The organism is Amycolatopsis albidoflavus, assembly GCF_039525725.1.
GTDB classification, from domain to species: domain Bacteria; phylum Actinomycetota; class Actinomycetes; order Mycobacteriales; family Pseudonocardiaceae; genus Amycolatopsis; species Amycolatopsis albidoflava.
Genome location: NZ_BAAAHV010000027.1, coordinates 1 through 57671 on the forward strand (window position 1 = coordinate 1; position 57671 = coordinate 57671).

Annotated in this window: 52 protein-coding genes and 2 pseudogenes; 19 read left to right on the forward strand and 35 right to left on the reverse strand. The window is 65.8% G+C overall.

Annotation, left to right across the window (positions count from 1 at the left end):
- Window positions 1-417: pseudogene (locus ABD156_RS41615) on the forward strand (extracellular solute-binding protein); the annotation flags it as partial.
- A gap of 514 nt (window positions 418-931) precedes the next feature.
- On the opposite strand, the gene ABD156_RS41620 reads toward ABD156_RS41615, so the two are convergent.
- Window positions 932-2575, reverse strand: a complete 1644-nt coding sequence (locus ABD156_RS41620; protein WP_344287015.1) for an amidohydrolase — start codon at window positions 2573-2575, stop codon at window positions 932-934.
- Window positions 2576-3109: 534 nt separating this feature from the next.
- Between ABD156_RS41620 and ABD156_RS41625 the strand changes: the two genes are divergently transcribed.
- Window positions 3110-4390 carry an MFS transporter gene (locus tag ABD156_RS41625; RefSeq protein WP_344286604.1) on the forward strand — a complete coding sequence of 427 codons (1281 nt, stop codon included), beginning with the start codon at window positions 3110-3112 and terminating at the stop codon, window positions 4388-4390.
- An 886-nt stretch (window positions 4391-5276) separates the two neighbouring features.
- Here the strand turns inward: ABD156_RS41625 and ABD156_RS41630 are convergent.
- The 3 genes from ABD156_RS41630 to ABD156_RS41640 all read right to left on the reverse strand — a co-directional run bounded on the left by ABD156_RS41630 (window position 5277) and on the right by ABD156_RS41640 (window position 8875).
- Window positions 5277-5951 (reverse strand): GOLPH3/VPS74 family protein, encoded by a 675-nt coding sequence (locus ABD156_RS41630; RefSeq protein ID WP_344286605.1) that lies wholly within the window; start codon window positions 5949-5951, stop codon window positions 5277-5279.
- A gap of 13 nt (window positions 5952-5964) precedes the next feature.
- Window positions 5965-7416: an APC family permease gene (locus ABD156_RS41635; protein ID WP_344286607.1), complete on the reverse strand. Its 1452-nt coding sequence runs from the start codon at window positions 7414-7416 to the stop codon at window positions 5965-5967.
- A 1024-nt stretch (window positions 7417-8440) separates the two neighbouring features.
- Entirely contained in the window at window positions 8441-8875 is a 435-nt protein-coding gene (locus tag ABD156_RS41640) for a hypothetical protein (protein WP_344286609.1), read from the reverse strand.
- A 1333-nt stretch (window positions 8876-10208) separates the two neighbouring features.
- Here ABD156_RS41640 and ABD156_RS41645 point away from each other — a divergent pair.
- The 3 genes from ABD156_RS41645 to ABD156_RS41655 all read left to right on the forward strand — a co-directional run bounded on the left by ABD156_RS41645 (window position 10209) and on the right by ABD156_RS41655 (window position 12626).
- The gene (locus ABD156_RS41645; RefSeq protein ID WP_344286610.1) at window positions 10209-10676 is read left to right on the forward strand and encodes a hypothetical protein; all 468 of its coding nucleotides are present in this window, start codon (window positions 10209-10211) and stop codon (window positions 10674-10676) included.
- 544 nt (window positions 10677-11220) lie between these two features.
- Entirely contained in the window at window positions 11221-11871 is a 651-nt protein-coding gene (locus tag ABD156_RS41650; protein ID WP_344286612.1) for an amidase family protein, read from the forward strand.
- A complete protein-coding gene (locus ABD156_RS41655) occupies window positions 11871-12626 on the forward strand; it encodes an amidase family protein (RefSeq protein ID WP_344286614.1) in 756 nt (251 codons plus the stop codon). Before ABD156_RS41650 ends, ABD156_RS41655 begins: the two co-directional genes overlap by 1 nt.
- Window positions 12627-12635: 9 nt before the next feature.
- Here ABD156_RS41655 and ABD156_RS41660 read toward each other — a convergent pair whose 3' ends face one another.
- Together ABD156_RS41660 and ABD156_RS47925 are read right to left on the reverse strand one after the other, a co-directional pair.
- Window positions 12636-13346, reverse strand: a complete 711-nt coding sequence (locus ABD156_RS41660) for a substrate-binding domain-containing protein (protein ID WP_344286616.1) — start codon at window positions 13344-13346, stop codon at window positions 12636-12638.
- A 27-nt stretch (window positions 13347-13373) separates the two neighbouring features.
- A pseudogene (locus ABD156_RS47925) lies at window positions 13374-13544 on the reverse strand (LysR family transcriptional regulator); the annotation flags it as partial.
- Between the two features lie 83 nt (window positions 13545-13627).
- Here ABD156_RS47925 and ABD156_RS41665 point away from each other — a divergent pair.
- The 6 genes from ABD156_RS41665 (at window position 13628) to ABD156_RS41690 (ending at window position 20339) form a co-directional block, all read left to right on the forward strand.
- Window positions 13628-13870 (forward strand): hypothetical protein, encoded by a 243-nt coding sequence (locus tag ABD156_RS41665; RefSeq protein WP_344286618.1) that lies wholly within the window; start codon window positions 13628-13630, stop codon window positions 13868-13870.
- Between the two features lie 433 nt (window positions 13871-14303).
- A complete protein-coding gene (locus tag ABD156_RS41670) occupies window positions 14304-15665 on the forward strand; it encodes an MFS transporter (protein WP_344286620.1) in 1362 nt (453 codons plus the stop codon).
- A gap of 586 nt (window positions 15666-16251) precedes the next feature.
- Window positions 16252-16479 (forward strand): hypothetical protein, encoded by a 228-nt coding sequence (locus ABD156_RS41675; protein WP_344286622.1) that lies wholly within the window; start codon window positions 16252-16254, stop codon window positions 16477-16479.
- 57 nt (window positions 16480-16536) lie between these two features.
- Window positions 16537-17709 (forward strand): serine hydrolase domain-containing protein, encoded by a 1173-nt coding sequence (locus ABD156_RS41680; protein ID WP_344286624.1) that lies wholly within the window; start codon window positions 16537-16539, stop codon window positions 17707-17709.
- Window positions 17710-18612: 903 nt separating this feature from the next.
- Window positions 18613-19737: a sensor histidine kinase gene (locus tag ABD156_RS41685; protein WP_344286626.1), complete on the forward strand. Its 1125-nt coding sequence runs from the start codon at window positions 18613-18615 to the stop codon at window positions 19735-19737.
- Window positions 19734-20339, forward strand: a complete 606-nt coding sequence (locus tag ABD156_RS41690) for a response regulator transcription factor (protein ID WP_344286628.1) — start codon at window positions 19734-19736, stop codon at window positions 20337-20339. The genes ABD156_RS41685 and ABD156_RS41690 overlap by 4 nt, the downstream gene beginning before the upstream one ends.
- A gap of 1310 nt (window positions 20340-21649) precedes the next feature.
- Here ABD156_RS41690 and ABD156_RS41695 read toward each other — a convergent pair.
- The 15 genes from ABD156_RS41695 to ABD156_RS41765 form a co-directional block, all read right to left on the reverse strand.
- Complete coding sequence (locus ABD156_RS41695; protein ID WP_344286630.1) at window positions 21650-22048, reverse strand: hypothetical protein; 399 nt, start codon at window positions 22046-22048, stop codon at window positions 21650-21652.
- Window positions 22041-23342: a pre-toxin TG domain-containing protein gene (locus ABD156_RS41700; protein WP_344286632.1), complete on the reverse strand. Its 1302-nt coding sequence runs from the start codon at window positions 23340-23342 to the stop codon at window positions 22041-22043. The genes ABD156_RS41695 and ABD156_RS41700 overlap by 8 nt, the downstream gene beginning before the upstream one ends.
- 487 nt (window positions 23343-23829) lie before the next feature.
- Window positions 23830-24354 (reverse strand): hypothetical protein, encoded by a 525-nt coding sequence (locus ABD156_RS41705; RefSeq protein ID WP_344286634.1) that lies wholly within the window; start codon window positions 24352-24354, stop codon window positions 23830-23832.
- Window positions 24355-24371: 17 nt separating this feature from the next.
- On the reverse strand, window positions 24372-26144 hold the full coding sequence (locus tag ABD156_RS41710) for an ABC transporter ATP-binding protein (RefSeq protein ID WP_344286636.1): 1773 nt from the start codon (window positions 26142-26144) through the stop codon (window positions 24372-24374).
- Window positions 26141-27403 (reverse strand): M16 family metallopeptidase, encoded by a 1263-nt coding sequence (locus ABD156_RS41715; protein WP_344286637.1) that lies wholly within the window; start codon window positions 27401-27403, stop codon window positions 26141-26143. The genes ABD156_RS41710 and ABD156_RS41715 overlap by 4 nt, the downstream gene beginning before the upstream one ends.
- On the reverse strand, window positions 27400-28665 hold the full coding sequence (locus tag ABD156_RS41720) for a M16 family metallopeptidase (protein WP_344286639.1): 1266 nt from the start codon (window positions 28663-28665) through the stop codon (window positions 27400-27402). The genes ABD156_RS41715 and ABD156_RS41720 overlap by 4 nt, the downstream gene beginning before the upstream one ends.
- A complete protein-coding gene (locus tag ABD156_RS41725) occupies window positions 28662-29720 on the reverse strand; it encodes a T3SS effector HopA1 family protein (protein ID WP_344286641.1) in 1059 nt (352 codons plus the stop codon). Before ABD156_RS41725 ends, ABD156_RS41720 begins: the two co-directional genes overlap by 4 nt.
- Window positions 29717-30850 carry a class V lanthionine synthetase subunit LxmK gene (lxmK, locus tag ABD156_RS41730; protein ID WP_344286643.1) on the reverse strand — a complete coding sequence of 378 codons (1134 nt, stop codon included), beginning with the start codon at window positions 30848-30850 and terminating at the stop codon, window positions 29717-29719. Before lxmK ends, ABD156_RS41725 begins: the two co-directional genes overlap by 4 nt.
- A complete protein-coding gene (locus tag ABD156_RS41735) occupies window positions 30847-31779 on the reverse strand; it encodes a phosphotransferase (protein WP_344286645.1) in 933 nt (310 codons plus the stop codon). Before ABD156_RS41735 ends, lxmK begins: the two co-directional genes overlap by 4 nt.
- On the reverse strand, window positions 31776-32408 hold the full coding sequence (locus tag ABD156_RS41740) for a flavoprotein (RefSeq protein ID WP_344286647.1): 633 nt from the start codon (window positions 32406-32408) through the stop codon (window positions 31776-31778). Before ABD156_RS41740 ends, ABD156_RS41735 begins: the two co-directional genes overlap by 4 nt.
- 87 nt (window positions 32409-32495) lie before the next feature.
- Window positions 32496-32723, reverse strand: coding sequence for an LxmA leader domain family RiPP (locus tag ABD156_RS41745; RefSeq protein WP_344286649.1), 228 nt, complete (start codon window positions 32721-32723; stop codon window positions 32496-32498).
- 258 nt (window positions 32724-32981) lie between these two features.
- Window positions 32982-33713: an integrase core domain-containing protein gene (locus ABD156_RS41750; protein WP_344286651.1), complete on the reverse strand. Its 732-nt coding sequence runs from the start codon at window positions 33711-33713 to the stop codon at window positions 32982-32984.
- Between the two features lie 80 nt (window positions 33714-33793).
- Entirely contained in the window at window positions 33794-35740 is a 1947-nt protein-coding gene (locus tag ABD156_RS41755) for a DUF3732 domain-containing protein (RefSeq protein WP_344286653.1), read from the reverse strand.
- Entirely contained in the window at window positions 35737-36222 is a 486-nt protein-coding gene (locus ABD156_RS41760) for a three component ABC system middle component (protein ID WP_344286655.1), read from the reverse strand. The genes ABD156_RS41755 and ABD156_RS41760 overlap by 4 nt, the downstream gene beginning before the upstream one ends.
- On the reverse strand, window positions 36219-37427 hold the full coding sequence (locus tag ABD156_RS41765) for an ABC-three component system protein (RefSeq protein ID WP_344286657.1): 1209 nt from the start codon (window positions 37425-37427) through the stop codon (window positions 36219-36221). Before ABD156_RS41765 ends, ABD156_RS41760 begins: the two co-directional genes overlap by 4 nt.
- Before the next feature lie 376 nt (window positions 37428-37803).
- On the opposite strand from ABD156_RS41765, the gene tcmP (ABD156_RS41770) reads away from it, so the two are divergent.
- Complete coding sequence (gene tcmP / locus ABD156_RS41770; protein ID WP_344286658.1) at window positions 37804-39051, forward strand: three-Cys-motif partner protein TcmP; 1248 nt, start codon at window positions 37804-37806, stop codon at window positions 39049-39051.
- A gap of 113 nt (window positions 39052-39164) precedes the next feature.
- The gene (tcmP, locus tag ABD156_RS41775; RefSeq protein ID WP_344286659.1) at window positions 39165-40253 is read left to right on the forward strand and encodes a three-Cys-motif partner protein TcmP; all 1089 of its coding nucleotides are present in this window, start codon (window positions 39165-39167) and stop codon (window positions 40251-40253) included.
- A gap of 1 nt (window position 40254) precedes the next feature.
- Here tcmP (ABD156_RS41775) and ABD156_RS41780 read toward each other — a convergent pair whose 3' ends face one another.
- From ABD156_RS41780 to ABD156_RS41805, 6 genes are all read right to left on the reverse strand, one after another.
- Window positions 40255-41019 (reverse strand): DUF5131 family protein, encoded by a 765-nt coding sequence (locus ABD156_RS41780; RefSeq protein WP_344286660.1) that lies wholly within the window; start codon window positions 41017-41019, stop codon window positions 40255-40257.
- 543 nt (window positions 41020-41562) lie between these two features.
- Window positions 41563-41829: a hypothetical protein gene (locus ABD156_RS41785; RefSeq protein ID WP_344286661.1), complete on the reverse strand. Its 267-nt coding sequence runs from the start codon at window positions 41827-41829 to the stop codon at window positions 41563-41565.
- 217 nt (window positions 41830-42046) lie between these two features.
- Entirely contained in the window at window positions 42047-42637 is a 591-nt protein-coding gene (locus ABD156_RS41790; RefSeq protein WP_344286663.1) for a tyrosine-type recombinase/integrase, read from the reverse strand.
- A 123-nt stretch (window positions 42638-42760) separates the two neighbouring features.
- Window positions 42761-43420 carry an integrase gene (locus ABD156_RS41795; RefSeq protein WP_344286665.1) on the reverse strand — a complete coding sequence of 220 codons (660 nt, stop codon included), beginning with the start codon at window positions 43418-43420 and terminating at the stop codon, window positions 42761-42763.
- Between the two features lie 228 nt (window positions 43421-43648).
- Window positions 43649-43777, reverse strand: a complete 129-nt coding sequence (locus tag ABD156_RS41800; protein WP_344286667.1) for a hypothetical protein — start codon at window positions 43775-43777, stop codon at window positions 43649-43651.
- Entirely contained in the window at window positions 43774-44178 is a 405-nt protein-coding gene (locus ABD156_RS41805; protein WP_344286669.1) for a hypothetical protein, read from the reverse strand. Before ABD156_RS41805 ends, ABD156_RS41800 begins: the two co-directional genes overlap by 4 nt.
- Window positions 44179-44546: 368 nt before the next feature.
- Between ABD156_RS41805 and ABD156_RS41810 the strand changes: the two genes are divergently transcribed.
- The gene (locus ABD156_RS41810; protein WP_344286671.1) at window positions 44547-45545 is read left to right on the forward strand and encodes a hypothetical protein; all 999 of its coding nucleotides are present in this window, start codon (window positions 44547-44549) and stop codon (window positions 45543-45545) included.
- 219 nt (window positions 45546-45764) lie between these two features.
- Window positions 45765-46424, forward strand: a complete 660-nt coding sequence (locus tag ABD156_RS41815; protein ID WP_344286673.1) for a pentapeptide repeat-containing protein — start codon at window positions 45765-45767, stop codon at window positions 46422-46424.
- Between the two features lie 630 nt (window positions 46425-47054).
- On the opposite strand, the gene ABD156_RS41820 is transcribed toward ABD156_RS41815, so the two are convergent.
- Both ABD156_RS41820 and ABD156_RS41825 read right to left on the reverse strand, forming a co-directional pair.
- Window positions 47055-47498 carry an integrase core domain-containing protein gene (locus ABD156_RS41820; RefSeq protein ID WP_344286674.1) on the reverse strand — a complete coding sequence of 148 codons (444 nt, stop codon included), beginning with the start codon at window positions 47496-47498 and terminating at the stop codon, window positions 47055-47057.
- Between the two features lie 807 nt (window positions 47499-48305).
- On the reverse strand, window positions 48306-49358 hold the full coding sequence (locus ABD156_RS41825; protein WP_344286676.1) for a fatty acid desaturase family protein: 1053 nt from the start codon (window positions 49356-49358) through the stop codon (window positions 48306-48308).
- Between the two features lie 558 nt (window positions 49359-49916).
- Between ABD156_RS41825 and ABD156_RS41830 the strand changes: the two genes are divergently transcribed.
- Window positions 49917-50351: a ferritin-like domain-containing protein gene (locus ABD156_RS41830; protein ID WP_344286678.1), complete on the forward strand. Its 435-nt coding sequence runs from the start codon at window positions 49917-49919 to the stop codon at window positions 50349-50351.
- Window positions 50352-50387: 36 nt separating this feature from the next.
- On the opposite strand, the gene ABD156_RS41835 is transcribed toward ABD156_RS41830, so the two are convergent.
- The 4 genes from ABD156_RS41835 to ABD156_RS41850 all read right to left on the reverse strand — a co-directional run bounded on the left by ABD156_RS41835 (window position 50388) and on the right by ABD156_RS41850 (window position 52262).
- The gene (locus tag ABD156_RS41835; protein WP_344287017.1) at window positions 50388-50684 is read right to left on the reverse strand and encodes an IS3 family transposase; all 297 of its coding nucleotides are present in this window, start codon (window positions 50682-50684) and stop codon (window positions 50388-50390) included.
- The gene (locus ABD156_RS41840) at window positions 50630-50917 is read right to left on the reverse strand and encodes a DDE-type integrase/transposase/recombinase (RefSeq protein WP_240690962.1); all 288 of its coding nucleotides are present in this window, start codon (window positions 50915-50917) and stop codon (window positions 50630-50632) included. Before ABD156_RS41840 ends, ABD156_RS41835 begins: the two co-directional genes overlap by 55 nt.
- Window positions 50914-51222, reverse strand: a complete 309-nt coding sequence (locus ABD156_RS41845) for an IS3 family transposase (RefSeq protein WP_344286681.1) — start codon at window positions 51220-51222, stop codon at window positions 50914-50916. Before ABD156_RS41845 ends, ABD156_RS41840 begins: the two co-directional genes overlap by 4 nt.
- A gap of 620 nt (window positions 51223-51842) precedes the next feature.
- Window positions 51843-52262: an HPF/RaiA family ribosome-associated protein gene (locus ABD156_RS41850; protein ID WP_344286683.1), complete on the reverse strand. Its 420-nt coding sequence runs from the start codon at window positions 52260-52262 to the stop codon at window positions 51843-51845.
- 257 nt (window positions 52263-52519) lie between these two features.
- Here ABD156_RS41850 and ABD156_RS41855 point away from each other — a divergent pair, with 257 nt between their 5' ends.
- The 3 genes from ABD156_RS41855 to ABD156_RS41865 all read left to right on the forward strand — a co-directional run bounded on the left by ABD156_RS41855 (window position 52520) and on the right by ABD156_RS41865 (window position 54541).
- On the forward strand, window positions 52520-52984 hold the full coding sequence (locus tag ABD156_RS41855) for a DUF5994 family protein (RefSeq protein ID WP_134670385.1): 465 nt from the start codon (window positions 52520-52522) through the stop codon (window positions 52982-52984).
- A gap of 382 nt (window positions 52985-53366) precedes the next feature.
- The gene (locus ABD156_RS41860; protein WP_134670387.1) at window positions 53367-53657 is read left to right on the forward strand and encodes a hypothetical protein; all 291 of its coding nucleotides are present in this window, start codon (window positions 53367-53369) and stop codon (window positions 53655-53657) included.
- 329 nt (window positions 53658-53986) lie between these two features.
- Window positions 53987-54541 (forward strand): DUF5994 family protein, encoded by a 555-nt coding sequence (locus ABD156_RS41865; RefSeq protein ID WP_344286687.1) that lies wholly within the window; start codon window positions 53987-53989, stop codon window positions 54539-54541.
- A gap of 764 nt (window positions 54542-55305) precedes the next feature.
- Here the strand turns inward: ABD156_RS41865 and ABD156_RS41870 are convergent.
- Together ABD156_RS41870 and ABD156_RS41875 are read right to left on the reverse strand one after the other, a co-directional pair.
- Window positions 55306-55905 carry a DUF1707 SHOCT-like domain-containing protein gene (locus ABD156_RS41870; RefSeq protein ID WP_344286689.1) on the reverse strand — a complete coding sequence of 200 codons (600 nt, stop codon included), beginning with the start codon at window positions 55903-55905 and terminating at the stop codon, window positions 55306-55308.
- A 952-nt stretch (window positions 55906-56857) separates the two neighbouring features.
- Window positions 56858-57259 (reverse strand): ATP-binding protein, encoded by a 402-nt coding sequence (locus ABD156_RS41875; protein WP_344286690.1) that lies wholly within the window; start codon window positions 57257-57259, stop codon window positions 56858-56860.
- Window positions 57260-57671: the final 412 nt, after the last annotated feature.

The window sequence follows — 57671 nt, forward strand, 5'->3', positions numbered from 1 at the left end:
GCGGGCTGGGTCGACGAGTGGACCGGGCAGAACAAGACGGCCGCGTCCGAGGGCGTGCTGCAGGGCCCGCTGGAAACCGCGACGTACCAAGGAAAACTCTACGCCGCGCCGAAGAACACCAACGTGCAATTGCTCTGGTACGACGACCGCCTCACCCCGACCCCGCCGAAGACGTGGGACGAGATGATGCAGATGTCGCAGCAGCTCAAGAGCCAGCACAAACCGTATTCCGTCGTGTTCACCGGCGCACAGTACGAGGGCCTGGTGGTCATCTACAACACGCTGGTCGAATCGCTCGGCGGGCACATCCTGTCCGACGACGGGAAATCCGTCGTGATGGACGAGGGCGCGGTGCAGGCGCTGGAACTGCTGAAGAAGGTCACGTCGTCCGGGATCACCGATCCGTCGCTGACGAACTGGTCGTTCGCCTACAGCCCGACGAACCCATGTACTCCCCGACTGTCGCCCGTGACAACGCGAACCATCGTTTCACCAGCCCGGTGACCAGACCCTGCGTCCGCACAAAGCCCCACCAGTTGCCGCCCGCTCAGAACCTTCTGCTCACCTGGGCGACGAACGCGTCTCCCCCGCCGACAGACCTCTAGTTCCCTCTGACCTGAAATGCGTTCGCCCACCGCGACGCCGAACGCTGCCCTACCCTGAACGCCTCTGCCACCTGGGCCTGAGCACGTCCGGACTCCACCTCCCGCCGCCGCAAATCCTTCCGCGACGCCGCGAAAACTCGCCGTGCACCGACTGCAGCCACCTTCACGCCACAACCAACGACCACACTTGAGCTACGCATCAAATAGGAGCGATGCTGTGGCAGCTGAATGACCGCGGTTGGCATTTACGGCGCAGGCGTGGGATCGCTTACATGCCCGGCAATGTTTCCCCGCCCGCGACGAGGTTGATTGCACGCTGCGGCGTGTCAACCCGCAGTGAAAACCGGTTGGCCAGCGAACCAAGTCTCCATAGCCCGGGTTTCGACGAGGCTGGCGGGGGGAACATCAAACGGATTCTGGTTGAGTACTACGAAGTCCGCCGATTTGCCGGCTGTCAGCGATCCGGTCACGTCGTCGACGCCCATCGCCTTCGCCCCGTTCAGCGTGAACACCGCGATCGCTTCCTCAAGCGTGATCGCCTGTTCCTCCCACAACGCACCCGCGCGCTGCCGGTTCGGATCCCGCCGAGTGACCAGGCCTTGGATACCTTCCCAGGCGTGCGGCGATGGACTGACCGGCCAGTCCGACCCGCCGGCGACCAGCGCTCCGGCATCGAGCAACGAACGGTTCGGGTGCAGGCGACTGGACAATGCGGAGGGCAGCACGGTGGCGATAGCGGCCGGGATGACGCCGGGCATCCAGAGGAACGGCGAGATGTCCGCCGCGACAGCGAGAGCGGCGAACCGCGGGACGTCGTCGGGATGCACGAACTGGCCATGCGCGATCTGAAACTTCGAGTCCCAGTTCCCATCCTGCCGTACGACCTCGATGGCGTCGAGCGCGACACGTACAGAGGCGTCCCCGGTGCAGTGGATCTTCGCGCCCAGCCCGGCGGCGGCGGCCAGGCGCAGCCAGCGCACTAACTCACCGGGCGACATGGTGGTGCCGCCGCGGTGGCATGCTCCTTGTGTCTCATCAGGAAGATAAGGCTCGAGGAACGCCGCCGTGCGCGTGGGCGGCACTCCGTCGAGGAAGATCTTGACGAAGTCGGGGCAATGATGCTGACTTCGGTACTGCTCGCCGACTGCGATCAGAGCCTCCCCGGCAAGGTCGAATCCGAAGATCTGGTCGTTGATCAGCATGGACGTGACCACCCATGCGGACAGTTCTCCGGCGGTGTCGAGCGCGTGCAGCGAGGACAGGATATCCGTCGATACCGCTGCATCTTGAAAGGCTGTGATTCCATGGGTGTGCAAGATCTCGATTGCCCGCCGGGACGCGGAGACGTGCTGACCTTCGGTGAGGCATTGCGCCGCTCGCGCGATACGTTCCGCAGTCCGGCCCGCAGCCTCCAGCAGCAGACCGGACGGTTCGCCACTTGTGCGATCGCGCACGATGATCCCACCGTCCGGGTCGGGAGTGTCCCGGTCGATGCCTGCGAAACGCAGTGCCGCGGTGTTCGCCCACCGGTTGTGCCCGCTGTCGTCGGCGAGCAGCACCGGCCGATCTGCAGCCACCGCGTCCAGGGCGTGGCGAGCCGACTCGCGGGACACGGCTTCAACCAGCGTGGAACCCCATCCGTGCCCGATAACCCATTCGTCGGGTGCGAGCGTCGCCGCCCGCTCCCGCACGGCGGTGAGCACCTCGCCGAAACCGAGATCGGCGGACAGCGACAGTTCGAACAACTCGGTCTGGCCGGCCCGGGAGTGGTGGTTGTGCACGTCGACCAATCCGGGCATCACGAACGCCCCGCCCAGGTCGCGCACTTCGGTGTCCTTGCCTCGATGTTCTGCGACGTCGTCGCCCACAGCCAGCACCAGGCCGTCGGCGACGGCGACCTCAGCAGCCCACAGCTTTTCGGCTGAGACGGTGTAAACCGTCGCATTGGTCAAGATCAAATCCGCGCTCACCACGCACCTCCGGTGTCTACAATGGCGATTTTCATGGTTTTTGTCTTGGCCAGCGTTTCTCAATCCGCCGGCTGCTCACGGATATCGGCCGACCTCTGGCCTTGCAGCGCCGACCGCGTCCGATCCCTGCCCTTCCCGATCGAAAGAGGAAACCAGATTCGGACCGTCAATACGGCGAAGAGCAACAAAGCCTCGCCGAGCGCCTCGGCCGGATCCGCCTAATTCTTTGCAGCCAGGGGGTGCGACTCGACTGGATGACAACGACGCAATTGCACTCCCGGCGTTCCGCCAAGCTGGCAATCACGGACAGCATTTGCAACGCTCAGCCTTCAGCAACCGCGCTTCCGCAGTGCCGACTCAAGATCACCACGCGGATCAGTCATCGTCACCGCCGCCGGAGCGGTATTGCGGGGAAACACAAACGCCTTGCCGGGAAGGACAAGAGCTTTGAACTCATGACTGCCTACTTTGCTAGCAATTAACAGGTGTGTCCGGCACTGGTGCCGAACGGCGTACAGCAAGGGCGGAGTAGCAGTGCGCAAGGAACATATGCCCACACGGGCCGAAGAACTGTCCATAATAGACTTAGAGCGGCCGGTCGGCACAGGGTTCGTGGCGGCTTATGCGCTCGCGACATTGGGTGTCTACATCACGATGCTGACGCCGGCGTCGATCAGCCTGTCGCTGCGGGTTGCCCAGCTTGCCCCCCAGGACGCCGCAGGGTCGCTCGCGACGATCGCTTCGATCGGCGGAGTGTTCGCGCTGATCGGCAATCCGCTGTTCGGACTCATGAGCGACAGGTGCACATCCCGGCTCGGAAGGCGGCGCCCGTTCATTCTCGGCGGACTTGTCGCCGCAGTTCCCGCAGTGACGATAATGGGTCTTGCCCCGAACCTGACCGGAGTGACCATCGCGTGGTGCGGCGCGCAGCTCGCGATCTCCGCAGCACTCGCAGCGACCACTGCGGTGCTGGCTGACCGGGTCCCGGTGCGGCAGCGCGGCCGCATGTCCGGCCTGGTCCAAATCGGGATCTACATCGCGATCTTGTTGGGCACGTTCGTGGTTCAGCTCGTGCCCTCAGCACCGGTGCCGATGTTCCTGATCCCCGCGCTGCTCGCGGTGGCGCTGGCCGCTCCGCTGATAGCGGTGCTCCGGGAACCCGTACTCGACCGCGCCGACGTGCCGCGCGTTCCGTTGCGCTCGCTACTGAAGGGTCTCTGGGTCTCGCCCCGGCGACACCCGGACTTCGGATGGGCCTGGCTCTCGCGATTCTTCGTCTACATGGCAGCGTACGTTCCCACGACGTTCCAAGCACTGCTGGCGATCGACCGGCTGCACATCGACGCGGCCGGTGCGGCGCGCTTCGTATTCCTTTCCGCACTGATATACACCGGAGGAGTCGCAGGGGGGTCCCTGGTCTCCGGTCTGCTCTCCGACCGGTCGGGCCGTTACAAGCCCTTCGTGGTATTCGCTGCGGTCGTGTACGGGATCGGCATGCTGGGAATGGCATTCACCACGACGTCAACGTTCCTGCTAGTCGGCTCACTCATCGCCGGAATAGGCATGGGCACCTACGCTTCGGTCGACCTCGCGCTGATCACGAGGGTGCTCCCGCACCGCGGCAGTGAGGACGCCAAGGATCTGGGGTTGTTCCAGGTCGCGATCGCGCTGGCGAACTCGGTGGTACCAGCCATGGGCCCGGTGCTCCTGGCTATCGGTGGTTCGGGCGCGAACTTCGCCGCGCTGTTCTGCACTGCCGGCCTTCTCGCCGTAGCCGGCGCACTACTCGCACTGCCGATCCGAAAGATCCGCTGAACCGCCACCAAGCACTCACCGGCCCACGCGCCTCAAATGGCGGCATGCTCCGGAAACACTTTTATGACAGGGCAGAGGCTGTCGACCAAGCGCATAGCAGGTCGCATTCGTCCTCCGGAACACCATGCTGTGACCGACTACTCCGCGCACATCCCGTTCCTGCCCGCAAGCGCCGACCAACTGTTACCGCTTCGGTCCCGATCTCGCCCGGGAACCACGGGAGCAGAACCGCAAAGCTGCCCCCGATAAATGATCAAACCAATCCAGCCGGTGGATTCGGGCTCAGACAACACCGGAAGCGGCGTCCATCGACATCTTTCGTTTCGGCCAGGACAACAGGATCGCCGAACACTGGGACGTGGCCCAGAGTAATCCGGCTGTTACAGTGAGCGGCAACACCGTGCGGAATGACGAGTGGCAGCCGACTCCACGCCGGTGAAGGGACAAGCCATTGAACGCCGTGCCCTGTTACCTCCTGGTCTCGGTAATCGCCGGAGCCACACGGCAAGCCGCAGCTGGCGTTTTTGTGCTTCACACGAGCAGGTCTTCGGGACCGCTCGAAGCGGTGCATCTTAGCCGTGGCGTGCGGCTGAACCGAGAACAGTTGCACGCGACGATGCCCGGGCACCAGGGTGTCGCGCTCGCACAGGCGGAATCGCCCAGTTTCCGAACCCAAGAAAACGTATTCAACAAAAGACGCTCACGAAGTCCGGAAGAGATTACTCGAGGCGGGAAGCCGAATTTCCAGTAGCCTCAGGAAGCACCGTCGCCGTCCTCTTGCTTGCCGATCGTTCCCGCCTTCCCATCATTCCGACAGAGTTTTTCACTACACCGACGAAACCATCATGTCTGCACAGTGCGACTTCCCGTACTCTGCAGATTTCTGTCAGCGACGGACTTTGAGCAAAAGGGCCGCACCAACGGCTTCGATTCCGGTCACGAACCCAGGCATCTCATCCGGAAGCGATTGCGCAGCAGATTCGATAGAATTGCGCCACTTCGCTTTGCTTTCCGCCTCGTCATTCAAGACCTGTTCGATGCCCAGCGCGCAGAGAATCGCCGCGAGCGCAACAGTTCCGATCTCGGGTTCGACGGAACTTCGCAGCATGCGCTCGAACTGCAGCCGGGGACCGACGGCCCGCCTGAGATCAACCCCGGGAAACCGGTCGGGCATCCGGTGCAAGACGCGGCGCTTGCCGGACTCACGCCGCACGACCGCTTCGGTGACCAAGCTGCGGGCGACCAGATCGAAAAGGGTTTCGCCGAGCGTTTCAACCCAGCTGCGGACCGCATACGCTTTCTTCTGACGCCGGACCATCTCGACAACGAACGCGCCGATCTCGTCGGCAGCCGAGTCGAGGCGAGATCCGGCGACGACTATACGGTCGCCTTCGAGGGCAAGGCAGCGAGCAAGGATCAGATCGGCAAGTGCAGCAGCCGCTACCCCGCATCGCAGCAGCTCCGGACCTGCCGCTGGCCGACCGGTGAACGAATCGTGCAGGAGCAGGAACATCTGTTTGGCCAGCATCCGATGGGGCATCGACGCGCAGATTCCTTCCACGGAAAGCTCCCGCTCAGCGCGAATGCCTGTGCCGTCGCAGTTTGGGACCGTACTCGATTGCCGACTCCTCCGGATCCGGTTCAAGCGCGATCTGGCCTATCATCCGATAGGCACGAGGGTGGCGGCCGCGCAAGCGCTCGGCCCGCGCCAGCCCCGCGAGCGCGGCCGCCAGCACTACCCCTGGCACGATCCAGCGGAGCGGATCGCTAGGCGAGACAGCCAGCATCAGGTCGAAGTTCGCGATCAGCAGGATCACGATCGCGACGAGCAATACTGTAGCGACTGCCGGTGCGACGAGCCGTTGCCATGAATTGGCCGAGTCTCGTCGGCTCCGGAAGAAACCGATCACCGCCGCCGAGGTGCCAGCCATCAGCACCACGATTCCGACTGCGGAAAGCCCGCTGCCCCAGGTGAACAGCTCCAGCACTGGTTCGACCTGGAAGAGCGCGCACAACAGCACCGCAACCAGAACAAGCACGCTCTGGGCCGCCGAACCGACCACCGGCCCGCCTGAACCGGCACCGACCCGCGCGAACGCCGAAAACAGCACCCGCTCGCGCCCCAACGCGAAAAGGTAGCGGGCCACCCCGTTGTGAAAACTCACGATCGCAGCGAACACGCTGGTCAGGAACAACACGCTGGCGATGTCGGCGACGGCAGCCCCCCAGTGCTGGGCCAGGCCGCTGAATACCAGACCGGGTCCGTTCTTCGCGGCGGCCTGTTGAAGTCCTGCGGTGCCGACCGAAACGGTCATCGCCCATGCGGACAGACCGTAGAACAGGCCGGTGAACGCGAGTGCGGCGAACGTGGCCCGGCCTACGGTGACGCGTGGATTGCGGCACTCTTCGCTGTAGATCGCACTGGACTCGAAGCCGATGAAGCCGGCGACCGTGAACGCGAGCACCGCGCCGACACCGGGAACGAACAACGCAGCAGGATCCAACCCCGTGAAGGAGATCTCCCCGCCGACGGGGTGGGCGATGGCACCAAGGTCGTAGATGGCAACCACCGCGCATTCGGCGACCAAGAGAACTGCGAGCACGCCAGCGTTGAGATCGACGCGCAGCACACCGAGCGTGCCGGAGGCCAGCAGCGCTAGCAGCGCAAACGACCACCACGGCAGGTCGAGGCCGACTCGCATGGCCAAGTCGGCCAACGACTCCCCGAACAGCCCGTAGAGACCGACTCCGATGGCGATGTACGCCACTAGCGCCACGAACGATCCGGCTACCGCCCAGCGCGGCCCCAGCCCCTGGGCGAGATACGAGTAGAAGGCGCCGGCATTTCCAACGTGGCGGCTCATCGCCGCGTAGCCGACCGCGAACAACGCGAGCGCGGCGGCCATCAGGAGAAATGACAACGGGACGCCCATGACACCGCTCACCGCGAATGTCGTCGTGACGCCGCCGCCGAGCACGGTCAGCGGCGCCGACGCCGCAACAGTAAAGAACACCAGATGAATCACCCCCAGCCGCCTTCTCCGCAGCTGTGGCACGAGATGAGGTGTCGACATTCGCAGGCTCCAGAACAGGTCGCGCGAAACAAACGAGCTGCCCGACGGCACCGCAGTCGCCAGGCACCTTGTGGCTAGTCGGCGCACTAGCCTCGGCAGGGCGATCATTCCGAAACTCCACGCCAGCGGCCAGGGAAATCATGGAATCAGCCGTTCTAAGGGCATCGAGTGGAAGAATCCGCCCAACGTGTTCCTGGGAGTCGCCACGAGCGGCTGCCCGCTCCGAAATCTGTTCGATAGGGGCCGAGGAACGAGCGGCACGGTCGAATCCTCTCGGCTCCGACACCTGCTGTTACGCTCAATGCGCTGGCGCGACGTAGAAACACGAGGAAGACCGTCGTGTCACGTATCCGGCGCGGGACTTCCGCTCCGATATTCGCTCGGCAGCGGCACCGCCTGGACGAGCGGGATGCAGCGGCGCAGCGGGGGCGGGTGCCTCGGGACGTGCCGCCCCGGTCCGCCTTGCCGACGAGTGCTTACTTGTCGGCCGAGTTCTCGCACCCGGGAAGAACTGAGTTGCCAGAATGCTCCAGGAGCTTTAGGCGACAACGAGAACGGTCGAAGGCCGACTTGCGCGGCACGGCCGCTCTGGACGCCCGAGACGCTACCGGCCAGAGGTCGCAGTCCGAGGCACCTGCCACGCCACCAGCATGGCAGTCGGCCGGTCAACATAGTGCCGTGACGCTGGAACGGCCGCAGCTGCAGCCGTCGCCGTATCAGACTGGCCAGAGTTCAGCCAGGCACCGAAGTCCGGCGTTCGGCCATCACCTACGACCGGTGACGAGCATTGTCGACGAACCCGATGACGGCAGCGAAACCCTGTCGGGGGCTTGCCGAGCACGCGCGTCCGACTCGGTCGTACGGCTCCAGCATGGTGTTGAACACCGACGGCATTCGTGCTGCCTCTTACGGCGCGCATCCTCGTTCAGCGTTGCCGGGCAGGCTGCGTCCGGCCGGCGATCAGATACCCGGCGCATCATGCCGAAGCAGCGCACTGACCGTCGAAATCCGGATCGGCCAGCTGGTGATGCAACCAGGCATCCACCTCGCCTCTCCAATGCCTCTCAACCGGCAACGCATCGGCGCGAACCGTGGTCAGGCGCCAGGCGAATCCCGACGTGGTGCTGACGGCCATGTCGTGAAGGTGCTCCTCGACAAAGCGTCGGACCGCGAGCAGCTCCTGATTGTGGCTGGCTCGAGCGAGAACGTTGACTGTTCGTCCGACGTCGTGTCGCACATGAAGTGGCGCGTCGCTGGGCGCCGTCGCCAGGAGCAGGTACGGATCATGGATCCACCATTCGGCGGTCACTGTCAACCGCCGGAACTCGCTTCGCGACGACGGCAAAGCTGCCGCGGTGCGGACAATCTGCGGCCGCCGGTCGATGAGGTAGAAGCGGTTGCGCGCAGGCACTCTCAGCCCTGCGGAGTCCGGCCGGTGCCTGACAACGGCTATGTGCCGACCGGCGAGTCAGGCGCTGACGCGGGCGAGCGCAGGATTCTCCAGGTAGCCGAGAACTGGTCGCGCATCGGAGCGGAACTTAGGCACTGCGGACCATCCCTTCGCAGGCGCTCTCGTGGCCCCGACGACCGACGACGACAGCCTCGGCGAAATCGACGCGGGTGGACGCACGCCCCCGCGACGGAACAGGCGTTCGCACCGCGGCGTCCGCGATGATGAACTCGAGCAGACGGATCGAACGGGCTGCCCGAAAGACATCGCTGCTGCCACCTCTGATCGACACACATCGCCTCACGGGAGACCGGCCCGACGATGAACAGCGCGAACCGCACGCGTCGGTGATTGATACCGGCCTCACAACAGATGACTGAAGCGAGAGCCCGCATCGACTGCCCCCCTTCCCTCGCAGCACAGGAAGGCGCACGTCGGGCCGTCGCGGGACCCCGGCGGTGTTCGGCCTTCGGCCCCTCCCGCAAACCCTTTTTGCGCACGGGTAGAACCCACATCCCGGCCTACATCGAACTCGCGCAAATTCGTCTTCGGGACGACCCACGCGGCACCCGGGACCGCCGCGAACGTGCTGGAAACCGAGAGGTGGAAGCCGACCAGCGCCGAAGGGGTCGCTAACCGGTTCTTCCCTCCTGGCATGAGCTCCCATTTCCTGACCGGCCACGATGCCCGCCGAACTGTCGCCACATGTACCGCCTCGGGCACAAGCTAAGCACCCGGAGCGCGGCTCCCGCCACCCCGATGATCCATCTCACCCAGAATCGGCGGATTATTCGATCGAAACGAGTTTGGACGGCTGATTGATTAACAATCCAAAGACAGCGACTCGTGTGCGTATACTGAGTCAGCCAGATTCTGAGATGTGATTTTGTTGTCGGCGCACTTAACGGACTGGATTCATTTTGGACTCACGCCCCGCACTGCGGGCTGCTCGAAGTGCAGCTGGTTTACTGCAGTCTCCGGACGCTGATCACCGGAGCTGTCGTCTCGCTGAGCCTGCCCGCTGCCCCGGTGCGGGCATCAGCACCGCTGACCGAAGGCAAGGGCGGCAGGATTCCGCACCGGTTCCACTTGGTGCCGCATCCGTTCGGCAGCCAGACTCCTCGTTCCGACTGTCGTCGGCCCATCCGTCTTCCGCATCGAGTGCTGCCGGACCTGCAAGGCAATGCCGCCTTGATTACTGGCGGCTCATGTTCCCCTGGCTCGGCGTTGGACCTGAACACCCGACCTCGTCCTGGCGGGGAGCGTCGCTGCGGATCCGGAAAGGCGGACAGAAATGAGGGTGCTTCGAGAGATAGGCGGGCATGCGGCCAAGCCGACAGCGGCGGCGATCCGGTCGTTCATCGCGCCGAGACCATACGACCGCAGGATGTTCGGCCTGAACAGTCGCGGATACGAGCGGGTCTGCTCGCACTGCGATGAACCCGCTTTCGCCATGCTGCCCACTTCGCACACCAGCAAGCTGAGGAAACGACGGTGGAACGCGCTTTGCCAGCTCCACGACCGCAGGCATCGCTGGCTCCACGACCGGGCAGACCAGACTTGGTGGTATCTGCCGCCGCCCCTGGCCAACGATGCCAGGTTCTGGTGGTATCTCGAGCGGGGACCGGCCCTCAACTACTTCCTGCGGCCTGTTGACGACACCCAGTTCATGGACACTGGAGAGGTTTTCCTGCACCGGGCGCGTCTCGTGGTCGAACGTTATTTCGCGAATCGCTACCGGCGTACTGCCGATCCTGATTGATCCGTTTCAGCGCAAGCTGCCGATTACATCCCTGACGCCGGGAGCCGTGGGGTGCACCTGGTCGCGGCAACGATGCGTCGCGGTCGCCGTCCAGGTGCCGCCAACGGCCGCTGGGGCTTGCGGCGGTCAGCGGGTAGGCCGACTTGTATTTCACTACGACACAGCTCCTGCTGGTCTCCGAATGCGGCAGTCCTCCTTCTCCCCCGATTTCTCCCAATGCCCCGCCATCGCCGACGTACATAGCACCCGCACGCACTGCACCGTCGCTCGGCGCTGTGCGGCGAGACGATCCCGGCGAGCTACCCCGAACAAGACATCAGCGTCCTGTTTTCCGATCCTGCTGAATCCTCACAGCTGCGGGAGCGTTTCGCGGGGGAAACCCTGGAGGAGATTATCCGCTCCGCTTATCACGTAGATCCCGGGGTGCGTTCTTTTTGGGCCCGCCATCAACCTCGGCCGGTCTGCCGCGGCAACCCGCACGATCGAAGACTGCAACTTCATCCTGCGCAACATTGCCGCAGCATGCACCAAGAAAGGATCCGGCATGACTCAACAGCTGTGGCGGCTGACCGCGCTAGAGGCAAGGACAGCGATCCTCAACGGGTCGCTGTCGAGCAAGGAGGTCGTTCAGGCTGCCCTCGACCGCATCGCCGAAGTGAACCCAGCCGTGAACGCACTTGTCGAAGTCGACGGGGAACATGCACTGGCCGCGGCGGACCGAGCAGACGGCGCGCTCCGCCGCGGCCAGGCGCTGGGAGCGCTGCACGGCCTCCCAGTCGCCACCAAGGTGAACTCGGACCAAGCAGGACATGCGACCACCGACGGCGTGGTCGAGTTCCGCGACCGCGTCGCCGCGGAGGACAGTCCGGTCGTCGCCAACCTGCGCAAGGCGGGCGCGGTCATCGTCGGACGCACCAACACTCCTGCCTTCTCTCACAACTGGTTCACGGACAACGACCTGTACGGGGCGACCATGAACCCTTGGAACCGGCAGCTGACACCTGGCGGGTCGAGCGGTGGAGCCGCAGCAGCGATCGCTACCGGCATGTGTGCGCTGGCGCAAGGAAACGACTTGGGCGGTTCCGTGCGATTCCCGGCCTTTGCCTGCGGGATCGTCGGCCTCCGCCCGACCGTCGGACGAATTCCGTCGCACCTGTCGAAGCCAGAACCGCTCCCCCGATCACCTCTCAGTTGATGGCAGTGCAAGGACCGTTGGCCCGGACCGTCGCCGACGTGCGCGCCGGGTTGGAGGCGATGGCCGCCGACGACAGCCGCGACGCGCTGTGGGTGCCCGCGCCGTTGGAAGCGCCACCGCTCCCCACTCCAGTCCGAGCGGCAGTGTGTCCCGACCCGTTCGGCGATGCCAAACCCGAGATCAAAGATGCGGTGACTGCCGCAGGCACATGCCTGGCCGACGCTGGATACCAGGTCGATGAAGAGAACCTGCCCAGGATCCGCGAGGCGGCCGACCTCTGGCACCGGCTGGTGCCCAACGTCGACCGGTTCGGCCTGGAGGAGCAGTTGCGACGCTTCGGCGACGAACGGGCACGGCGCAACTACGACGCGCATTTCAGCTACGCCCCGCAACTGGACGCCGAGGGCGTACTGCGGGCGCTCCAGTATCGGATCTCGCTCATCCGGGCTTGGCAACTGTTCCTCGACGTGTATCCGATTGTCATCTTGCCGGTCTCCCACGCGCCTCCGTTCCCCATCGCTGTGAACCAGACGACCGACACGGTCATGCAACACCGCATGATCGACTCTCAGCGCAGCCTCGTCGCGACCGCCGCGCTCGGGTTCCCTTCGGTCGAGCTGCCGACTGGGCTGACCCCGCACGGCCCAGTCGGCGTTCAGGTGCTCAGCCGCCGATTCCGCGAAGACGTGTGTTTGAGGGCCGCAGAAGCGATCGAGGCACGCGTCGGCAGCCTGACCCCGGTCGACCCGGCCTGAGCTCGGGCGTCATGGATTGCTCGGCAATTCGCAGTGACGGTGAAGGAAGAACAACTCGATCCGCCTTGCCAAGTCCTCGATGACGTGCAGGGCGTGGTGCTGCGGGTGCCAAGCCATGAAGAACCGCACGGCCAATGCCGTTTCCGGTCGGTCGGGTTCTTCCCAGACATCGACTGGATAAGCACCGTGAGCGGGCGGCGATGCCAGCACCGCCACGCCCTTTCCCGCTGCGGCATTCGCGATCGCCGTGCTGTTGTCGTCGCACTCCCGTATCGACCGGTAGCTCAGGCCAAGGCGCGCTCGGGCAGCGTCGAGTAACCGTCGGCCGACCGCTTTCTCCGAACTGGCGATGAGCGGATGCTCAAGCAGGTCCGCGACTCCGATGGCCTTCCGCCGTGCTTGTGCCCACGCGTGATCCGCCTGGACGAACGCGCGCAACGGCATTCGGCCGACCACTCTGCGGTGGAACTCGGGTGCCGGACCAACCGGGGAGATCACCGCGTCGACGCCGCCGCGCAGCATGACGTCCAGCGCAAGGTGCTCCGCAGATCTCGGCTCGATAAATGGGTCTTCCGGGAGCAGCGTGGCGACGAACGGCGCCAGCAGACCGCTGACGATCGGAGCGCTTGCGGCAATGGAGAACCGCCGTACCGACCCGGTGGCAAGATTCGCCACCGCATCCGAGAAGTAGTCCGCCTGAACGACGAACCGGCGCGCCATCCGAGCCACCTCAACGCCGGCCGGCGTCAACTGCAGTCGCTTGCGGTACCGCGTGAACAGCTCCAGCCCGAGTTCGCGCTCAAGTGTCTGGACCTGCCTGCTCAACGCGGGCTGCGCGATGCGAAGGCGATCCGCCGCGGCGCTGACCGTGCCCGCGTCGACAACGGCGAGGAAGTATCGCAAGCGATGCAGGTTCATGCCGCGGCATCATGCCTCCACGGCATGAAAGATAGCAAGTATCGGTGTTGGCGGCGGGACACGCCTCGCCATAATTTCATTGCATGAATTCCGCTGCACTCGGCGACGCGCGCCCCTCTACCTTCGGCGAGACGATGCGCGTGCCGTTGGCCGGACCTCACGCGGCCGTTGACCTGCTGCTCGACGATGCCGGCATTGCACACCTGTACCCGACGTCGATGGAAGGGCTTCGCGATACGCATGGAATCGATGTACCGCACGCCAGGCAGCGCTGCTGCACGAACTCCTGCCGCAGCAGGTCTCAGCCGAACCGCTCGATCGACTGACGCCGAATCCAGTTCTTATGCCGACAGCCGTATCACGTCGGCCTTGGTCCAGGCTCTCGTGGACGCCCAAGGTCGCCTGGACCCGGTCCTTACGAAGTCGCTGAGTTCGCCGTTCGCGGATGTCTCGGGTCTGCTCAGCACCGATCCGGCTGGCTTGCCATAGGGCCGTTCCGACAGGGCCAGCGTCGCGATCCGCTCGCAGCGCACGTGAGCGACTAGCGCACGACGATTCCACCGCGATCGACGCGCCCGGGCAATCCGGTCGCCCTAAAGGCCCGCACTGCCAGGATCTTCACCCGCGTTGCGCAGTACCCCTGCACGACCGCAGCGAGGCCGCGGAACGCCACGGCACTGCGCTTCCGGCTCATTCCTGGCTGACCGGCAGCAGAGCGAGATTCCTGCGGCACCACCGCCGACCAACGAAGGGCCAACGATGTCCACTTCACCCGATGCATCGACCGAATCCGCCGAGCTGCCGCCTGCCGCGCGGAGACGGCTTCTGGCCGCGACTTTCACCGGCACTGTTCTCGAGTGGTACGACTTTTTCATCTACGCCGCCATGTCGGCTCTCGTCTTCGACAAGCTATTCTTCCCTGCTCTCGGGCCGACCACTGGTTTGCTCGCCTCGTTCGGAACCTTCGCCGTCGGCTTCGTCGCTCGTCCGCTGGGAGGATTGGCGTTTGGGCGCATTGCGGACAGCCGCGGACGCAAACCGGCGCTCGTCTTGTCGATGCTCGTCGTAGGTGCGGTCACTGTGCTCATCGGTGTCCTGCCTACCTATCACGACATCGGCGTGCTGGCACCCGTCGCGTTGGTCGTGCTCCGGTTCTTCCACGGATTCGCGCTCGGCGGCGAGTGGGGCAGCGCGGCGAGCCTTCTCGTTGAGCACGCACCACCCGGCAAACGCGGCGCATACACCGCGTGGCTGCAGTTCGGGTCCGCCGCTGGCAACATCCTCGCGTCCGTCACGGTGCTTCTCATGACTGCTCTGCTCTCGACCAGCCAGATCCTCGCCTGGGGGTGGCGCATTCCGTTTCTCGTGAGCTTCGTCATCGTCTTCATCGGAATCTATGTCCGGAGGAACCTTCCGGAAAGCCGTGCCTTCACACACGCCGCCGCGACGGCACCGGATCCCGCACCTCTGAGAGCCGTATTCCGCGAGAACTCGCGATCAGTACTGACCGTCTTCTTCCTGCATGTCTCGCAGTCGACTCTGACCTACCTGATCACCTTCACCATCGCGCACACCACCGGAGCCCTCCAGATGGACCGGCCCGCCGTACTGTCTGCCATCCTGATCGCGCAAATGGTCACCACGCCTTTCTTCTTCACCGCGCGGCTGGCAGACCGGATAGGCGCGGCCAAAGTGTACATCGCGGGCACCTTGGCGATGGCCGCGTTCGCATTCCCGTTCTTCCTGCTGATCGACACGGGGAGCCTTTTCTTGACATTCGTTTCGATTGGTGTCGTCTGCCTTCTGATTTCGGTCTTGTACAGCGTCCAAGGCAAGTACTACACCGAGATGTTCACGGTCCGACGCCGCGCCACCGGCACCGCGATAGGAGTACAACTCGGATCCATCGTCGCCGGCCTGATGCCAACGATCGCTGTCCTCTTGGTCACCCTGGGCGAAGGTTCGACTTGGCTCGTGTCCCTCTATCTGCTCGGAACGAGCCTGCTCGGAACAGTTGCCGCCCTGTCCACTCAGTGGCGCGCCGCCTCTGCGGACACGCCTTCGAGGCAGACACGAACCAGATCGGCGGATTCACCACGCAATCGCCGCAGGATCGGCTGATCCATGAAGATCTCGTCAATCCGATGCCGACACTCGGATCATTTTTGCACTAAGACCGAGCTCGGGGATCCGCTGCGAGTCGCCACTTAGGAGCGAGCCATGCTTTTCCGCATACCCCGCCGGGCACGACGCCTCATCCTGCCTGCCGCCACCGTCAGCGCGGCGCCGGTCTTCGCCGCGTGTTCGGGTTCTCCCGCCAGACCGAACGGCGCTGGGCGGGGCCGCCCACTAAACCTGGAGTACTCGACCTCGCCGTCGACGCTCGATCCCGCCGCCGGATCGGCGGTGGACGACTACATCGATGCGAACCTTCTGTTCGCGACAGTGACAGACCGGGATCTCGACGGCACCACGATTCCCGGTCTGGCCTCCGGCGGGAAGACGCGCTCGGCGTCAGACTACCTGCTGACCATTCGCCGTGACGCGACCTGCTCGGATGGCACGAAGATCACCCCAGCCGCCGTCGCGAACTCGTTGAACTACTACGCGGACAAGACCACAACCCCGCCGCACCCCGCCGCCGCCCAGGCGTTCGGAACGGGGGAAGCCGACCATCGCCGCCGACGACTCGGCAGGGACCGTCACCGTGACCCTGGCCCAGCCCAACAGCGATTTCCCGGCAGCGCTGTCGATCCCGCAAGCAGGTATCATCTGCCCGGCTGGACTCGCGGACAAGGCCGCGCTGGCCGCCGGGCCAGCCAAAGGCGCGTTCTCCGCGCCCTACGCCCTCAGCCTGGTCACCGCCCGGGACGTGACGCCCGCGACACCAGGACACAGCATCAGCAACTACTCCACACTTCGGGTCACGAAGTGACCAGCTCCACCGCCGGCTGATCCACGCCGACGACACGCCCGGCCCGAAAGGACGGAAGTGCCCAATCCAACCTCCTTCGAACAGCAGTTCGGATTCCTACGCAGCGCCGTCACCCTGACGAACTGGCGCACGCCGCCGTTCTCCCAATGGTCGTTCCAGCACGTTTGGGAACTGATCCCCAGCGCGCTCATCAAAGCTTCGCCAGACCTCGCCGAAAACGCCCTAGTCGATTTCGGCAGCCTGCTCGAAGAAAATGTGCCGCTCTCCCGGGGACCAGAAACCGTCGCAGCGTTCCTCGAACGCTCCCATACAGACGCCCTGTCCGTCATGAAGGGAGGCCGGTTCGCCGGAGACTGGTTCGCAGCGCACATGCCGCCCGGCAGTCGCCACATCGCCTTCTCCGTCAGCAAGTCCCTGACGGCGGTCCTGGCTGGGATCCTCGAAGGCGAAGGGATCTTCGACTCCGCTTCGCCGGTAGCCGCTTATCTCCCGGAATTGACCGGCTCCGCGTACCGAAACGCGACTGTGCGCCAGGTGCTCGACATGACAGTCAGCCTCGACTTCGACGAAGACTACCTCGATCCGGAGAGCGCGTTCGCCCGTTACCGCCGGGCGACGCTGTGGAACCCCGGCGGCAACGCCGAAGGGCTGGAGGAGTTTCTGCTCTCCCTCGAGCACGGTACCGAGCCGCACGGCGAAACCTTCCGGTACCGCTCCCCCAACTCCGACCTCCTCGGCGTCCTGCTCGAACGCGCCACCGGCACACGGATATCGGAACTGTTCGCCGAAAAACTGTGGCTGCCACTCGGTGCCCGCACCGACGCCGCCGTCACCGTCGACCGAGCCGGCACCGCCCGCACCGCGGGCGGCATCTCGCTGACGCCACGCGACCTCGCCCGCGTCGGCGAGATGATGCGCCAAGGCGGAAGCGCTTACGGCCGCCAAATAGCGCCGGAAGCATGGGTCCACGACACCACGACGGGAGGCAGTCCCGAAGCGTGGAAGCGCGGCGACTTCGTCGGCCTGTTCGGCGAAGGACGCTACCGAAGCCAGTGGTACCAGAACGGCAAAGGCTCCTACTGCGGCATCGGCATCCACGGCCAATGGCTGTTCGTCGCCCCGGCGAACAAGGTCGTCATCGTCAAGATGGCAGCGCAGCCAACCCCGGTCGACTACCTGCTAGACCACGACAATATCGCCTTCTTCGAGTGGCTGGCAGAGACCGTGTGACCAGAACACGCGTCAACCACCCGCAAGCGGTCACGTTCACCGGATATCGACGAACCGGACACGATCCCCCTTGAACAGCCGCGATCTCCTCGCCGCAACAGGGCTGCCTGCGCGCGCGATCACGCTCCTGCGACTTGTCTCCGGATGCCTGACCGTGCTCGATTCCGACAAGGTCCGACCGCGGCAGCACGCAATTCCGCCGAAACTGCCGAGACTGCCGCGGATACCGGTCCACAGTGCGCATCGGGAACCGCGTGGATCCTCGTCAAACGGTCATGCCCAGACAGCCGATCGCGGCGAACGACCCTGCCGCCCGCTCATCGACCGATAGCTTTTCTCACCTTGCCCAGCCGCCTCTCCAGCAGGCCGGTCTGGATGTTGCAGACAGACGTCAAACCAGCGGGAGACCTTCCCCGACAGCGCGACCAGCATGGCGGATCAGGCCGCGGCTGCCCGTCCGCCATGCCCGACGGGCAGCACGAATCCCGTCACACTGCGCAGCAAGCGATTCCCCGGAACAGGCACGGCGCGCACGTTGCAGCTCGTTCCCCCCGCGACCGAAATTCAGGATGTCAACAAAGCAAATTTCGGCCGCCCGAAAAGTATCCTTCTAGTAACCGATCATTGCATTACGGTGGCACTGACTCGTCCACCGCATGCCGGCACTCTGCAGAATTCTCCCCGCTTGATAGTTAACCCGGTCACAGCTCGCGGGTGATTATTCACCCGATATCAGGTTGACGGCGGAGAACCCGGATATCGTTCCGCAGTCGGCAGCCAGCAGCTGCCAGTACAACGGGATCCCCTCGAACAACGAGCGGCCCGGACACGCGAGGGCGGATAACGAGAATGGCACAGAGATCCCTGAGACCACAGGCGCGCAGAACGGCTGCAGCCCGATCGGTGGCGCTCGCCTGCACGGGCGCCGCGGTGCTGGCGACCCTCGTGGTGTCGGTGCCGACGATCTGGTCGCTGGCAACGGGCCGCCACTATTCTGCAGCGGTCCAGACCGGGTTCCTGATGACCGCGGCGACCATGGCCCTCTGCGCGGGCATCGTGCTCAGAAATCGCTCAGCACTGCGCCCGACTGTCATGTTCGGCCTGCTCGGCTTCCAAGCAGCAGTGACGCTGCCCCCGTTCCTGTGGTTTGGCGACCACTGGCAGGGCGCAGACCTCCTGCTGGGCTGGACGGCGCTGATCGCGATCCGAGGGCCGTGGTCTTGGCTGTTCTTCCTCGCCGTCGTCTGCCGTGCTTCGATCATGTGGTCAGCCTCCGCCTGGACAGCGAACGTCTACGCCGCCGTCGTGATGCTGCTCTCCGGGCTGGTGCTGCAGAGTCTGGTCAGGATCAGCGATCTCGCCGGCGAGCTCGCCAACGCCCGGAGCTACATCGGCGGCCGCGCGGCCGCCGATGCCCGCGCGGACCTCTCACGCGACCTGCACGACGGTCTCGGCCACAGCCTCGTGTCGATCATCCTGCGCGCCGAACTCACCCGACAACTGATCCCGGACGCATCGTCCGCGGCCCGTCACGAACTGCGCGAACTTCACTCAACCGCCGAGAAAGCGCTCGCCGAAATGCGCTCGATCGCACGAAACGCCAAGCGCGCCAGCTTCGAGCACGAACTCGCAAGCGCGACCGGGCTGCTCGAAGCTGTCGGCACCCGGTGCGACGTCCGCATCACCGACGCACCGGACAACCGTTCCGAGCAAACCCTGTCCTGGGTGCTGCGCGAAGCCGTCACGAACATCGTCCGCCACAGCGAAGCGACCGTGTGCACCATCGCCGCAGGGCTCGAGAACGGATGCTTCCGGCTCAGGATTTCCAACGACCGTGCCCTCCGCTCGGAAATCTCTCCCGGTGGACAGGGACTGGAGGACCTGGCCTCCCGGATGCAGGACTGCGGCGGCTCACTCGCCTACGGCCTCGAAGACGACCGGTTCGCCCTTGAAGCAGTCCTCCCCCCAATGCCCGAGTACGCTCTGAACGACCTCAGGGCGGCGGCGCTGGAAGGTGCATCGTCATGATCCGGGTACTGGTCGCCGAGGACATGCGCGTCGTCCGCGAAGCACTGGTCGTGATGCTCAGCCGCGAGCCTGAGCTTGAAGTCGCAGGCCAGGCCGAACGCGGCGACGAGGTTCTGGCGCTGGCCGAGCGGATCCGCCCCGATGTCGCGGTCCTCGATCTCGGCCTGCCCGACGAAGACGGCCTGGAAGTATCAGCCAAGCTGCGCCATACGTTGCCCGGCTGCCGAGTACTTGTGCTCACCGCGCACGAAGGCCCCGGAAAGGTTCGCGAAGCTCTGGCGATCGGCATACGCGGCTTCCTTCGGAAAGGAGCATCGGCCGCCGAACTCGTCGACAGCATCAGAAAAGTGCACGCAGGCCAGCGCGTCATCAGCCCGGACCTGGTCGCAGCAGCCATGGAAGTCGGAGACAACCCGCTTACGCCACGCGAACGGAGCGTTCTGCAACTGGCCGCGCATGGCCTCAGCGCCAGTCAGATCTCCGGACGTCTTCACCTCGCCGAAGGCACCGTGCGCAACAACCTCACCCGGATCATCGCCAAGCTCCAAGCCCAGAACTGGGTCGACGCAGTCCGCGTCGCAGAACGAATCGGATGGATCTGAAAGCACCTCGTCGAGCGCTCTGCCGCCGATCTGGCGGCGGGTCGACGACGAAACGCAGCGTTCCGCCGAGTCCTCGCAGGCCGGAGCAATCCCCAGCCCATTACGGCCAATACCCTGCAACCAGCGAGATAGACATCCTGCCGACGTCAGCCTGTCGAATCCTCCGGTGCCTTCTCCCGCCGTTTATCGGTCGCAACTCACTCGGCACGGGATACGTGCTGATCGAGGAAGACTGCGGCAGGTACGGATTCACTCTGGCCGTTGAGCAAGGATTCCTCGCCGCCCTCAGGAAGGACCGCCCCTAGGCGGGTTGACGCCCTGGCCGCCACGGGGTTGACCGTCGTGGCCGCTGCCGCGGCAAGGTTTCGCAGTCCGAACGCAGCTCCGCTCCGCGTCGTACCAAGAACATCCGCCAACGCGTCACTGACGGAGGCAGACCCACGGCACGGCGATGCTGGCACCGGGTCGCCCAGTATCCCGATTTCCGCTCCAGCCGCCGATGTCGTGGCGGCTTTCGCGAGCAACACAGGCCCGCGTCCGTTGGCCAGGACGACCCGCGCGATCGCCGTCGCCTGTCCCGGTGCTCGGATTGCCCTGCCGCTGGCAGCCCGCGCGCAGCCGCAGCGATTCTGCGTGGACCGATCGTGGAGCATCGGATTTTCCGGCTCTCCAACAGCCGCCATCCGCCAAACACCGCCGAAGCCACCCATGCAGCGGCGATTGCCAACCGAGTCCAGGCCCCGAAGGCCCTGGGGAACACCGGCTGTGCCCGAGCGATGCCCGCGAGCGCGGTATTGCGCAGGAACGGGCGACCTCCGGCACGAACAGCGTCCAGCACTCCGGCGAACACCGACGCGGTCAAGCAAACCGGGGAAGGCCTGCGCGGTCGGCCCGTGTCGACACCAGCCGACGCCATGCCCCACAACGGTTTTCCGAGCCAGGTCCGTACCTGATCCAGATGCCCGATACCTCAGCGGATCGTCCCGTCCGCCAACCCGGCCGACGCCCGCGCGAACAAGGACACTGCCAGCAAGTGGTCTCGAACTCCGCGACCTCATCCCGCGTCGCCTTCAGCCGCTGCTCACGCAGATCCCGCACCGCCGCCGAGGTCAACTCGAACCTCCCCGCCGTCACCAGAACAGGACACTGCCCGGTTGAGACAAGATCGTTTCAGAGAACCTGAAGAACCACCGCAGCGGAGTCATACGCCGGCTCCGCGTAAACGTCACGTTCCTGGCGGGCACGGCCCCACAGTCCCCACTAGAAACGCAGAACTCACGGAATACCGGACAGTGTCGGCAACACCCGTCTCATCGGACGCGTTGTTTGCCTTTCGGGGTGCTGGCGAGCCAGCACAAGCCCCCCCGGGCGAACCAGGCGACGGCTTGGCAGTCACGGACGACACGGACTACGGTGTCCTCGATGGTTGTGGCGGGCCATGGCTCGAAGCCGGTGTTGCCGATCTCGCCCACGACCATCAAGTCTTCGCGGAGCAGGAAGTCGAGCACGGAGGCGAAGAACTCCGCGAAACGGTCGTCGGTCTCCGGCATGACCTGGATGGCGTTCGCGATCAGCGTGTCGACCGGGACCCAGTCGTCGAGTCCTTCATCGAGCGTCGGGGCGACGGCCCGTTCGATCTCGAGCAATTCCGGCGTCGGCACCACGGCCCGTTCGATCTCGCGCAGTTCCCGCACCCGCTGCTCATCCATCCAGGTGCACCTTCAGCCTCGTCTTGCTGTCCGGAAAAATGTCAATGGTTTCGCCGCCGGTGTCGGAAGTCAGGCGCCATTGGGCAGTGACGCCTGCACCGAGATCATACACCTCAGGGATCTTGTCACCGCGCGACGGGAGTTTCTGCGCACCTGTGGTCCAGTAGTCGAACAGTGTCCTCAGTTCGGAGACGGTACTCACCACCCTCACTGTTTTCTGCCGACCCGGGGGCAGCGCGTCGAATGCGACACGCCAGTCTTTGGCACCGTTCTTCGCCGCAAGCTCAAGCCCGCGGGAGACCTTGGTTGCTTTCTCGACGGCGGTGAGTTTTTTGAGGGCGCCGCCGGCGATCGGGACGGCGGCCATGGCGTAGAGGGCGCGTTCGAAGCCGTCGAGTTCCTGCTGGGTGAACGCGTCCTTTCCGGCGATCGCCTCGACCGCGCTCTTGATGCTGCCGACCCCGGGGAGGAAGTCCGTGATCGTCGACAGGACCGCCGCGACGTCCGGGTTGAGCGAGCCCGAGCGGGTCGGGTGGCCGAAGGCCTCGTCGAAGTCGAATTTGATGCCCTTCAGCGACAGCCCGCCCACCGGCATCCACGGCGTGGTCGTGAACGTGTCCAGGGTCCGGTTCGCCCCGGCGAGGATCGCGTTCGCCGCGGCCAGATCACGCTTGGCACCGGCGAAACTGCGGTCGGCTCGCGCCATGGCGGTGCGGATCTGGGCGGCGCTGTCGGTCAACTGGGCCGCGGCCTGCGCGATGCCGGCCGCGGTGGCCGCAAGGCCGCGGTTGTTGGCTTCCAGCGCGGCGACGTCGATGTGGATGTCCAGGTCCGGCAGCGCGTTGAACCGCGCTACGGCCGTCTTGGCGATCGAGGCCAGCTCGGGCAGCGACTTCACCACCACCGTCGTCGCGACCACGGCGTCGCGCAACTGCTGCAGCGACTCCTTGCCGAACCGATCGAGGGCCTGGCCCGCGCGGGCGGCGTCTCCGGCGTCGAGCGCCTTCCCGGCCTCCTCCAGCGTCTGGGCAGCCTCCTTGAGCGCGTGGCCGGCGACCTGGGCGGCGCCCTGGCGCAGATGCCCGAGCACCAAGCCGCCCAGCCGGGTCCCGGCGACCGCCTTGCCCACTACGAGCGCCGCCTTGGCCCGGTCGGCGGCCTTGCACACCGCCAGCCCCGGATGCCGGTCGCAGAGACCCGCCGCCTGGGCAGGGGCCACCAGCAGCATCGCGACAACCACGACGACAAGGCCGACGATGCCCCCTCGCCGAGCGACCTGAACACGGAAACGCACCTGCACCCCTCCCTAAATCCTGCATCACGGCAAAATATGTAAAATATGCCCACAGAAAACGGCAAGCAAAAATCAATCTTTTACATCAAAAAGCATCGACGATGCTACATAAAAACAGTCGGCGCGCACCACGAATGAAATGCGGTAAACCGCAGCCAAGAAGCGCCAGAGACGTCCTCGCTTCCTTCCCATTATGAGCCAACCCCCCAGGCCGCAATAGTGCAAAGAGTCACGTCTCTGCTGTGAAAATCTCATGCACCCGGACGCTGCCAGGGCACCAGAGTCTCGCCGGCGTCGAGCACGATCTGAGGCCTGCGCCTGCACGTCGCGGCCGTCGCTTCAGCGGCAAGCCAGATGCCGCTCCCCGGCACCGACGAGGCGCTGAACCCTCAGGATTGGCGACGGTCGCGGACGGGCAGAAATCAGGCGGCTCCAGCTACTGAATCCCAGTCCGAGTGCGCCGACGGGCACCGCCAGCCTGGAATGATCAGCCTGGCCCGACCATTTCCGCACCGTTGATCAGCAATGACAGGAACCCCATGGCACCAGTGCGAAAGGCTACCGCGAGCGCGTACCCGATGGCGGCGTCAGCCGGTTCGGTGTCGTCGCGATTGACCAGCCATTGCACCAGAAAATCGCCGTCTTCGTCATCCATAGAAGGTTCGAATATTCTCCTTCCGTCGCGGATCAGCTGACTGGTGGCGATTGAATTCGGCGCGAACCGGTATCGCTTGCCCGCCAGCTTAAGGTCGACCCGGTACGAACCCCTCGTCCATTTTCCCGCCCCTGGATGAAGATTCGCCGCTCTTCCGCCGACAGTCATCGTCAGCTCGCCGGCTTCCCTGGTTCCAATGGGAACGAATCGATTTAATGTCGCATTTGGCGCGCGGACTATGGATACCGTGGGCACCAGATTTCCGAATACTTCGACCAAGCCATCAGTGTCATTGGTATGAATATTCAGCTCGCCATAGAACGCATCATCAACGGTACAGCTTGCAATTAGTGGCATTCGAATTTACCCTCTTTTCATGATTCCGATAACAGCAGTTGCGTGGCAGCCAGTTCGCGGTACATTGGATCGGTGGCCAGCAGTTCGGCGTGTGTTCCGGTGGACCTGACCCGGCCCTGGTCCAGCACCACCAGCCGGTGCGCCGAGGTGACGGTGGACAGCCGGTGCGCGATCAGCAAAACGGTGCATTCACGCGAGGCCGCTTCGATGGTGCGCCGCAGCGTATGTTCGCTACGGGCGTCCAGATGGGCTGTGACCTCGTCCAGCAGCAGCACCTGTGGTCTGCGCAGCAAGGCCCTGGCGATCGCCAGCCGCTGACGTTCACCGCCGGAGAGAGTGACTCCACGTACCCCGACTGGGGTGTCCAGCCCGTCTGGCAACTGTTGGACGAGTCGGTCAAGACCGGTGAGGGCGAGAACGTCGGCGATGGCCGCGGGATCGGATCCCGGTGCCGCGTAGACCAGGTTCTCCCGGAAGGTGCCTGCCAGCATCGGGGTATCTTGCTCGACGTAGGCGATCCGCTGGCGCACTTCGGCCCGGTCGCATCGGCTGATGTCGTCTCCCGCCAACATGATCCGACCGCCCTGGTGGTCGTAGAACCGTTGCAGCAGGGAGAAAAGAGTGGTCTTGCCTGCACCGGACGGCCCGACTATCGCGGTCAGCTTCCGAGGTTCCGCGGTGAACGACACACCGATGAGCGCGGGCGGACGTCCCGGGTAGGCGAAAGTGACCTCGTCCACCACCACGGGTGGCGGTGGCCCGGTGGGCGGCCCGATGTCGGCGTCGATGTCGTCCTCCACCGTCATCTGGTTCACTTCTTCGATCCGCTGCAGCGCGCCGAGCCCTTGTTGGAGGGCGGCGAAACCGGTGACCAGTGACAGAATCGGGGTGCCGAGGTTGAAGAGGTATAGCAGGAACGCGATCAGGGTCGCGATGCCGAGTTCGCCGGTCGCGACCAGTACACCGCCGAAGCCGATGACCACGAGGAACGAGGTCTGCACAGCCATTCCGGACACTGTGGTGATGACGACCTGGTAGCGGGCGCCGGTGAGCCCGGCGCGGTAGGCCGAGCGGGCGGCCGAGATCGCCCGTTCGGTTTCCGTGGCCTCCGCGCCGTTGGCCTTCACTGTGCGTGCCGCGCCCAGGGACCGGTCCAGCGCGGCGCCGATCTCGCCGACGGACTCCTGAGTGGCCTGTACCACCTGGCGTATTCGGGGCATCACGAATCCCAGCACGATTCCGACGATGATCAGCACGGTCGCGGTGATGCCGAGCAGCGGCGGGCTCATCGTGCCCATCATGACGATGCTGGCAGCTAGGTGCAGCGCCCCGTTGATCAGGTCGATCACCCCTGTGGTGGCGGCGTGCTGCACCACGGTGCTGTCCGAGGTGACCCGGGTGGTGAGGTTGCCGGGTTCGCGCTGATCCAGTTCCGCGACCCGAAGCCGGATCAGCCGCCAGATCAGCCCGCGCCGGATCCCGAGCACCATCCGTTCTGCGGTGCGCTGGCCGATCCAGGTCTGCCACCCGTTGAGCAGCACCGCGACCATGAACATACCGGTCAGCAGCAGGATTTCATTCCGGAGGCTTTCGCCTGACGTCAGCTTGGCAATGACCGTTTCCACCATCAAGGGCTGCACCAGTTCGGCCACACTGCCCGCCAGGGTGAGCAGGAGGACCAGCGTCAGCGGCCATCGGTGGGGTTTCGCGTATCCGAGCAACGCACGCGAGGACCGATTAGAGCACTTGGGAAGTCCGCCGGCATCGGCTGTTTCGTTGACGATGCTCATCGGGAGTCCTTGGCTGGGAAGTAGTCGGCGAGTGCGGGACGTTCGTCGGCGACGGCTATGGCATGTGTGGCGGGGTCGAAATAATGGCGGGCAGCGGTTGCTACCTCATCGGGGCCGACCGCGCCGACCTTGTCCAGGTAATGGCTCAGCCAGTCGGGCGGCATGCCTCGCAGCACAAAACCGGTTGCGGCGCTGGCGACGTCGGCACGGGCGGACAGCCCGGTCGTGGCGACCCCCTTCGCGAGTCGCTTCGCCGCCTCGACTTCCTCCGGAGCCGGCCCGTTATCGGCGAACTGGGCCATGCAGGAGGTGAGTTCGCTGACCATCCGGGCTCCGTTTCCGGGCCCGGTCAAGGCTTCCACCGTGGTCCAGGCACCGGCCCCGGTTTCGTCGAGTGCGGACTGGACTCGGTAAGCCAGACCGAGCCGTTCGCGGATCTGCCGGACCAGCCGGGAAGAACCCGAGCCGCCGAGAATCAGGTTGGCAAGGTGCAATGCGGGGTGATCGGGATCGGCAGAAGGGAGACCGGGGCCTGCGGTCAATACGAGCGTCGGCATTCCGGGCGGGGCAACCAGGGTGAGCCGGCCAGTGTTGCTGGCAGGGCCCAGCTGTGGCAGGTACAGCCCGGAAGCAATGCCGGACCAATCGGCGAAGGTGTCGGTGACCCGCACCAGGGCAGCATCGGCAGGGAGCGGCCCGAGCATCAGTAAGACCGCGCCATCCGGCACGATCGCCTGAGTATGCAGGCGCAGCAGGTCTTCTGTCGTAACGGCGAGGAGCGCCTCAGTCCCGGCTGGTTCAGCGGACAGCGGGTGCACGCCGTATCGATGGCGGAGCAGCCGCCGATACACCCCGGCGCGTGGCCCGGACCGGTCGCCGGTCAGCAGCGCGCCCGCGACCCGCTCCAGTTCGTGGGCCGGGTAAGTTGCCTTGCGCACGGCTGTGGCCAGCAGGGCGATCGCCTTGGACAGTCCTGTGCTCAACGTGCTCGCGGACAGCAGCAAGGCTTCGCTGTCCCGGGTGACGGACAGTTCCGCGCCCAGCGCCGAGGCCCGGTCGATCAGTGCACGCCTGCCGAGCTTCACAGTGCCCCGCAGCAGGCAGGCGGCGAGCAATTCCATGGGCGCGGCCAGTTCCGGCCGTGTGGCGAACGGCAGCGCGAGACGGATCTCGGTGATCTCCGCGCCCGGCTCGTGGGCCAGCACTACGCGCAGCCCATTCGGCAGCACGGTTTCGACAGCACCAGTCAAGGCTTTCATCGGGCTCCTCCTATCAGTTCCACCCAGGCCGCTGGCGCCGTGCGAACCGTTGCCGCCGCGTCTGCCACCTGCCTCGCAGTGGTTGCGGAAAGCAGGCGAGGGATCTGATGCGGACCGTCCAGACTGGGAAAGAGCACCGCGAATCGACCGTGTGCGACAGCGCGAGTAACCAGGGAGTCGAGCTGGCGGTGATGGCCCAGCAGGAGAAGGGCGATCGCACGTTGGAGTTCGCCTTTGCCCGGCCCGACGCTGCTCAGCTCGCCGAGCAGGCCGCTCCATTCGGCGATCACCTCGCGCGCCGGCCAGTCCCGCTCTCGCAGGAGCGTGGTAACCAGCAAGTCGGGGGAGGCGGTATTAAACCATTCGCCGTTGAATCCGCAGCGAATCGTCGCCGAGCGCAGCCGGGACTGGCATTCCCGCCAGCGAGGCAGCCTGGCCGCGGACAGTACCTCGGCAAGCACCGCGTGCGCGATGTAGCCGGCAGGATCGGCGGCATCCGGCAATGGGGTCGCGATCGCGAGGGCCGTACCGCGGAAGTGCTTGGCGGTGTGCACAGCCCGTACTCCCTGCCGTGCTATCAGGGGCGGTCGCGGGGGGCGATCGCCGGGGGTGAACTCGCCGAATGCCGCCCGCGCGGTGGCCTCGGCTCGCACCGGGTCCACCGCGCCCACGATCGAGAGCACCAGGTTTCCCGCTGTGTAATGCGCCCGATGAAAAGCGGTGGCCTCAGCGGGGGTCACCGCTCGCAGGTGCGTCATGATCCCGTGGTCACCGCCGGTGTGACAGTCCGGGCCCCAGAGCGCTGATGCCGCGGCGGTCCAGGGGAATCCGCCGTGCGAGGCGAACATGGCCCCGCGGATTTCTTCTTCGATCACCGGCAGCTCACCGTCCAGTGCGCGCTGGTCCGGTGCGAACCGGACCAGTCGCGCAGCCTCAGCGTTCAGCAGCGGCTCGAGCGAGTCGGCGTCGGCGACGCTGAAGTAGCTGGTGTGATCGCGGAAGGTGTTGGCGTCGCAGAGCCCACCAGCGGCCTCCACAGTGTGCAGGTGCCCGGCCAGCCCATCCTGCTCGCGGGGAAACATCAGATGCTCCACCAGATGCGCCAGCCCGCGCGCGTGAGGCGGATCGTCGCGGGAGCCGGAACCGGCTGTCAACGCGACGGCTACCAGGTCATGTCGGTGATCGGGTTCGATGACCACGCGCAGCCCGCTCGCGAGTGTGACCCGGTGTACCGTGCGCATCCGGTCCTGGACCTGGCTCATCGGATCGGATGCCCGGAGTCGGTGCTGTGCTCCCCGGTAGAAGGCGGCACGGCTATGGTCGTGGTCAGCTCACGCTCGTTCGTCTGGGTGTCCTGGTGCAGGTTGCGGTCGGGCCGCATGGGGTCGATACCGGCCAAGCGGAATTCGGCCGCCACACGCTGCGCCCTGGTGGTTCCTGCAGCGGGGTCGAGTGCATCCTCGACGAGCGCCTTGGCCAGCGCGAAGCAGCGGTGCTGGCCGAAGCTCAGATTCTGCTGGCCTGGCCGGGCATCCACCGGTTCCCAGGCCGCAGCGATGCCCGGTGCCAGCCGCTGGGTGAGCACCGAAGTGGCCACGCCGAGCGCACGATCACCACGCAGCCGCTGGACGAGTGCGGTCTCGATCGGACCGGATTCGCCGTACAGATAGATCACCAATGCGTCCCGCCTGGGATAGTCGGCACGGACTGACAGGACCTTCCCGTGGTAGTCCGCCCGCGCGGCCTCCAGTTCGGCCAGGGCTGCCCGCCAGATCCGGACCGCACCCTCTGATTCGGTCAGATGCACGAAGATCCGCCGTACCGTGGGGTCCCGCCGTGGCCGCGGCTGAGAGCCCAGCACGTAGAAAAAGCCGGGGGAAAGCGCCGGGCGAGCGGCGTCGAGCCGCAATTGGACCACGGAGCCAGCAGTCGGAGCGTCCTCGCCGACAAGTCGGCCACGCGGCACCCGAACAGTGACCAGGGCGGTACGCACGATCAACTCCTTGTCTCCGGCGGCCAGCAGGAGCCCCTCGACCGGAGCGTCGGCATGCGGGACGGCTTCGGCGAGCCGTTGCTCGAAGCCATAGTCACGGTTGAGTTCTTTGCTCGCCGGCCGCGCGCGGTCGTTCGTGCCGGCTGTCCCGGCATGCAGCAGTTCGTAGAGCGCGTTGGCCAGCCGCCCGCGCAGATCACGGGGATCATCACCGGTCAGCCGGGTGCCCGCCACGTCAGCGGAACAGCCGTCCGGCGCTACTGACACCTCGTCGAGTGCCACGGCGAGCCGCAGGTTCAGCGGGCAGGAAAGGGCCATGCTCATACCTGTTCTTTCCGGTCATGCTGGACAACACCGAGAAGCTCGGCGGCCCCCTCCGGATTGAGCAGAACGCCGCGCCCGATTCCGGCCGCGGCTTTGGCCACGGGGTTCAGCTGGATCTGGAACTCCGCGCTCGCGATGAGTCGGTCGTACATATGCCAGCCGGCGAACCGCATAGCCCGCTCCGGCAGACGAGGATCAGGCGCGCGTTTCGCGCGGTAACCTGCCCAGAACGCCTTTATTCGAGGAATTATCCGGCGCAGGTTCTCCCGACCGAGACCAATAATATCTTCATGCGCGACACCGAATCCAGAAAATCTGGATCCACTCTGACTTTTTGAGCGCACGAAGATCGCATAGGCGGCATAATAGAGCCACTCCCCGATAAATGCCCCGATATCGCGAGCAGGGTCGGCGAGCTGAAAGCTCTCCCAGTCGCAGAGATACAACCGATCGCCGGAGAGGACGAACTGGTCGAATCGCAAATCCCCGTGCACAGGGGTGATATCCGCAGCCTCCTCCATGGACCTGAGTTCATGCAACGCGCGCACGGATTCGCTGTCGTCCTGCAGCAACTGCCAGGCAGCAAGCTGTGCCGAGGTGTTCTGCTGGACGACGTCCCATGGAATTCCGTCAAGCCAGGAAAGCGGGGGAAAGAACAGCGGGCCGCTGTCCAGACCGGCCGGATCGAGCCCATGCACGGTCGCGAGTGTTTCACCGGCGCGGTAACACGTTTCCTCGCTGAATCTGCCCGTGAGGGACAGCTCGATGCCTGACTGGGCATTGCTCAGCAACGAGAAGACAAGAAGCCGATTTTCCTCGTCATGGCCGAGCAGCCGCGGGGAGGCCAGCGATGTGCCAGACACCAGCGCTGCGGCAACCCGTTCGAAGGCCAGCGAGCGGGTGATTCCGGGACTGCCCGGCTCACCCGTGTCCGGTAGCCTTTTCACGAACACCTCCGTGCCGCCGGTGGTCATGCCCGCCCAGTTGTCGTTGCGGCCGCCGAAGGAGGTTGTTCCGGTACCGCCGAACACGCCAAGACCGAGCCGACGTAGCAACTGGTCGACCTCAGGAGCCGGAGCGACACCAGTTTCGGATCGTTGCCAGAGGCTCGTTTCGGCGATGCCGGTCATATCCCGCCCCCATCGACAGCCCTGCGACCTTCGTCGTCGATCAGCTCGGCCGTGAAATCGATATAGCTAGTGAATTCCTCGGTCCATCCGGCGTAAGCGGCAAAGTCATGCAGGTGGGTGACAAGCCGCAGAACAGCGTTCCGGCCCAAGGCCGCTTCGTGACAACCAGGCCCGTAACCACGGCGCAGTGCCTGCCCTAGCGCGCGGAAATCCACCCCTCGGTGAATACCAACCCAGCGCAGCTCATACAGTTCACCTAGCAACCAACCGAGGTCGGACTCCGGGCGTCCCGCCGCGAGATCCGCACCGATCAGGAACTCACTTTCCGGCGTGGCGAGCGGCGGCAAGAGGGTCCCGAGCGAGGCGAAGCCGTGCACCAGCACTGTGTCCCGCCGTGGTGCGACGCACCAGTCGCGCAGGCGAGACAGCCTTGCCCGCCCCCAGCGCGGCCAGGCGAGTTCGGCAAGCTTGGCCAAGTTACCCTGGCTGGAGTCGGTTTCGCCGAGCCAGCAGACGATGCGTCGCGGGCCTGGCGACGTGGCCACGGAATCAGGCACGCCGAGTTGGTGCAGGGCCCGCAGCGCACGGCCGACGTTTTCCAGGGCCGTCGTCAGGACCTGGTTGGTACGGGTCTGATCGAGCTCCAACCAGCTCACCGCAGACAGCGGACTACTGGTCAAGTATGTCAGCGCACCGGGCGAGAGCGCGGACGCGGTGGCGGGCACCCAGCGGGCGCCCGGGACGGAGCAGGCCGCGATCGCGCGAGCCAGTGCTGGGTCAGGTGCAGTCAGTGGAGCCGGACATGCAGGCCCTGACCGCTGCGTCCACTGGAACGTCCCATCGGGCAACAGGTGAATCTCGGTGCGGCGCAAACCGCTGCCGTAGTCCTCCACCAGCGTTGAGCCCGGCTCGCCGTCCAAGCGGTTCATTCTGCCTCATTCCTCGCGGCCAGTTCGCGGTACCGCTGCTCCAGTTGTCCGACCAGGTCGGACAGCGGCCCGACACTGCCCTCTCCGAGCTCACCGGTAGTGGCGCTGACCGCGGCTTCAGTGGAACTCACCACCACTCGCGGCCGGTCGGCAAGCGAACGCAGGTGAGCGGCCACCACCGGGTTGTTCACCGCGCCAGGAGGCAGCGCCGGAGCGATACCGATGACCGCCTTGGTGCATTGCAGTGCGAGCAACGCCGGTGAATCACCCAGCCCCAATGCGAAACGGGAAATGAAGTTCAAGGTCGCAGGGTAGACGGCGACAACATCGGGCCAGTCCGCCAACGCGACGTGTGGCGCTTCCCGGCACGGCCGGTCCGGCCATTCATCGGTTATGACATCAGTTCGAGACAAGGCCGAGATGGCGTGTTCGGAAACGAACTTCCTGGCCGACCGGGTAAGGACAACCTTCAAGGAGACCGTCGGCAGCACGGCGTCGATCCAGTTGATCCAGTACGGCAGAAACGACGCACTCAACGCCCCCGAACCAACCAGCAACATACGCCCGAACGTGACCCTGTCGGCAAGGACATCGACAGGTTCGATGTCAGATGAATAGAGTTTCGACACAGCATCTTCCGAAGTATGATTTCCGCGACCGTGCAGCCCGGGACCGGGAGAACGCCGGCCCCGGGCGAACGATCCTTCAAACTTTGATCAGCAAGGCTTCTTGATGGTCTTCCAGATGCCGCCGCCCGCAGAGGCGATTCCTGCCGCGCACTGCTGCGACGATCTGGCAGCGATAATGCTGGCCCGGATCAGAATAGGGGCCAGCGCCGGGGTGGTCGCGGCCGGCGAGGCCTTGCCGTCGAACTGGTCAAGCTCGTCAGCCGTAGTGTAGGCCGTGTAGCCGTTCAGCAAATCATTTTCGGTCATGGTTTGCATTGCATCCTCCTAATTTTTATACCACGGGCGCGCAACAGTCAAGGAATAATAATTTCCAACAAATCCACTTTGCCGACCACGGGCCTGGCATTTCATTGCAGATTTATTCCGGCCGACTTCGTGCCACTACCCGCAATTGGATCATACGCATGATATCCACAGAACCCCTCTTGCCGGAAAGTATAATACCTCACGGTCAAACCATGAATTTCTACCTGTGGGGTTCCAAAAGTCGATCACCGGCGCTCGCCAGCGGCTTTACGCGGCCCGTTCGTACTCGTTGATCAGGCCTCCGAGAAGCCGCTCTCGCTTGATCCGCTGAGAGTCGAGGTTCGCCACCGGACAGGTCGGCCGAGGTGGGCGAAGCTCGCGGGACCGATGCGGCCGTCGACCGTTGCAGCGCCGGACGTACTCGGCAAGCACCGCGCGCAGATGCCGCTGGCCCAGGATCAGCATGCGGTCGGTGAGTTCGGATCTGGCGGTGAACACGAACCGTTCGGCATAGCAGTTCGCCCGCGGACAACGCGGTGGGATCTTTACTGTCGTGATGCCCACATCGGCCAGGACGGCGTCGAACGAGGCCGCGAACTGGCCGGCCCGGTCACGGACAAGAAACCTGAACTCGCCGACTCGATCACCCAGATCCATCACAAGGTCGCGGATCTGCTGCGTAGTCCACCCGCCGTCCGGGTCGGTGGTCGTGCCGAGAACGTGGACGCAACGGCCGCCGACCTCCACCACGAACAACACGCAGACCCGCTCCAGGGCGAGCGCGCAGTCGACATGGAAGAAGCCGCAGGCCAGCATCGTCGAGGCCTGCGCGCCCAGAAACTGCCGCCACGTCGCGTCGTTCTGCCGGCCCGGCACGGGAGGTACCCGAGCCCGCTTCAGGACCCGCCGGATCGCGGCCAGCGATGCACAGGGCAGGCGACCCAGTCGACAAGGGCCACAGGTCCACATGATCGGCGCGGATGCCAGCACGGTCAGCACGATGCGTTGCCGCGCTTAGTGAGGCCACGGAGCGTGAGACTAGGGTAAGCTTCGCAGTCTCTGTCCGCCGCTTACGAGTTCTACGGGGTGAACCAGTCGAATGGAACCAGTGCCCCTTGCCTGTCTCGCCACCGCTGAATCACTGCCGAGCTGAAGACAGGCTGTTCCAGGTCGGCGTGTTCCATAGCGATCACCTGCAACGATCCGTTCGATTCGCTGATCGCTTCGGAAATGGTCCGATAGACGCGCAGCAGGGCAGTCCTGTCGGATTCTTGGAATGGTTGCAGAGCCGTTCCTTTGTAGTCTGCGGGAAAGTAGACCTGGGACGGCTGGTCGAGGATGAGAAGCTGGGGCACCGGCCGGGCGCGATCAGCGAACCACTCGTGCAGGCTCAGCAGGGTCGCCAGGTGGTAGCCCAGCCAGTTCTGGCCGCCTCCCATCTCCTTGAGCGGGACCGGACCGACGCTGGTGTCGGCAACGACGGTGAGGCGGCGCAGGTCGAGCCGCACCGGGGCGTCTGAGTGTTCGAGGGCGAGTTCCTGGGCTTTGTCGGAGATTCGCTGGTTGATCAGCGACAAACTGCTGTTGACCCGGTCGGCTTGCACGTCGTCACCGAGGGCTTCTTCCAGGCTTTCGATGGCAGCGCGCATCTCCTCGCGACGGTCAGACGTCCGAGGAGCAAGGTCGTAGCGTTCGGAGTTCTCGAGGAACATGCTGATGCGTCCGCTGACCGACGCGGCGCGCAGGCCGGCGTCCTGGTACCGCGCGGCTGTACGGATGCTCGCTTCGAGAGCGTCTTGTTCTTCGCGATTTGCGGCCAAAGCCTGGCGAATCTCGCCGAGCGCAGCCTCCTGTTCGGCAATCAGCGCCTGGACGGAGGACGTGTCGTCGCTGACAAAGAGAACATTGGCGTTGAGGTCGTCCAAGTCGGTGCGCAGCGCAGCGACGACTTCGTTCGCGTCCGAGACAGTGCTGTGGCATACCGGACACTGGTCTGTTGATGCGTCGGGGCTGACGTCAAGCAGGGTGAGGGAGGTCAGGCGTTCGCGGTGGTCGAGTGCCTGTGTCATGAACTCGTTGCGTTCGCCCAGCGCAGCTCTCAGGTCAGTGAGCTGGGCGCGCGTCTCCTGGAAAGCGCTGCGGAGTCGATCTCGTTCCTGGACGACGACCTCCAGCGGGTCGTCAGAGTCGACCGGTATGTCGGGCGAGCCGGGCAGCGAAGCGGCGCTGGCCTCATTGAGCAACTGGATAGCTTCTTCGAGCGTGAGGTCTTCGGTCGAGCGTGGTTCAAGCAGCGAGGTTTCGATCGCTTCCCTGACCAACGCTCGTGCTTGCCCGGGAGCAGGTGTGACCGCTTCTTGCTGCTGGAGGGCCCGCTCGTGGTCACGCAGGTCGATCTTCATCTGCCGCAACTGTGCACGTTGGACAGCCTGGTCCGGGTCGACTGCCCCGATGAAGTACGGGAACACGTCGCGAATCGTCCTCGGACCGTACTCTTCTCCCTGGGAGTGAAACAGCTGTTCGGGGTTCGCGATCTCCGATTGTTTCTGGACACAGAAAAACAGCGCCTGCCGAATGGAAGGGGACATCGTGTTGCCCCTCGTCGTCGGCAGACGGATCGAGAGGTCGATGCCGGTGAAGGTGGCCAGAACGCTGCGGGCGGCGTCGACGGTGAAAGTGAACTGCATGTCCTCGACCGCGAGCGGCCCGGCTCCCCGCTGCTGGAAAACCAGACACATCCGCGGGAAAGGCGTGGTACCTCGCTCCGAAGCCGGCCGGGCAACGAACAGTTGCTGGTCCCCGGCGACGATCTGGACCGCGAAAATGCGGACGCGCTCGCGCAGAGCTCCTGCGCTGATAGGATAGCCGCTGCTGGCCATGCAGTAGTCAGTGACGCCCCAGATAGAACTTTTGCCGGTCAGGGAGTCGCCGGTGACGATGTTAAGCTCGCCGAGGTTGAACTCCAACGTGCGCACCTGCCCGGCCTGATTGCCATACAAAGTCAGGGACTTGAGCTGCCAGGTCACGGACGCACTCCAAGCAGGGTGAGGACTGTGGTGGTGGGGCCGCCGCTGGGCAACCACCTGCCGAGCATGTGGGCGGCCTTCTGGATGGAAGCGGCCTCGGGTGACCGCTTCCGGATTGTCGCCGGAATCGCCCCGTCGCGGAGGACGAGTCTGGACGATTCCAGAGTGAGAACGCCGGTTTGCAGGGCGAACAGCAACCCGGGGCGCACGACGCTGAGGAGCCCAGGGGCGTTGGCAGACATGTGGACCTTGACTGCCTGATTGTTCTCCGCCCACTGGGTCATGCTGGCGTTGGCGCTGGGAAGCAGCGCCCGGATCGCAGGCTGCAGCGCCATGACCGCGGCAGTGAGGACGAGGGGCAGCGGGCATCCCGTCCTGTGTACTTGAAAGTGCCCCTGAACAGCACGGGCGCAAACGAGAGCGATGAACGCCGGGTTGTAGAGAACACGCTCCTCCCGGCTCCACTCGATGGGAGTGCTCATCCGCCTGGCACCGGCTCCAGCAGCTCCATGAGGCGCGCTTCGAAATCGGGATGCCAGCCGACCCGCAACTCGTCGGCGAGAATCTGATAGGAACCCTTTGTCACGAATGGCTCATCGCATCCGGGTCGGATGCGGAACCGGGCCTCTTGCTCAACCCACCGGTAAATGGCCTTCGCTTCGCGGACCTTGTCCTCCTCGGCCGCTTCTTCTCCCAGTTCGTCGCAGACGACGTCGAAGCGCGTCGACCACTCCTCGACCAGGCGCCGCTCGTACCTGCCCAGTTCCCCCGGACGGAGAAGATTGTCGTTCACCCAGCGCGACCGCTGCGTGAACGCACGCAGGTAGTCGCTGACGGCACGTCGAACTCGATTGTCGCCGATACCCATGAGACCCAACTGGCGCACGAACGTCCGGTCCCCGAGGTCCACGCCGTCGTCTTCCATCTCCTCCACGTCGTCGTCGATCGGCAGGTTGTCCGGGCGGAAAGCGTCACGACGGTCGCTGAACATCTGGTCGAACTCAAAGCCGGTCACTGGCCCGGCCGCGCGATTGCGCAACTGGGCGACGACCTTCTGGAAGAACCATCCGTCCAAGCGTTCCAGGAAAGGCTTCGCATGTTCTCTGCCCACTGCAAGAGCCGCGAGGCGTAGAAGCTGCCGAGTCGTTTCCTCGATGTCCGGTGCCTCGTCGAGCACACGAACGCGCTCGATCAGCCCCAGACGCTGTTCAGCTGACAGTGCATCCCATGCCTGGTAAGCGGCTTTGTTGGTCTTGCTCGTGGACCGACCGCGAGCTTGGTCGAGCAGTTCAAGCGCCTTCGCCTCGTCTCGTGGGCTGTTCAAACCCGGGGGACGGAGATGGTAGGCGGCACTGTCTTCGGGAGCTTCGGCGGTCGTGAGCAAGAAGTAGGTAGGCCGGTCCTGGCCGTCATCGGTCGTTGTCCACTCCGTGGCCCAGATCCGGAGGCTCTTCCACAGATCGGCAGCCAGGTCGGTGACCCGTGTACCTGGGGCGCGATGTTTAAGCTGGTAGAGGGTCTTGCCGTCCCCTTCGTGGACCTCGATGTCGTCCCCGGCTTCGACAGCGACGGTCCAGTCGGGTCCGGCGCTCGACTGCTCGACGCAGTGGAGGAGAGCTTTGCGGAGCTGGTACAGGTAGCCGATCGCGGACGCAGAGGCCTCGAACAGATTCATCTGCTCGTCCACTCAAGCCCCCTCGCCTCGCTTGCCGACCATGATTTGTTCGTTCATGGACACCAACCGTCATGGAGCGCACCTCTGTTACAGACGACGCCTGACTGTTCACCCGAATGGGCGCACAGCGGCGTGACTACGCCTGCCCATTTCGGCGACCACCAGGCCGCTCATCGGCAAGAAGGGACCGACTCTGATAGCACACTCTCGGAGCAGCGGCCACAGGACTCGCCATGGCAGGGCGTCCTAGCACCCGGCCTTAGTACAACCGCCCGAAAGCGCTTGACTGCCAGTTCGCCAAAACTATTGATCAGATTGTTATTGCGCCGCCGTAGCGTATTCGTCCGCACACGCGAATCACGTGGTGCCTAGCGAGGGGAGGCAGGCGATGACACTCGACGGCGACCTCACAGATCAGAACATCGCTTCGGCGGAGTCCGAAGACTACGCCCTGAGCGGCGAGGCAGGCGGCGAAGAAATCGTCGGCTCGGCCGACCCGTTCTTCGTCTCCAAGAAAGCAGCCGCGGTGTTCAAGCACAAGCTGTTGAAGACTTACTTCCCCAAATTCGCGGGCAAGACGGCGTCAACGGAGGCGGACAGGCGACTTGCCTACGTCGACACCCATGCCGGCAGGGGTTCGTACGAGGACGGAACCTCTGGGAGCCCGTTGCTCGTTGCACAAGACGTTGCCGGGATGCAGCAGCTGCGGCGCATCGACTGCTACTTCATCGAAGCGCGCAAAAGCAACTACGACCATCTGCACCAGATTCTCGAAAACGCCATGCCTGAAGGAGCAGTTTGGAGTGCTCGGCACGGCAAGGCGAGCGACTACATTGAGGACGCGGTGTCCTTCGCCGGCGACGCACCGCTGTTCATGTTCATTGACCCGTACGGGCTAGGCCCCACGTTCGACGAGGTCGCCGGTGTGCTCAACCGCCCCCGTCGCGGTTACGGGAGCAAGACCGAGGTCCTGCTGAACTTCATCGCCATGGCATTCGGCCGAGCCGGGGCGTACATCCGGAGCCCTGCACCGACCCGCCAACAGGTGACCACGCTGGGCCATCTCGACGAGGTGCTGGGCGGAGGCTGGTGGCGAGAGGTCTACCTGTCTGCCGATTCCGTCGCCGCCGCCGTCAAGGAGATCGCGGAGGGCTACGCCGAACGGATACGAGCGAATACGGGTTGCGGCTGGACACTGGTTCCGGTCAAAGATCGCGCCCACAAGCAACCGGTCTACTGGTTGCTCCACTTCACGCGCCACCAGGACGGGATCTGGGAGATCCGGGAAGCAGCCGCGCAGGCCGCTGCCGCCTGGCGCGTCCATTGCAACCCTCCACCGCAAAGCGACGATAACGACCTGTTCCCGCAGGAAGACCCATTCCCGGCAGAGGAAGCGGCACGCCAAGCGGGCTGGATCGACGCCATCGAGCGCAACGCCCGAGACCTGTTGTCGAGCCGCGGCCGCATCAGCCTCCCGACCGATGCAGAGGCTCTGTTCGGACCGGCGACATTCGGCCAAGCATGGAAAAAACACCTGCGCGGAGCACTCGCCCGGCTCCACCAGGAGGGCATCCTGGCACCCCGGCCGCTTTCCCAGGGCCTGGAAAAGTACCAAGGGCACCTCGTTCAACCCTGATCGCCTCCAGCGAACTCAGTCGGAGGTTGAATCGGCCCAAGAGGGCAGGTAGCGTTAGATAGACACTCTATGAATTGGCAAGGTAGCGTTGAGTAGCGCCCGGGGAGGGTCGCATGCCCGTCAACGGCCCGGTGCCATGGAAACGAGCCGACCACACCGGCGCGAAACACGACATATACCGCCGTTACCTCCAGCGGTGGTTTCCCATCCTGCTCGGAGGCTCGAACGCATACCCGTCCGCGACCTACGCGGAAGGATTCGCAGGCCCAGGCGTCTACCTTGACGATCACCCGGGCTCGCCCGTCATCGCCGTCCAGGCCATGCTGGACAAAGTCCCCGAGTCCGACGCGATTGTGAAGATGATCTTCGTGGACGACGACCAACGATGCATCGAATCACTGCGTCACCAGTTGACAACGAGATTTCCCCAACGCCCTCGGACCCCGGACGCCTTCCGGCTGAAGCTCGCACACGGCACGTGCACCGAAACCCTCGAACCCTCACTCGACGCCATGCATGCCTGGGGACAGCCGATCCTGGCTGTTCTGGACTCATGGGGCAACGTGCCCGTTACGTTCGATCTCCTCGCCAGGCTGGCGCACAACCAGTCCTCCGAAGTCATCATCACCCTCGGCACTCAGCCGTTCATCCGTTTCGTCTCCACGATGGGGCAGGAAGCCGACGACGTATTCGGCGGCGATCCGACCTGGCGTCATATCGACACCATGGCGTCGGCACAGGCGAAACGGCAGCACATCCTCACCTGCTACCGGCAAACCTTGTCCACCGCGGGGTTCAAGTACCTCCTGGACTTCGAACTAGTCGACACCCGCGGCGAGTCCCTCTACCTCGTCTTCGGCACTAATCACCGAAGAGGCCTGGAGAAGATGAAGGACTCGCTCTGGGAAGTAGACCGAATCTACGGCGTCGGGTTCCGCGACCCGCGCGACGAACAAGCAGAAACCCTGTTCGAACTCACCGACCCCGCCCTCGCACCGCTGGGCCGACTGTTGCTCAACCGCCTCGAAGACGCACCGGCAACGGGGTGCAGAGTCGAGGAACTTCGCGAATTCACCCTCTTCGAAACGGTCTACCGGCCGCAGCACGTCATTCGAACGCTCAATCAGCTGCGCGCCAACGGGCTCATCGCGAGCGATGAGCCGGGCCTCTACCGACGAAGCCGGGTTCGGCTCGCAAGCTGAATCACTCGACCACCGCGGCAGGTGCCGCCACCCGCGACGGCATCGCATCATGAGTACGCCCGTCCAGCTCGCGGCCTAACGACTTGGGACGAATTCCGCCCCACTGCTTGTGGAAGAACGCAACACCAGCGTTCTCGCACGCGTCGCGGATGTCACGAACCCAATCCGGGTCGCAAGGACGAGCGCGCGGCCCGGACTCGCCCCCGGTGATCACCCAGTCGATCCCGTCCAGCAGCAGCCCCGGCAGCGGGCGAAGCAAGGGCTCGGCAGAAATGAACCTGACCGCGGCAGGCACCTCGCGTAGGTGCTCGACCCGGTCCAGTTGCTCGTCGTTCTCGACCGACACGCCCATCCACAAGTTCGCAGGCCAATCCAGCCGGTCCGCCACACGCCGCATCCTCAGCGATCGTTTGGTAAGCACTTGGTACGTATGTTGCGGAGTATCAGCAATCACCGCCAGCACATCCCGAATGAACCCGATCGGCACCTTGGCGTGAAACAGGTCCGACATCGAGTTCACAAACACAAGACGAGACTGCCGCCACCGGTACGGCAGGGCTAGCGCCTCCGGGTGCACGGTGACACCGAACCCCGGCCCAGACGTCTTCGGGTTGCCGTCCACCTGATACTTGGCGGCACCCATCGCTTTCAAGCGCTTCGCCAGCGCAAGCGCATAGCAGTTGTCACAGCCGGCCGACACACGATCGCAACCCGTCGTCGGGTTCCACGTCGCCTCTGTCCATTCGATCGCACTGCCGTCCGCCATGCCCGCCACTCCCTCGCCAAGACCGGCACGAACAGTAGACGCCTTGTCCAATGCGCACGCCGGGCGGCCCTGCCACGGGTCACTCCGTTGCATGCTCGTCGCGTTCACACAGCATCGAAGCCAACGTAGAACATGTGTTCGACTCATGCAAGGGCGGAGGCCGCCGCGGCTCAGGCGACCACCGCCGGAGCCGAACCGCGCTTATCGCGCCACTCCTCACGGACCACCCGCATCAACATCCGGGAACGTTTCGCCCCTACCCCCAGCGCCTTCCGCAGCACCTCCGCCGAGACCGGGCGCTGATGCCGCGCACGATGCTCCGCGTCAACCCGTCGTGCCCGCTCCACCAGGACGGGATCAAGCCGAACTGTTCTCTCACCAGCGTCCTCCGTCGAGGACTCGTGGCGGACGCCCCGCTAACACACCGGGACGCTGATCGTCTGCCCCGTGCACGTCGACAAGAGCTTGGAGGAGCCTCGGGCCAACCTCGAACCAGCCGATCAGCAACAACGGCCCCACCGCGTCAAACAACACCCTGCCGACCTAACCAACCACCAGCGGCTCAGCCACATTCAACGCCAACGTCACCACACTCGCACCTACCAGCAACCGCCGCGCAGACCGCATGGTCGCTGGAGAAGCCCCGCGCGCCGACAACCGGCGGACCGCGACGAGCAACGCCACCACCGCCAGATCAACCGCCGGCGCAACCAGCGGTGCCACCCAGACCGGCACACCCAGCCGAAGGGCAAGCGCCAGCGCATTCTCAAAACCGAACGTGAACGTCAGCCCGACAACGACTCCCACCATGACACTCACCGCCGAGACGACCGGATCACGCCGAACCCCCGACCTCGTCACGACAACCACCTCAAAACGCGGTGCCAGACCCGGACCGGACCACGCGACACGACCCGACATTTGCGAGCCCGAGGCGAGCCCGAGACCTCCAGCACACGACAACAGCAGCCGACACAGCACGACACCACGGACACCCCTCGACCAGACCAAAAGGTCTTGTCTGACATCACTCGGCACCACCCGACAGGTCAAACCGTGGACTCTTAACCAGCGGGTTCGGGGTTCGAGTCCCTGATGGCGCACCCTCACTCCCCAGGTTATCGGTAACGTTAACCTGGGGTTTTTGGTTTTCTGGAGGGATTTCTTCCGGTCCCTGACTGTCCATTGTGGTCGTTGGCGAGCCCGAGGCGAGCCCGAGACTTCGCGCCGACTGCCGAGGGATGATCGCCGCCGTCGCTTCCGCCGCCGCGAACGCCACTTGCGGCAGGACCGTGGTGTAGGTGTTGGAGGTGACCGTGATCGAGGAATGCCGCAGCATCCGTTGCACCACCTTCATCTCGACACCGGCCGCGAGCGCGAGAGTCGCCGCACCGTGGCGCAGATCGTGCAACCGGATCGGCGGCAACCCGGCCAGACGGCACAGCTCGTAGAACACATCGGTCACCTGCGCGGGATGCAAAGGGCTGCCGTCCCATTGCGTGAAGGCCAGGTCGTGTTCTTTCCACTGTGATCCGAGGCGTGCCCGTTCGGCGTCCTGCACGGCCAGATGTTGTGCGAGCACCAGGGCGGTGTCCTGGTCGATCGCGACCGCGTTCACCGACTCGTCCGTCTTCGGCAGTGTCTCGCCGGTCTCCCAGCCTGTACCGCTTCAAAACTCGATGCGGGCCGATGACCAGCGGTAATGTCGACTAGGTTCACGCGGCTCTTCGGTACTCGTTGATCACGCCGCCCAGCACGCGACGACGGCGGATCTGGGCATCCAGGTCCTGCAATACGGTCCGGTTTTCGTCGTTGGGCGCCCGTTGCGCCCGTGACTGATGCGGGCGGTGTCCGTTGCAGTGGCCGACGTACTCGTCAGGACGGTCTGCGCATGCCGAGCGCGGTAGATCAGGAGTTGGTCAATGCACCCGGTGCGGGCGGTGCGCACGAACCATTCGGCGCAGCAATTCGCCCTCCGCGCCTGCGGCGGTGTCCTGACGATGTTCACGCCCCCGCCGCGGAACACCTCGCCGAACGCCGGCGTGAACTTGGCATCCCGATCTCGGACGAGGAAACGGAACGCACCGATCCGCTCTCCGAGGCCCGCGGCCAGATTGCGGGCGGCCTGCGCGACCCAGCCACCGGTTGGACGGGCTGTGACACCGAGAAGATGCACTCGGCGGGCGCGGATCTCCATCACGAACAGGACGTACAGCCGACGCAGGAAAATCGTGTCGATATGGAAGAAGTCGCAGGCCAATAGTCCGGCCGCCTGCGCGCGCAGGAAGGTTCGCCACGAGGTGTTCGCCTCACGCGGCACCGGACCGATCCGGCGGGCTCGCAAGATCCGCCGGATCGGTGGCTTCACCGGCACGATAGCCCAGCCGCACAAGTTCGCCACGAACCCGCCGGTATCCCCAACGGGGATTCTCCCGTCCGAGCCGAAGCACGATCTCGCGTACTTGTGCGCCGATCGGAGGCCGGCCAGACCGATTCGGACACCGCCACTTCCACGCGACCAGATGGCGATGCCAGGCCAACAAGGTGCCCGGCGTGACGATCCGAGCCATCCTCACCTGCCGGGGAAGCAGCCGAGCCAGCGCGGCCAACAGCGCCCGATCGGACCACGTCAACCGCGGCCGCTGACCTGCCTGCGCAACACTGCGACCTCGTGCCGAAGTACCAGCAGTTCAGCGGCCACTGCTGCGTCACCACGCGCGAGTACGCCCAGCCAGCCGAACAGCCGGACTGTGATCAAGCAGAGAAGCCGAAAACACACGACCGCTGATCATGCTGAACCTCGGCACGAAGGTCGTCGTCAGTGAGGTAGCGGCTGACCTGGACGATCGCGGTGCGCAGGAGCTTTCCCGCGAAAGCCTCCCCCAGCGCGGCCATCGACCGGATGCGGCTGAGCGCGTTGAGAACGGGTCGCAGTCCGGCACCCAGCCCTTGCTCGTCGACGAGGTTGCCGCGCGCCGCGTCCAACTCGTACCGCACCCGTACCCGGTCCGCGTCGTGGTTTCCGTGTTCGGCGACTTGTTCGGCCCATTCGACAGCGAGCGCCGCGGCGAGATCCGCGGCCTCCGGCGGGAGTTCGTCGGCCTCGCCTTGCCGGTCAGCCGCCAGGAAGAGATCGCAGCCACCAGCAGCGACCTTCAAAGACAGTCGGCGGCAGATTCGCGGTCGTGGCAGCTGACGGGGCCCGCCAGCGCGAACCGGGGAGAAGCCTCACAGAGGAAACCCGCCCACAGGCGGCACGCATGAACTTCGCATAGACCGCCCGCCGGTCCTGAAGATCACGCTAGTTCTGACGTGCGTCTCCCTCCACCTGCGCCTGCAGACGTGCGCAACGCAACGAAATCAGCTGACCCCAAAACGGACTGACGCACGCGATCACCACAGTCAACCAGAGAGGAATCATCCGGGCTCGGGGCGACACCCGAATTCACCCGTCGCATCGACGGCCGGCCAGAGTTATCTCTTCGAATCCGGAGACGCAGCCACTCGCACGTTGCTATTTTCCCGTCATGATCCTCGCGCGCGTCATTGTCGCGGCCACACTCGTCCTGGCCGAACTGTGGAGCGTCCTGGCGATATTCGCCGTCGGTTTCGATTCCCGAAGAGGCAACCGGCGGTTGCGGTGGATCACCGGCGACGACGCGGAAACGGTCCGGGACCGGCACAGCCTAATGGCTCAGCTCTCGATGATGGGCATCGTCAACACCGTTGCCGGCGCGGCGGCCGGGCTTGGTGCATCGATGTACGCGGCCAACAACCATCTGCAGTTCACCCAATCCGTGGTGCCGATCTTCATGATCGGCATGGCCGTCCTAGCGGTCCAGGCCAGCGGGCTGGTCGTCGGGCATTGGGCGTCACGGCCACGACTGGCATGGATCACCAACCCGTTCGTCCTCGAAGCGACTTTGCGCCAATCCTTACGCGAAGGCCCCGTGCCCGACCACACGATCGACGAGTACGAACAGATACTCGAGAAACTGCGTTCAGAGACCTCCGTTCTTTTCCTGAAAAAAGCCGATACCCTCGAAACTCTGGGCATCGCTTCTTCCGCTGCGGCGCGCGAGTGGCCTCCCTCGGGCAACCGTCCGCCGGAGGAGTGGGCGAAGCTCGTTCGGGCCGATCTCTCGCCGCGAGCAGTGTGGCGCTGGATCTGGGCCCGCCGGAAACTGGCCCTCGTCTGCCCGCTCTCGCTCGGCGTTCTGGCCTCTGCCGCTCTTGTCGGCCTGCGCGCGATCGCGGCCGACGGAGCATCCCCGGTAGCGGTCATCGCAGTCGCCGTCGTGCTCTGCGGCTGGCACGTGCTCCTGGGCTTGCTGATGCACCGAGCCGCAACCGAAGAACTCGTGCTGGCAAACCGGACCCGGGCTCGGGAAAAGCACAAAATCGACGCGTGCGCTGCGCTGATCTGCGAGCTTAAGGCTGGGTCGAAACCACGACCGAAGGCAACGGAGCCGCCACCGGCGCGAACGATCCTCTCCGTCGGCCGGTGGCACCTCCTTCGGCGATGATCCAGAGAGCTCACGCCGTCGGATACCATCACGCCGACAACCTGACGACTCACGCCCTGGACCGCCGGGCTGGCCTTCCTGCGCTACTCGCTTGACCGGCAAAAGCAGCGCCTGGACGAAGACAAGCACGTCGTCAGCCAGTTCGACTCCGCATGGAGCAGGCTGGGCTCGGACGACCCGGCCATCCGCGCCAACGCCGTGCGCACGCTCGCCAGGCTGATGATCGACTTCGAGCGGGACCGCCCGAGCGTTGTCCGGTCGATCTGCGATCTCCTTCGCCAACGCGCGACCGCGGCCGCCGAAGGCACCCGCCCCGACCCGGACGTCGTCGCAGCCGTCGACGCCCTCCGCGAACGTCCCGACAACGGTCAGACCGACCCGCTGGACCTCGCCGGCGTGAAGCTGACCGGTGCCGACCTGACCGGTGCGAACCTCCGAGGGACCATCTGCGATGAGGGCACCGTCTTGTCGCGCGCGAAACTCACCAGCGCGGACCTCACCGGCGCGACGCTCGCTCTCGTCGATCTGCGCGACGCAGTGCTCAACTCGGCGAAGCTGGAGAACGCCATGCTGGACGGGGCCAAACTGCCGAACGCACGCCTCGCCGACGCGATCGCCACCGGCGCGTCCTTCGCCGGAGAAGCAGACCTGCGCGGAGCCGACCTCTCCCGGGCCGACTTCCGCAATGCCAACCTCAGCCGCGGCCGCCTGCGCGGAGCGACCCTGGACCGTACCGACCTGACCGGAGCAGACCTCACCGAAACCGACCTGACCGGGACGGACCTCAGCACCGCTGTCGGCCTCACCGCCGCCGCACTCAAGAGCGCAGCGGCGGATATGTCGACCATTCTGCCGCCAGAACTGCGCGGGCGGCTCTGAACAGCGTCGAGCGCGCATTTCACAGCCATTCTCCGCTTTTCTGCGCCGAATCAGCACGACAACCAACCAAACCCGGCCGAATGGTGAACCCGGTCGCCCCGACCGCGGGTTCTTGAACAGCGCAATCCGTGCCTACGCCTCCCAGCCCGCCGCCGTTTTCGCATACTCGTTACCGAAATGCAGCTGCATCAGACGGCAGTCGATCTTCTCCCACGACGCACCAGCGGCATCCTGTTCCTGACCGGACCTCGGGTCGGGCCTCGGGCCGGGCCGGGCCGAAGCAGCGGTAGCCGACGTGTAAAGCGCGTTTACGCACAGCTCTGCTGCACACCCATCGCCCGGTTGCCGACCAGCAGTCGAGCCAGACCACAATTTCAGCATTTTAATGCATGCGCAAACACATTGCCAGTTATTTTTGACGAAGCTTCCGGCGTCCATATTCTGACCGCCAGCCCGTCTGCTGCCAGCTGCGCCACATATCTGCCCAAATGGTCGCCGTGGACTACGAACATCAGAAGCTGCCCCGCTCGTGACGCTCCCGCATACATGACACGCCGCACCTCTGCCGCAGTACCTTGTACCGTGCCAAAACTAGCGAATCGCTCCATGAGCTGCGGTTTTGAGATCGAATCAGGCTACTCGGCGGCATTCGTTAATCACGCCGCCGAGGACACGGTGCCGCCGGAACGGACAGTCGAGCGGAATGACGGCAGCGGGATCGTGGTCGGGCGGGCGATGCTCACGTCCCTGGTGCGGACGGTGATCATTGAAGTGCCGGGCGAACTCATCGAGGACCGCGGCAGCGTGGCGTTCGTTGTAGATCAGCATCCTGTCGGTGCACTCCGACCGGACACTGCGCACGAACCGCTCCGCGTAACAGTTCGCTCGGGGCGTTCGCCGCGGGGTTTTCACCACGCCGATGCTCTCGGAGGCGAACACCGCGTCAAACGGTGCAGTGAACTTCGCATCCCGGTCGCGGACAAGGAACCGGAATCGGGAGGTTCCCTCGCCGAGGCTCATCAGCAGGTTGCGGGCGGCTTGCGTGGTCCGGGCCGCCGCCGGATGCGAGTTCACCCCCGGCAAGGTGCACTCGCCGGGTGCGGATCTCCATCATGGACACCACGCAGAGCCTCCGCAACCCGATCGTGTCCAGATGGAAGAAGTCCGTGGCCGTCAGGCCTGCCGCTTGGGCGCTCAGGAACGTGCGCCGATCGGTGGCCCCGCGCCCGGGCGCGGGGCCGACACGGGCAGCAGCGAGGATACGGCGGATCGTGCCTGCACCGACGCGGCGCCCGAGCCGGACCAGCTCTCCCTGGACACGGCGATGCCCCCAACCCGGGTTCTCCCGGGCAAGCCGGACGACCAACTCACAACTCGTCATCGACCGTTGGTCGTCCAGGCCGGTTGGGATAGGTCTACTTCCGAGTGACCAGACGGCGATGCCACGCGAGCAACGTGCCCGGCGTCACGATGCGATGCCGGCGCAGGTCACGGGGCAATAGCCGCGCCAACGCAGACAAGACCGCACGATCCGGCCACGGAAGACGTGGTCGCCCGACCTGACGGCGCAGAGCCGACACCTCGTGGCGAAGCACCAGTATCTCGACGTCCTTGGCCCTAGCGGACCGAGAAAGCAGACCCCACCAGCCGAACAACGTCACCATGACCAAATACATCAGTCGAAACAGCACGGCCGGAGAGCATCGCATGACCCTCACCCGGACAAACAGCAGATCAGCGAACCACAGTCGAGTTACGGCACGGTATACGGCCGGTACGAGGTCGGCGAGCATCGAGGCGAACACCGGTAGTCCGTCCTGCGCGGGTTGACCGCGGGGCAGATCCGTCGTCGTGAGTCGCGCGCGCGGCGCGGCCTCGTTCTCAGGCGGCTCCGCGCGCGCGGAGCGGGGCGCTGACGTCGTGCAGGTGGTTGAGCACGTGGCGGTAGGTCGTGAACAGTCCGCATTCGGCGTACTCGATGCCGCGGTCGGTGCAGAACGCGCGTACCAGGGGTTGGGCGCGGCGAAGGTTGGCGCGCGGCATGCCGGGGAACAGGTGGTGCTCGATCTGGTAATTCAGGCCGCCGAGGGCGAAATCGACGCAGCGGCCGCCGCGGACGTTGCGACTGGTAAGGATCTGCCGGGTCAGGAAGTCCGGCCTGGTCTCCCGGGCGTAGGTGGGCATGCCCTTGTGCCCGGGCGCGAACGAGCAGCCCATGTACACCCCCCACAGTCCCTGGTGGACGGCGATGAACGCGATCGCCACCGGCGGGGACAGCACCACGAACACCGCGGCGAGGTACACGGCGGCATGCACGAGCAGCAGAACCGCTTCCGTCCGGCGCGCCGCGATCTCCCCGCGCCACGCGGCTTCGACACCGGCCCAGTGCAGGTTCAGCCCTTCCAGCAGCAGCAACGGGAAAAACAGCGCGGCCTGGTGCTTGGCCGTCCAGCGCACGAGCCCGCTGCGGTCGCGCGACTGCCCGCGGGTGAACGCGAGCAACGGGATGTCGAGGTCCGGATCCTCGTCCTCGTGGTTGGGGTTGGCGTGGTGGCGGGCGTGCTTGCCCGTCCACCAGCCGTAGCTGATCCCGACGATCCCGCCGAGCATCCGGCCGACGCGGTCGTTGGCCGGTCCGGTCCGGAAGATCTGGTTGTGCCCGGCGTCATGGCCGAGGAACGCGATCTGGGTGAACATCACAGCGAAGAACACCGCGGTGACCAGCTGCCACCACGAATCGCCCACCAGGACGAAAACCAGGCACCCGGCGGCCAGAGCGAGCGCGGTGAGAGCGATTTTCACCGCGTAGTAACCATAACGCCGCTCCAGCAGGCCCGCTCCCCGCACGAGCCGGACGAGAGCGCCGAATTCCCTGCGCGACGCAGTCGTCTCGGCACCGACCCTGGTCGGCGGAGTCACCGGCGATGTGACCATGGGATTCCTTCCCGAGTTCTGCGATGCCGGGGACTGGGGCGACCGGTCGCACTACGCGAATTCCCGCCAGGACGCGGCCCCAAACAAGGCCGGACCCGAGGGCTCGGCGGAGAACGCCGCGCACAAGCTCGGTGCGCGGGCCGGCATCCCGGTTATCGGCGGGGAGCCGTGCCGCTCGGACTTCCGCTCCGGACCCTGCCCAGCCGGCAAGATCCCCGCGAAGCAGGATTGGCGATACCCGAATCCCCGCGTATGCGGTGAGCTGGCCGGCTCGCATCGCCTTCTGAGCGGAACCAGACCGGCTCTCCGCTCGAGATCCGCACCGCGATCAGCGGTCGCGTCATAGTCCACAATGTACTCATCGCTCTCCGTATCCCGTCGGCGGAGTGACCTGGAACGGATTTCTTCCCGATTTCCGCGGTGCCCCCGATCGGGGGGCTGACCCGTCCAAACCGCTCCCGGTGACGAAGCAGGACCGTCCACGAAGGCCATTCCCGCGCGGACGGCTGTCCGTGCGGGAATGGCCGGCGTTCGCGCCGGGCGGGAAGGAGATCGCCCGTGTTTGGCACCCGCTATGCCGCCTCGATGATCGCCCGGAGCGCGGAGAGTCCCCAGGACCGAAGCAATTTCCTGCAAGCCGCAGGCATGGCCGGGCTCGACGTGGCCGGCGCTCTCGGGCTCGGCGGCCTCACGAACCCCGCCGGGGCCGCCGTCCGCGAGGCCGCCCCGGTCGCGCAAGACTCCGGCCAGGTGAGCGACGGCGCGGTGCTCAACTTCGCGCTCAACCTGGAATACCTCGAAGCCGAGTTCTACCTGCACGCTGTGACCGGACGGGGGCTGGCCGACTCGATGACCTCCGGCACCGGCACGCGCGGCGGTGTGACCGGCGGACGGGCGGTGCGGTTCGAAACCCGGGCCGCGCGGCAGTACGCGCAGGAAATCGCCGGCGACGAGAAAGTGCGCGTCCCATTCCCGCGGACCGCGCTCGGTTGAACCGGTCCGCAGAAGTTGGACTGGTTGGGGTGGAGGTCAGGCGGTGAGGGTTTGGGCTCGGTATTCGGTTGGGCTGAGGCCTCCGAGGGTGGTGGAGATGCGGGTGGTGTTGTACCAGTGGATGTAGTCGTGCAGTGCGGCGGCGAATTCCTCGATGGTGTCGAAGCTGTTGTGGTGGAACAGTTCTCCTTTGAGTTGGCTGAAGAAGTTCTCGACAATGGCGTTGTCGAGGCAGGTGGCGCGGCGTGACCTGGACTGGGTCAGGCCCGCCTCCTCGATCAGGGCGCGCCAGGAGCGGTGCCGGTACCGGAAGCCCTGGTCGGTGTGGACCAGCGGCGCGGCACCGGGGGCAGGGCGGCGATCGCCCCACGCAGCGAGGTGGTGGTCAGGTCCAGCGACGGGGACGGGCCGCAGGCCCAGGCGACGACGGAGCGGGCGAACAGGTCGATGATCGGTGACAGGTAGACCTTGCGGTCGCCGATGCGGAACTCGGTCACGTCGGTGACCCATTTCCTGTTCGGAGCGTCGGCGCCGAACTGGCGGTCGAGCGGGTTCTCGGCGGTCATGCCGGCCAGGACCGGCGCCGGCGCGGCCGCCGGATCTTGCAGACCAGGCCGAGGGCGTTCATGACCTTGAGCACCGTCTTCTTGGCGATCTGCCAGCCGTCGCGGACCAGCACCGCGTGGATCCGCCGGTGCCCGTAGCGGCCGCGGGCGGCCTCGAACGCCTCGGCGACCGCGGTCTTGAGCCCGGCGTGCGGGTCGGGCCGGCCCAGGCGGGCCTGGTGGTAGAAGAACGTCGACCGGGCCAGTCCCGCGACCACCAGCAGCGAGTAGTCGACCTCGATGGCGGCGATCGCCTGGGTTTTCACCCTCGCCCCTGATCCCTCAAGGCCCGCAATTTTCCAGGCAGGCCACCTTCGCCGACAGCCGCAGGTTCTCCGCCGCAACCGCTCCAACTCGCCCGGCCCGGACCGCTCCGCCGCTGCGGCCGGGGGACGGCCTTTCCGCCGGGGCCGCAACCCGTGATCGCGGGCCAGCTCGAGCGCGGTCGCCTCCCCGCCGACATAACGGGCCACGACCCCGAGCTTGAACTCGAACGCGAACGACCGCCGGTCCGGTTTGTTCATCAGCGCCCCCGCGCTCCGCAGCATTCAACGATCACGCAAGCGTTGCACCGCCGTCACCGACACGCCCAACCGGGCGCGACCGCCTTGCGGCCGCGCCCGGCCTCGAACAACACCACAGCGGCCTCCCGCTGCCCCTCAGACAACGAACTGCACGAATACAACGAACACGCTCGCCGCAAGCCGGAACTCGATTCCCAGTCCAACTCCCGGGGAACGGTCCAGACTCTGAGCCCCTCAGGGTTCCCCTCACGGACCTGTCGAAACTCACATCGGGCGCTACTCGGATATTTCGGCGACGACGGCGTCCTGTGTGGACACTCAGCAAGCCGAGGCGACGCGGCTTGTGTTCCGGACATCGGGAGTCAGCCCTGGTTCGCCGACCGTCCATATCGGACAGTGTCGCCGCCCTTGTGGTGTGCGGCCTGGTCGTGCTGCCGGTCGAGAATGCCTGCCAGCTTGCGCGTCGCCCCGCGAAGCGCCTCGTCCACCGAACCCGCGAAGTGGGTGACCACGACGGCGGGCTTGCCCTCGGGACGGGCCTCGAGCACGCACCGGCGGTCCACCCCGGCGGCACCGGACGCGACTTCGTCGCTGAGGTGCGCCTCCAGCCGGATCAGGTGGTCGCTGAACCGCGAGAGCGCGGCACGGAGTTCCTCCTCGGCCCAGCGGTTCAGCTCCGCGCTGCCGGGAACGTTGTTGTCGGTGCTGATCTCGACCTGCATGTGCGGTCCCTTCGGAATGCGGCCGCGCGGGTCCTGGAACGCGGCCTGTGCCACGCTCACCGGAACCGCCTTCACCGCCTGCGCCCAGCCTACTCCTGACGGTCAGCCGCGCGCGGCGATAGTTTCGCGCCAACGGAATCCGGCGCGCTCGGGAGCCTGGCGGGAGCAGCTGCCGTCCGCCATTCCGGCCCGGCACAAGGAAATCCGGCTGATTCCGCCGGGCGGTCTCCCTTTCGGCGTAGGCTTGGCAGACAGGTCCGCCTCCGCAGGCATCCGCTGCCGGAACGGTCCCGCACCGGCCGGACAGGAGCGCCATCATGGAGTACGCCTCGAACGAGTCCAGCACGGGCGTCGTGCTCGGACCGCCCGCTCTCGGGCGGCGATTGCGCTTCAAAGAACAGCACGCGGCGAAAGGCTGCTTCGACGGCGCTTGGTGGCCCCGTTCGCGGGAACCGGTCACGGAATTCAGCGCACTCGCCGCCGCGCTCGTCGACCGCTTCGGCCGGGTGGACCGGATCGGTTTCAACCCCGGCGCCTGGGACCTCGCACCCGCCCGGCTCGCCCACGGACCGGCTCTCGTGCGGCTGGCCGCGTTCTACGGCCTCCAGCAGCACACAGTCGTGGTCATCGGCCCGCGCATCCACCACCTGACGCTGCTGGTGATCCCGCCGGAAGCAAGCCCGGCGGCGGCGGAACGCGCCCTGTGCTCGGCCATCGACCCGGACAGCACCGACGCGGCGCACGTGATCCTCGCCGCCAGCGGAGCACTGGAGGCTGCCTGACCGGCGCCAGGCGGGAATGAACAGCGGCAGGCCAGGGTTGTCGCGGACGCCGTGCGCGAGACGACGCTTCCGCATCGGAACGGTCCGCGACAACAGGCACGGCAGAAATCGCACCAGGAACGCCCATGCGCCCCGGTATTCGCGGCAGAATCACGAGGGCACCGCCGACCAGCCCGCACTCCGCCCTCCCGACGACCGACCCCGCTACCAGCCCCCTCGGTTCGCTGGCTGCGCGGACCCCGCCGCACGAGCACGACCTCTGGCTCCAGGATGCCCAGCTTTCGGACCTGCCCGCACGCAGCACGCGCCGTCTGCCACCGATCCACGCAGCACAAGGCGCGGCGACGCCGCCTGAGCACAACACGCAGAAAGCGAACCATCGATGTTCACCTTGACCGGAGCAGCCACCGAAGCGATCAACCAGCTCACCGCATCCCAGAACTTCCACGCCGAAGGCGGCCTGCGCCTCACGCTCGACGGCCTTCCCGAGGACGGCGCCGCATTCGCCGTGGACGTCGCCGCCTACCCCGCGGCCGGGGAGGACATCATCGCGACCGGCGACACCCAGGTGTTCCTCGCCCGCGAGACCCGCGTCCGGCTCGCCGACAAAACACTCGACGTCCGAAAGGACATCAACGGGCACTACGCCTTCCACATCACGACAACACCGTGACCGGCCGGCCCGCACCGCGGCCACCACGCGCAGTCCGCGAAACCCCTCGCCGAGTTCGGGGGCTTGAGCCGCGGCCGGTCGACGACCGGGACGGAAAAGGACGACCCGCGCGGGCGCGGCGTCATCCCCGCGAACGGTTCTTTTTCTCGTCCCGATTTTCCGGCTGCTCAGAAGCGAAGTCCCGCTGCCGTCGGCGTTTCCGCGACCGGCGAGGCAAAGGGTGCAGTGTTGACAGTGTCCGAGAGCATCTCGTGCGTGAGCGGTCAAGCTTGCGCCGTCCTCGGCACCCAGTCCGGACGGTGACAGCGGCCGGGGACGGGAACGCCGCCATGGCACCGAACCTCCGCACCGTCGCCAGCACTGTCTCGGCCAGGAAAGCCGCCACACCGGCCTGGCGCGCACCACGCCTGCGGCTGAAACCGGACGGCCCAGCAACGGGATACGTCGACGGCGCATGGTGGCCCTACACCCGCGAACTAGCCGTGGAACTGTCGGCGTTGCTCGCGATGCTCGCCGCGCGGCTGGACCGGATCGAACGGGTCTCCTACCACCTCGCCGCCTGGACTCCGGCTCAGCGCCGGCTCACCGTCGACGGCTCCGCGATCCGGCTCGAAGGATTCCGCGCGCACCACCCCGACCCGGTGACCGTCACCGGAGCGCGGGGACCGCGCCGGCTGGCTCTGCTGGTCGTACCGCCGGAGACCGGGCAAGCCGACGCGCATCGCATTCTGGCGGCCGCGGCGCACCGGGACCACCTCGATACCGTCGAGTCCCTGCTCGCCGCCCCCAGCGAGACCGACCACGAGGCGGCGGCCGCCGGCGCGATGGACGACGCGACCCAGCGCTGGGACGTCGACGGCGGCCGCATCCCCGCGTCAGCCTAGATTTTCCCGCGACCCTCCGGCGGGACGAGCGCCCACCGCAGGGTCGCCGCGGCGGCGGGGCGGCCTCCTCCGCGTTGTTCCCGCAAGCGGCCGCCCAACAAGATCACGATCTTTCTCGCGCCAGGCGAACCTGGTCGTCCGCTCTGGCGGACGAGCCGGCCGGGCGAGCTGTGGCGGCGAGAAAGCGACTGAACCACAACACATCCGGAAGCACCGCGCAACCAGCCGGAGCCGTGCCAGGCACACCCGCCCCGAAGTCCACGGCCGGGCAGGCACAACCTCGGAGTGCCCAGGTTTTCCAGTCACAGCTGATCCGTCGCCATCTCACGCGTGGTCGAGCCGGCGCGAAACTGCGTCGGCACGCGCCGACACCAGTGCCGGGGAATCCTGAACGGACTGATTCCACCCCTGCCATCGGCGTCTTTCGCTTCAGCGAAAGGAAATTTCCAGCAGGCCGCGAAAGCAGGCGCCGGACGCCCTTCTGCTCGCCCATGCCTATCGCGAACCGCCGCGCCCCGCGACGGAGACGATCCCGTTCTGGGCTGGCCGCCGCCGCGAGCGACCGTTCGGAACCGGTCCGCGCGACGCGGATTCGGACGGCAGTTCCCTGTTCGGCACGCGCGGAGCTTCGAAAGCCCGGCCAATGGCGGTCCTGCGTTCCACGTCGCCGCGTCGGTCTCCGGAGTCAGCCGGCTCGCAGCGCTTGGCTCAGCGCGACACCGACCGTCATCGACTGAGCGGACCGCCCTCGTCGTGTCGGCCATTCAGGTCTCGCGCGGATGCCTTATCTTGAGCCGTCCACTGGCCAGCTCGCCGGACACCCGGATCAACGGCGAACCCGGCACATACGGGTCCGTCGCCTTGTCGATGACCCTGCCGCTGGTCGCGCTCAGCTCCTCGACGCGGATCGACCATCCGCGCGGCACGGTCACCTGCACCTGCCCCGAGCCGGTGCAGACCATTTTCAGCTGGATTTCCGTGTGCCGGCACACAGCCCGGGTGAAGTCGATCCGGACGCGGCCAGAGCCGCACTGCGCCAGGATCCGCCGCGGAACGACCCACTCGCCCTCCTGCTTGACCGAACCGTTGGTGGTGCGGAGCACGAGCGCGGGTGGTTCGGAGAACGGCGGTTCGGGCGGAAACAGCGACAGCCCGGGTAAATCGGCCAGCACCGATTCCATCTGTCCCCGGGTCCCCGCCGCGAGCACGACGCCGACCCGGTCGCTGAACTCGTCGAGACCGAGCAGGCCGTCACCGACGGCCTGCCGGAGCAGTTCCACCGCACGGTCGCGGTCGGCATCGGACGCACGCTGATTCCCGCGCGCTACGTCACCACCGCGCGGTTCGAGTTCGCCGTCTGACACGTCCTCAATCTATCGGGTCGGCCGCCGAACAGCGACCAGATGACCGAAAGCCCGTGCGGTGCAATACGCCGTGAGCAAGGTCGCGCGCTAATCGGACATTCGGCTGCCGGCACGGTGATCCGGGCGCCGAGGATGCGGCGAAAGAACACACCGCGCGCAACGTCCATTTCGCGCCCGCCGCGATCGCCACGGCTCCGGTGCCGCATCGAGCTGCGATCGGTCGCGTCTCGTTCTCGCTTTGCCTCATCGCAACCAGCCCTGGCACGAAGTTCGCGACAGGACTCGCGACTCGCGGCCCCGAGGCAGAAGGTCTTTTCGCCCGCTCGCGGCCACTGCGGCGAGATCCCGGAATCAGTCGCTGGTGTGTGTCGATGTTCCAGAGCTTGCCCAGCTGGCAGAAGGTGCGCTGAGGATCGGAACCGGGTTCCTTGTCGAGAGCGACGCCGCCCAAGAGGGATGCGCGCGCGCTGCTCCGCGGACGGCTGAAACCGCGCGACACGCCTTGCGTGCCCGATCGCCGCGAAGGCCTTTGCCTGCCCGGAAGAATTTCCCGAACACGGCCGGACTGTCGCTGATCGGAAAGGCGGACCCCGCTGCCTGCTTTGCTGCTCGCCGGTTCGAATGCCCCGATCTCCAGCCCCGCACGGAGGTTGCGCCGGATGTCGCCCGCCGCGTGCTGATCTCCATCGGCGGCGGACGCCGGTCACGAAGCCGATGCTCCGAACGCCCGGGCATCTCGGCGAGTTCCGCGGCATCGGGCACTCGCGCACCTGTGTCCGTACCTCGCCACGGTGCTCCGCACGCTCCAGTTCGGCCGTCCGCGACGGCTGCGGGGCAAGCCAGGCTGTCTGGTCGTCGGAACCGGCCGCCACGACTGCGGCCAGGGCCAGTCCGCTTCCTCTGGTCTATCTCCACGACCGCCTTGGTCGCTGTCGGGCTCGGCGGGCGACACTCACCGCCGGCGGACGCCTTCCCCGGACCAGCCCAAGCGCGCCCACACGGTCTTTCCGTCCAGATTGTCGTGCACTCCCCACTCGTCCGCGAGCCGGTCCACGAGCTGCATCCCCCGTCCGTGCGGCGCGGTCCCTCCCCGGGCACGGACGACCGGCCAGCCGTGCGAGAGGTCGTCCGCTTCCACGACGACCAGGCAAGGCCGGGGCTGTTCGGTCAGCCGGACCCACGTCGGGCCGAGGGTGTGCGCATGGGCGTTCGTCACGAGTTCGTCGAGCACCAGGAGCACGTCGAGCCGACGATCGGCGCTGAGGCTGCCGAGCAGACCGGCCGCCCAGACGCGGACGGGCGAGCACCGACGAGAGGCCGGTCCCGCGCACGTCGAGCGTCCACGGGCATCCATTGTCCCCTCCGCTGCCGGTCATCCGCCGCGATCCATCCCGGCGGACAGACTCGCGGAGGGAACGCAACGGGCCGATATCCGGATTCTCATCAAGGAGAGGTACCCGGCAGGACATCCCGTCCACACCCGTTCCGGCCGGGTTTCTTCGCGGCCGGACGCGATTGCGTCCTTTGGGCGGCAGTTCGGGCGCGGACGGTCGTCCGATTCCACCCGCGCGAGCGAGGCGAACCGGTCCGGCTGGCCGCCGCATCCGGGCGCGGTGCCGCCCCGCCGCGGTCCGGCCGGCGGGGGAAGCGGCGCGCTCGCCGCTCCGTCGCCGGCAACTCGCCGGCAGCCTCGGACCAAGCCCGCGTCTGCGACGGTTCGGCAACGATGATCGGCCCGTGATCCGCACGCAGGACGGACGTCGCTC

What these genes read in the sequence shown, in the direction of transcription:
- ABD156_RS41645 (WP_344286610.1), top strand. Translation starts at nt 10,209, where the DNA reads ATGAGGGTGCTTCGAGAGATAGGCGGGCATGCGGCCAAGCCGACAGCG.
- ABD156_RS41650 (WP_344286612.1), top strand. Translation starts at nt 11,221, where the DNA reads ATGACTCAACAGCTGTGGCGGCTGACCGCGCTAGAGGCAAGGACAGCG.
- ABD156_RS41655 (WP_344286614.1), top strand. Translation starts at nt 11,871, where the DNA reads ATGGCAGTGCAAGGACCGTTGGCCCGGACCGTCGCCGACGTGCGCGCC.
- ABD156_RS41660 (WP_344286616.1), bottom strand. Translation starts at nt 13,346, where the DNA reads ATGGCGCGCCGGTTCGTCGTTCAGGCGGACTACTTCTCGGATGCGGTG.
- ABD156_RS41665 (WP_344286618.1), top strand. Translation starts at nt 13,628, where the DNA reads ATGAATTCCGCTGCACTCGGCGACGCGCGCCCCTCTACCTTCGGCGAG.
- ABD156_RS41670 (WP_344286620.1), top strand. Translation starts at nt 14,304, where the DNA reads ATGTCCACTTCACCCGATGCATCGACCGAATCCGCCGAGCTGCCGCCT.
- ABD156_RS41690 (WP_344286628.1), top strand. Translation starts at nt 19,734, where the DNA reads ATGATCCGGGTACTGGTCGCCGAGGACATGCGCGTCGTCCGCGAAGCA.
- ABD156_RS41695 (WP_344286630.1), bottom strand. Translation starts at nt 22,048, where the DNA reads ATGGATGAGCAGCGGGTGCGGGAACTGCGCGAGATCGAACGGGCCGTG.
- ABD156_RS41705 (WP_344286634.1), bottom strand. Translation starts at nt 24,354, where the DNA reads ATGCCACTAATTGCAAGCTGTACCGTTGATGATGCGTTCTATGGCGAG.
- ABD156_RS41710 (WP_344286636.1), bottom strand. Translation starts at nt 26,144, where the DNA reads ATGAGCATCGTCAACGAAACAGCCGATGCCGGCGGACTTCCCAAGTGC.
- ABD156_RS41715 (WP_344286637.1), bottom strand. Translation starts at nt 27,403, where the DNA reads ATGAAAGCCTTGACTGGTGCTGTCGAAACCGTGCTGCCGAATGGGCTG.
- ABD156_RS41720 (WP_344286639.1), bottom strand. Translation starts at nt 28,665, where the DNA reads ATGAGCCAGGTCCAGGACCGGATGCGCACGGTACACCGGGTCACACTC.
- ABD156_RS41725 (WP_344286641.1), bottom strand. Translation starts at nt 29,720, where the DNA reads ATGAGCATGGCCCTTTCCTGCCCGCTGAACCTGCGGCTCGCCGTGGCA.
- lxmK (WP_344286643.1), bottom strand. Translation starts at nt 30,850, where the DNA reads ATGACCGGCATCGCCGAAACGAGCCTCTGGCAACGATCCGAAACTGGT.
- ABD156_RS41735 (WP_344286645.1), bottom strand. Translation starts at nt 31,779, where the DNA reads ATGAACCGCTTGGACGGCGAGCCGGGCTCAACGCTGGTGGAGGACTAC.
- ABD156_RS41745 (WP_344286649.1), bottom strand. Translation starts at nt 32,723, where the DNA reads ATGCAAACCATGACCGAAAATGATTTGCTGAACGGCTACACGGCCTAC.
- ABD156_RS41760 (WP_344286655.1), bottom strand. Translation starts at nt 36,222, where the DNA reads ATGAGCACTCCCATCGAGTGGAGCCGGGAGGAGCGTGTTCTCTACAAC.
- tcmP (WP_344286658.1), top strand. Translation starts at nt 37,804, where the DNA reads ATGACACTCGACGGCGACCTCACAGATCAGAACATCGCTTCGGCGGAG.
- tcmP (WP_344286659.1), top strand. Translation starts at nt 39,165, where the DNA reads ATGCCCGTCAACGGCCCGGTGCCATGGAAACGAGCCGACCACACCGGC.
- ABD156_RS41780 (WP_344286660.1), bottom strand. Translation starts at nt 41,019, where the DNA reads ATGGCGGACGGCAGTGCGATCGAATGGACAGAGGCGACGTGGAACCCG.
- ABD156_RS41785 (WP_344286661.1), bottom strand. Translation starts at nt 41,829, where the DNA reads ATGGTGGGAGTCGTTGTCGGGCTGACGTTCACGTTCGGTTTTGAGAAT.
- ABD156_RS41810 (WP_344286671.1), top strand. Translation starts at nt 44,547, where the DNA reads ATGATCCTCGCGCGCGTCATTGTCGCGGCCACACTCGTCCTGGCCGAA.
- ABD156_RS41815 (WP_344286673.1), top strand. Translation starts at nt 45,765, where the DNA reads ATGATCGACTTCGAGCGGGACCGCCCGAGCGTTGTCCGGTCGATCTGC.
- ABD156_RS41825 (WP_344286676.1), bottom strand. Translation starts at nt 49,358, where the DNA reads ATGGTCACATCGCCGGTGACTCCGCCGACCAGGGTCGGTGCCGAGACG.
- ABD156_RS41840 (WP_240690962.1), bottom strand. Translation starts at nt 50,917, where the DNA reads ATGACCGCCGAGAACCCGCTCGACCGCCAGTTCGGCGCCGACGCTCCG.
- ABD156_RS41855 (WP_134670385.1), top strand. Translation starts at nt 52,520, where the DNA reads ATGGAGTACGCCTCGAACGAGTCCAGCACGGGCGTCGTGCTCGGACCG.
- ABD156_RS41860 (WP_134670387.1), top strand. Translation starts at nt 53,367, where the DNA reads ATGTTCACCTTGACCGGAGCAGCCACCGAAGCGATCAACCAGCTCACC.
- ABD156_RS41865 (WP_344286687.1), top strand. Translation starts at nt 53,987, where the DNA reads ATGGCACCGAACCTCCGCACCGTCGCCAGCACTGTCTCGGCCAGGAAA.
- ABD156_RS41875 (WP_344286690.1), bottom strand. Translation starts at nt 57,259, where the DNA reads ATGGATGCCCGTGGACGCTCGACGTGCGCGGGACCGGCCTCTCGTCGG.